This is a genomic window from Companilactobacillus sp. (assembly GCF_022484265.1).
Taxonomy (GTDB): domain Bacteria; phylum Bacillota; class Bacilli; order Lactobacillales; family Lactobacillaceae; genus Companilactobacillus.
On sequence record NZ_JAKVLR010000001.1, the window covers coordinates 288,358 to 346,028 of the forward strand.

61 protein-coding genes and 1 pseudogene (2 of these 62 only partly in view) are annotated in these 57,671 nt (G+C 37.1%); 45 read left to right on the forward strand and 17 right to left on the reverse strand.

Annotated elements, in window-relative coordinates; genetic code table 11:
* The 8 genes from LKF16_RS01505 to LKF16_RS01540 all read left to right on the forward strand — a co-directional run.
* Positions 1-134, forward strand: partial view of an aldo/keto reductase gene (locus LKF16_RS01505; RefSeq protein WP_291468011.1) — the 3' end only. Its footprint begins 673 nt before the window's first position; only the last 134 of its 807 coding nucleotides appear in the window; its start codon lies beyond the left edge, outside the window; it ends in the stop codon at positions 132-134.
* Between the two features lie 110 nt (positions 135-244).
* A complete protein-coding gene (locus LKF16_RS01510) occupies positions 245-1,009 on the forward strand; it encodes an ABC transporter ATP-binding protein (protein ID WP_291468013.1) in 765 nt (254 codons plus the stop codon).
* A complete protein-coding gene (locus LKF16_RS01515; RefSeq protein WP_291468015.1) occupies positions 1,002-2,588 on the forward strand; it encodes an ABC transporter permease in 1,587 nt (528 codons plus the stop codon). The genes LKF16_RS01510 and LKF16_RS01515 overlap by 8 nt, the downstream gene beginning before the upstream one ends.
* Positions 2,589-2,698: 110 nt before the next feature.
* Entirely contained in the window at positions 2,699-3,436 is a 738-nt protein-coding gene (locus tag LKF16_RS01520) for a sulfite exporter TauE/SafE family protein (RefSeq protein WP_291468017.1), read from the forward strand.
* Positions 3,437-3,569: 133 nt separating this feature from the next.
* A complete protein-coding gene (locus tag LKF16_RS01525; RefSeq protein ID WP_291468019.1) occupies positions 3,570-4,073 on the forward strand; it encodes an SRPBCC domain-containing protein in 504 nt (167 codons plus the stop codon).
* A gap of 12 nt (positions 4,074-4,085) precedes the next feature.
* Positions 4,086-4,916, forward strand: a complete 831-nt coding sequence (locus LKF16_RS01530) for an SDR family oxidoreductase (protein ID WP_291468021.1) — start codon at positions 4,086-4,088, stop codon at positions 4,914-4,916.
* Positions 4,917-4,930: 14 nt separating this feature from the next.
* Positions 4,931-5,440 carry a MerR family transcriptional regulator gene (locus LKF16_RS01535; RefSeq protein ID WP_291468022.1) on the forward strand — a complete coding sequence of 170 codons (510 nt, stop codon included), beginning with the start codon at positions 4,931-4,933 and terminating at the stop codon, positions 5,438-5,440.
* 89 nt (positions 5,441-5,529) lie between these two features.
* Positions 5,530-6,351 carry a Cof-type HAD-IIB family hydrolase gene (locus LKF16_RS01540; RefSeq protein WP_291468024.1) on the forward strand — a complete coding sequence of 274 codons (822 nt, stop codon included), beginning with the start codon at positions 5,530-5,532 and terminating at the stop codon, positions 6,349-6,351.
* 47 nt (positions 6,352-6,398) lie between these two features.
* Here the strand turns inward: LKF16_RS01540 and LKF16_RS01545 are convergent, their stop codons facing one another.
* From LKF16_RS01545 to LKF16_RS01555, 3 genes are all read right to left on the reverse strand, one after another.
* On the reverse strand, positions 6,399-7,394 hold the full coding sequence (locus LKF16_RS01545) for an aldo/keto reductase (protein WP_291468025.1): 996 nt from the start codon (positions 7,392-7,394) through the stop codon (positions 6,399-6,401).
* Between the two features lie 82 nt (positions 7,395-7,476).
* Entirely contained in the window at positions 7,477-7,965 is a 489-nt protein-coding gene (locus tag LKF16_RS01550) for a prolyl-tRNA synthetase associated domain-containing protein (protein WP_291468027.1), read from the reverse strand.
* Between the two features lie 22 nt (positions 7,966-7,987).
* Positions 7,988-8,338: a DUF2200 domain-containing protein gene (locus tag LKF16_RS01555; RefSeq protein ID WP_291468028.1), complete on the reverse strand. Its 351-nt coding sequence runs from the start codon at positions 8,336-8,338 to the stop codon at positions 7,988-7,990.
* A gap of 377 nt (positions 8,339-8,715) precedes the next feature.
* On the opposite strand from LKF16_RS01555, the gene LKF16_RS01560 reads away from it, so the two are divergent.
* Positions 8,716-10,917: a Tex family protein gene (locus tag LKF16_RS01560; protein ID WP_291468029.1), complete on the forward strand. Its 2,202-nt coding sequence runs from the start codon at positions 8,716-8,718 to the stop codon at positions 10,915-10,917.
* Between the two features lie 146 nt (positions 10,918-11,063).
* Here the strand turns inward: LKF16_RS01560 and LKF16_RS01565 are convergent, their stop codons facing one another.
* The 4 genes from LKF16_RS01565 to LKF16_RS01580 all read right to left on the reverse strand — a co-directional run bounded on the left by LKF16_RS01565 (position 11,064) and on the right by LKF16_RS01580 (position 14,038).
* Entirely contained in the window at positions 11,064-11,408 is a 345-nt protein-coding gene (locus LKF16_RS01565; protein WP_291468031.1) for a hypothetical protein, read from the reverse strand.
* A gap of 190 nt (positions 11,409-11,598) precedes the next feature.
* The gene (locus LKF16_RS01570) at positions 11,599-12,054 is read right to left on the reverse strand and encodes an ASCH domain-containing protein (protein ID WP_291468032.1); all 456 of its coding nucleotides are present in this window, start codon (positions 12,052-12,054) and stop codon (positions 11,599-11,601) included.
* 240 nt (positions 12,055-12,294) lie between these two features.
* Positions 12,295-13,524 (reverse strand): M20/M25/M40 family metallo-hydrolase, encoded by a 1,230-nt coding sequence (locus tag LKF16_RS01575; RefSeq protein ID WP_291468033.1) that lies wholly within the window; start codon positions 13,522-13,524, stop codon positions 12,295-12,297.
* Positions 13,525-13,834: 310 nt separating this feature from the next.
* The gene (locus tag LKF16_RS01580; protein ID WP_291468035.1) at positions 13,835-14,038 is read right to left on the reverse strand and encodes a hypothetical protein; all 204 of its coding nucleotides are present in this window, start codon (positions 14,036-14,038) and stop codon (positions 13,835-13,837) included.
* A 157-nt stretch (positions 14,039-14,195) separates the two neighbouring features.
* Between LKF16_RS01580 and LKF16_RS01585 the strand changes: the two genes are divergently transcribed.
* The gene (locus LKF16_RS01585) at positions 14,196-14,327 is read left to right on the forward strand and encodes a hypothetical protein (protein ID WP_291468037.1); all 132 of its coding nucleotides are present in this window, start codon (positions 14,196-14,198) and stop codon (positions 14,325-14,327) included.
* Positions 14,328-14,368: 41 nt separating this feature from the next.
* Here LKF16_RS01585 and LKF16_RS01590 read toward each other — a convergent pair whose 3' ends face one another.
* Complete coding sequence (locus LKF16_RS01590) at positions 14,369-14,875, reverse strand: aminoacyl-tRNA deacylase (protein WP_291468039.1); 507 nt, start codon at positions 14,873-14,875, stop codon at positions 14,369-14,371.
* A 183-nt stretch (positions 14,876-15,058) separates the two neighbouring features.
* Between LKF16_RS01590 and LKF16_RS01595 the strand changes: the two genes are divergently transcribed.
* The 8 genes and pseudogenes from LKF16_RS01595 (at position 15,059) to LKF16_RS01630 (ending at position 21,230) form a co-directional block, all read left to right on the forward strand.
* Entirely contained in the window at positions 15,059-15,238 is a 180-nt protein-coding gene (locus tag LKF16_RS01595; protein ID WP_291713115.1) for a hypothetical protein, read from the forward strand.
* A gap of 79 nt (positions 15,239-15,317) precedes the next feature.
* Positions 15,318-15,719, forward strand: a complete 402-nt coding sequence (locus LKF16_RS01600) for a hypothetical protein (protein WP_291468043.1) — start codon at positions 15,318-15,320, stop codon at positions 15,717-15,719.
* Positions 15,720-15,792: 73 nt separating this feature from the next.
* On the forward strand, positions 15,793-16,752 hold the full coding sequence (prmA, locus tag LKF16_RS01605; protein WP_291468044.1) for a 50S ribosomal protein L11 methyltransferase: 960 nt from the start codon (positions 15,793-15,795) through the stop codon (positions 16,750-16,752).
* Positions 16,733-17,485 carry an RsmE family RNA methyltransferase gene (locus LKF16_RS01610; protein ID WP_291468046.1) on the forward strand — a complete coding sequence of 251 codons (753 nt, stop codon included), beginning with the start codon at positions 16,733-16,735 and terminating at the stop codon, positions 17,483-17,485. The genes prmA and LKF16_RS01610 overlap by 20 nt, the downstream gene beginning before the upstream one ends.
* A gap of 3 nt (positions 17,486-17,488) precedes the next feature.
* Positions 17,489-17,821 (forward strand): hypothetical protein, encoded by a 333-nt coding sequence (locus LKF16_RS01615; protein WP_291468049.1) that lies wholly within the window; start codon positions 17,489-17,491, stop codon positions 17,819-17,821.
* A gap of 96 nt (positions 17,822-17,917) precedes the next feature.
* A complete protein-coding gene (locus LKF16_RS01620; protein ID WP_291468051.1) occupies positions 17,918-20,155 on the forward strand; it encodes a RelA/SpoT family protein in 2,238 nt (745 codons plus the stop codon).
* Positions 20,155-20,592: pseudogene (gene dtd, locus LKF16_RS01625) on the forward strand (D-aminoacyl-tRNA deacylase). The gene LKF16_RS01620 and the pseudogene dtd overlap by 1 nt, the downstream one beginning before the upstream one ends.
* A gap of 2 nt (positions 20,593-20,594) precedes the next feature.
* Positions 20,595-21,230 (forward strand): HAD-IA family hydrolase, encoded by a 636-nt coding sequence (locus LKF16_RS01630; RefSeq protein WP_291468053.1) that lies wholly within the window; start codon positions 20,595-20,597, stop codon positions 21,228-21,230.
* Positions 21,231-21,271: 41 nt separating this feature from the next.
* Here the strand turns inward: LKF16_RS01630 and LKF16_RS01635 are convergent, their stop codons facing one another.
* Positions 21,272-22,597, reverse strand: a complete 1,326-nt coding sequence (locus tag LKF16_RS01635) for an N-acetylmuramoyl-L-alanine amidase (protein ID WP_291468055.1) — start codon at positions 22,595-22,597, stop codon at positions 21,272-21,274.
* A 187-nt stretch (positions 22,598-22,784) separates the two neighbouring features.
* On the opposite strand from LKF16_RS01635, the gene LKF16_RS01640 reads away from it, so the two are divergent.
* The 7 genes from LKF16_RS01640 to LKF16_RS01670 all read left to right on the forward strand — a co-directional run bounded on the left by LKF16_RS01640 (position 22,785) and on the right by LKF16_RS01670 (position 30,259).
* Complete coding sequence (locus LKF16_RS01640) at positions 22,785-24,008, forward strand: chloride channel protein (RefSeq protein ID WP_291468057.1); 1,224 nt, start codon at positions 22,785-22,787, stop codon at positions 24,006-24,008.
* Positions 24,009-24,241: 233 nt separating this feature from the next.
* Complete coding sequence (gene hisS / locus LKF16_RS01645) at positions 24,242-25,513, forward strand: histidine--tRNA ligase (RefSeq protein WP_291468059.1); 1,272 nt, start codon at positions 24,242-24,244, stop codon at positions 25,511-25,513.
* Entirely contained in the window at positions 25,513-27,282 is a 1,770-nt protein-coding gene (aspS, locus tag LKF16_RS01650; RefSeq protein ID WP_291468060.1) for an aspartate--tRNA ligase, read from the forward strand. The genes hisS and aspS overlap by 1 nt, the downstream gene beginning before the upstream one ends.
* 151 nt (positions 27,283-27,433) lie before the next feature.
* Positions 27,434-27,874 (forward strand): peptide-methionine (R)-S-oxide reductase MsrB, encoded by a 441-nt coding sequence (gene msrB / locus LKF16_RS01655; protein ID WP_291468061.1) that lies wholly within the window; start codon positions 27,434-27,436, stop codon positions 27,872-27,874.
* On the forward strand, positions 27,874-28,392 hold the full coding sequence (msrA, locus tag LKF16_RS01660) for a peptide-methionine (S)-S-oxide reductase MsrA (RefSeq protein WP_291468063.1): 519 nt from the start codon (positions 27,874-27,876) through the stop codon (positions 28,390-28,392). Before msrB ends, msrA begins: the two co-directional genes overlap by 1 nt.
* A gap of 71 nt (positions 28,393-28,463) precedes the next feature.
* Positions 28,464-29,342 carry a YitT family protein gene (locus tag LKF16_RS01665; protein ID WP_291468064.1) on the forward strand — a complete coding sequence of 293 codons (879 nt, stop codon included), beginning with the start codon at positions 28,464-28,466 and terminating at the stop codon, positions 29,340-29,342.
* Positions 29,343-29,362: 20 nt separating this feature from the next.
* Positions 29,363-30,259 (forward strand): deoxyribonuclease IV, encoded by an 897-nt coding sequence (locus tag LKF16_RS01670; protein WP_291468065.1) that lies wholly within the window; start codon positions 29,363-29,365, stop codon positions 30,257-30,259.
* Positions 30,260-30,277: 18 nt separating this feature from the next.
* Here LKF16_RS01670 and LKF16_RS01675 read toward each other — a convergent pair whose 3' ends face one another.
* Positions 30,278-31,099, reverse strand: a complete 822-nt coding sequence (locus tag LKF16_RS01675; RefSeq protein ID WP_291468067.1) for a pyruvate, water dikinase regulatory protein — start codon at positions 31,097-31,099, stop codon at positions 30,278-30,280.
* Between the two features lie 120 nt (positions 31,100-31,219).
* Between LKF16_RS01675 and rpsU the strand changes: the two genes are divergently transcribed.
* From rpsU to LKF16_RS01755, 16 genes are all read left to right on the forward strand, one after another.
* Positions 31,220-31,402, forward strand: a complete 183-nt coding sequence (gene rpsU, locus LKF16_RS01680) for a 30S ribosomal protein S21 (RefSeq protein ID WP_010623558.1) — start codon at positions 31,220-31,222, stop codon at positions 31,400-31,402.
* A gap of 157 nt (positions 31,403-31,559) precedes the next feature.
* The gene (locus LKF16_RS01685; protein ID WP_291468071.1) at positions 31,560-32,537 is read left to right on the forward strand and encodes a PhoH family protein; all 978 of its coding nucleotides are present in this window, start codon (positions 31,560-31,562) and stop codon (positions 32,535-32,537) included.
* Between the two features lie 15 nt (positions 32,538-32,552).
* Positions 32,553-33,023 (forward strand): rRNA maturation RNase YbeY, encoded by a 471-nt coding sequence (gene ybeY / locus LKF16_RS01690; protein ID WP_291468074.1) that lies wholly within the window; start codon positions 32,553-32,555, stop codon positions 33,021-33,023.
* Positions 33,024-33,034: 11 nt separating this feature from the next.
* The gene (locus LKF16_RS01695) at positions 33,035-33,436 is read left to right on the forward strand and encodes a cytidine deaminase (protein ID WP_291468076.1); all 402 of its coding nucleotides are present in this window, start codon (positions 33,035-33,037) and stop codon (positions 33,434-33,436) included.
* Position 33,437: 1 nt separating this feature from the next.
* Positions 33,438-34,346, forward strand: coding sequence for a GTPase Era (era, locus tag LKF16_RS01700; protein ID WP_291468078.1), 909 nt, complete (start codon positions 33,438-33,440; stop codon positions 34,344-34,346).
* Positions 34,346-35,104 (forward strand): DNA repair protein RecO, encoded by a 759-nt coding sequence (recO, locus tag LKF16_RS01705; protein WP_291468080.1) that lies wholly within the window; start codon positions 34,346-34,348, stop codon positions 35,102-35,104. Before era ends, recO begins: the two co-directional genes overlap by 1 nt.
* Positions 35,105-35,330: 226 nt before the next feature.
* On the forward strand, positions 35,331-36,242 hold the full coding sequence (glyQ, locus tag LKF16_RS01710) for a glycine--tRNA ligase subunit alpha (RefSeq protein ID WP_291468081.1): 912 nt from the start codon (positions 35,331-35,333) through the stop codon (positions 36,240-36,242).
* On the forward strand, positions 36,235-38,304 hold the full coding sequence (gene glyS, locus LKF16_RS01715; RefSeq protein ID WP_291468083.1) for a glycine--tRNA ligase subunit beta: 2,070 nt from the start codon (positions 36,235-36,237) through the stop codon (positions 38,302-38,304). Before glyQ ends, glyS begins: the two co-directional genes overlap by 8 nt.
* A gap of 209 nt (positions 38,305-38,513) precedes the next feature.
* A complete protein-coding gene (dnaG, locus tag LKF16_RS01720) occupies positions 38,514-40,352 on the forward strand; it encodes a DNA primase (protein ID WP_291468084.1) in 1,839 nt (612 codons plus the stop codon).
* Positions 40,353-40,375: 23 nt separating this feature from the next.
* Positions 40,376-41,518, forward strand: a complete 1,143-nt coding sequence (rpoD, locus tag LKF16_RS01725) for an RNA polymerase sigma factor RpoD (RefSeq protein ID WP_291468085.1) — start codon at positions 40,376-40,378, stop codon at positions 41,516-41,518.
* 119 nt (positions 41,519-41,637) lie between these two features.
* Complete coding sequence (locus tag LKF16_RS01730; RefSeq protein ID WP_291468087.1) at positions 41,638-42,657, forward strand: M48 family metalloprotease; 1,020 nt, start codon at positions 41,638-41,640, stop codon at positions 42,655-42,657.
* 79 nt (positions 42,658-42,736) lie between these two features.
* Positions 42,737-43,945, forward strand: a complete 1,209-nt coding sequence (locus tag LKF16_RS01735) for an SAM-dependent methyltransferase (RefSeq protein WP_291468089.1) — start codon at positions 42,737-42,739, stop codon at positions 43,943-43,945.
* Between the two features lies 1 nt (position 43,946).
* Complete coding sequence (locus LKF16_RS01740) at positions 43,947-44,636, forward strand: tRNA (adenine(22)-N(1))-methyltransferase (RefSeq protein WP_291468091.1); 690 nt, start codon at positions 43,947-43,949, stop codon at positions 44,634-44,636.
* Positions 44,636-45,439, forward strand: coding sequence for a Nif3-like dinuclear metal center hexameric protein (locus tag LKF16_RS01745; protein ID WP_291468093.1), 804 nt, complete (start codon positions 44,636-44,638; stop codon positions 45,437-45,439). The genes LKF16_RS01740 and LKF16_RS01745 overlap by 1 nt, the downstream gene beginning before the upstream one ends.
* Before the next feature lie 14 nt (positions 45,440-45,453).
* The gene (gene pepT, locus LKF16_RS01750; protein ID WP_291468095.1) at positions 45,454-46,701 is read left to right on the forward strand and encodes a peptidase T; all 1,248 of its coding nucleotides are present in this window, start codon (positions 45,454-45,456) and stop codon (positions 46,699-46,701) included.
* A gap of 15 nt (positions 46,702-46,716) precedes the next feature.
* Entirely contained in the window at positions 46,717-46,902 is a 186-nt protein-coding gene (locus tag LKF16_RS01755; protein ID WP_291468097.1) for a 2-hydroxymuconate tautomerase, read from the forward strand.
* 27 nt (positions 46,903-46,929) lie between these two features.
* Here the strand turns inward: LKF16_RS01755 and LKF16_RS01760 are convergent, their stop codons facing one another.
* The 3 genes from LKF16_RS01760 to lepB form a co-directional block, all read right to left on the reverse strand.
* The gene (locus LKF16_RS01760; RefSeq protein ID WP_291468099.1) at positions 46,930-47,817 is read right to left on the reverse strand and encodes a helix-turn-helix domain-containing protein; all 888 of its coding nucleotides are present in this window, start codon (positions 47,815-47,817) and stop codon (positions 46,930-46,932) included.
* A 144-nt stretch (positions 47,818-47,961) separates the two neighbouring features.
* Complete coding sequence (locus LKF16_RS01765) at positions 47,962-48,147, reverse strand: LBP_cg2779 family protein (RefSeq protein ID WP_291468101.1); 186 nt, start codon at positions 48,145-48,147, stop codon at positions 47,962-47,964.
* Between the two features lie 56 nt (positions 48,148-48,203).
* Positions 48,204-48,863, reverse strand: coding sequence for a signal peptidase I (gene lepB, locus LKF16_RS01770; protein WP_291468102.1), 660 nt, complete (start codon positions 48,861-48,863; stop codon positions 48,204-48,206).
* A gap of 118 nt (positions 48,864-48,981) precedes the next feature.
* On the opposite strand from lepB, the gene LKF16_RS01775 reads away from it, so the two are divergent.
* The 3 genes from LKF16_RS01775 to LKF16_RS01785 are packed head-to-tail and all read left to right on the forward strand — an operon-like array spanning position 48,982 to position 52,088.
* A complete protein-coding gene (locus LKF16_RS01775; protein WP_291468103.1) occupies positions 48,982-49,743 on the forward strand; it encodes a hypothetical protein in 762 nt (253 codons plus the stop codon).
* A gap of 12 nt (positions 49,744-49,755) precedes the next feature.
* Entirely contained in the window at positions 49,756-50,733 is a 978-nt protein-coding gene (locus tag LKF16_RS01780; protein ID WP_291468105.1) for a hypothetical protein, read from the forward strand.
* A 2-nt stretch (positions 50,734-50,735) separates the two neighbouring features.
* Positions 50,736-52,088, forward strand: a complete 1,353-nt coding sequence (locus LKF16_RS01785; RefSeq protein WP_291468107.1) for an RsmB/NOP family class I SAM-dependent RNA methyltransferase — start codon at positions 50,736-50,738, stop codon at positions 52,086-52,088.
* Here LKF16_RS01785 and fni read toward each other — a convergent pair.
* From fni to mvk, 4 genes are read right to left on the reverse strand one after another with little or no spacing between them, the layout of a single operon-like run.
* Positions 52,077-53,126: a type 2 isopentenyl-diphosphate Delta-isomerase gene (gene fni / locus LKF16_RS01790; RefSeq protein ID WP_291468109.1), complete on the reverse strand. Its 1,050-nt coding sequence runs from the start codon at positions 53,124-53,126 to the stop codon at positions 52,077-52,079. The genes LKF16_RS01785 and fni overlap by 12 nt on opposite strands.
* Positions 53,119-54,201, reverse strand: coding sequence for a phosphomevalonate kinase (locus LKF16_RS01795; RefSeq protein WP_291469376.1), 1,083 nt, complete (start codon positions 54,199-54,201; stop codon positions 53,119-53,121). The genes fni and LKF16_RS01795 overlap by 8 nt, the downstream gene beginning before the upstream one ends.
* Before the next feature lie 17 nt (positions 54,202-54,218).
* Positions 54,219-55,184 (reverse strand): diphosphomevalonate decarboxylase, encoded by a 966-nt coding sequence (gene mvaD, locus LKF16_RS01800; protein WP_291468111.1) that lies wholly within the window; start codon positions 55,182-55,184, stop codon positions 54,219-54,221.
* The gene (gene mvk / locus LKF16_RS01805; RefSeq protein WP_291469377.1) at positions 55,177-56,097 is read right to left on the reverse strand and encodes a mevalonate kinase; all 921 of its coding nucleotides are present in this window, start codon (positions 56,095-56,097) and stop codon (positions 55,177-55,179) included. Before mvk ends, mvaD begins: the two co-directional genes overlap by 8 nt.
* 140 nt (positions 56,098-56,237) lie before the next feature.
* Between mvk and LKF16_RS01810 the strand changes: the two genes are divergently transcribed.
* Positions 56,238-57,671, forward strand: partial view of a PD-(D/E)XK nuclease family protein gene (locus LKF16_RS01810; protein WP_291468113.1) — the 5' portion only. The gene runs 2,091 nt beyond the window's last position; only the first 1,434 of its 3,525 coding nucleotides appear in the window; the start codon lies at positions 56,238-56,240; its stop codon lies beyond the right edge, outside the window.

Here is a 57,671-nt window from a genome sequence, read left to right on the forward strand (position 1 = left end):
TTGTAGTATTTCCAAAATCTTCTAACATCGACCACGTCAAATCAAACTTTGATATCTTTGATTTCCAGCTAACTGATGATGAAATCAAGGCAATCAATGCATTGGACAAAGACGAACACTTGAATTATGACTAGGCTCAATATTTTTTCCGAATTAGGTTGCTTCTGCAATCTAATTTTTTTTGTAAAAAATATCTTCATGAATTTGATATGATTATTAGTAAATAATTTAGGGGAGAGTATTGATGATCGAGATTAATGGTTTGAGTAAGAGTTACGGCCAAAAACAAGCGCTGCATGATTTATCGCTAAAGATAGATTCTGGCAAGATTTTTGGATTTTTAGGACATAATGGTGCAGGTAAATCTACCACCATTAAGTCTTTAGTCAGTATTATTGAGCCTACTTCTGGTTCGATTGCTTTTGATGATTTAAGCTTGTCAGAACATCGTCAGGAGATCAAAGAACGAATTGCATATGTACCAGACACTCCAGATGTCTTTTTACAATTAACTGCCTCTGAGTATTGGGATTTGTTAGCATCCGCTTACGATATCCCTGATTCAGAATACTCTGACCGCCGTCATAAATTGGTCAACTTATTTGGAATGAATAATCATGTCGATGAAACACTTGTTAGTTTTTCTCACGGGATGCGTCAAAAATCAGTTATCATTGGTGCATTATTATCTGACCCAGATGTTTGGATCCTGGATGAGCCATTGCAGGGACTGGATCCACAGGCAGCATACGACTTAAAAGAATTAATGAAGGCGCATGCCCAGAAGGGCCGAACAGTAATCTTTTCAACCCACAATCTCGATACAGCCCAACAGTTGTGCGATGAATTAGCTATTTTGAAAAAAGGACAATTGATTTACAACGGAACGGTTCAGGATCTATTGGATCAACATCCAGGACAATCTTTAGAAAACATTTATTTAGGTATGGCAGGTAGAACTGACGATGAACAATTAGTCAGCGATATTGAAGGTGGACACCATGATTAGTAAACAGTTAAAATCACTGATCAAAGTAAATATGCTGCTGTTGAATCCACAAGTAACAGATAGATTCCGTAAAAAGGGATTTACTGGCGAAAGCCTGACTAAACGACTGTTCAGACAATCTGCGATTAGTACTTTGTTATTTGTTTTACTTTATGGATTCTTGATGGCCGCAATGGATTTCAGTAAAATGCCAGGGATGTTTACGTTCTACGTAGCCTTATTTATTTTATTGAGTTTTTCACAAAGCATATCAGGTATTTACAATGTTTTTTTTGCCGGTAAAGATTTGCCAAACTATTTGCCACTACCATTTAAACAACGAGATATATTTCTAAGTAAAATTGCAGTTTTATCTTTAAACATCGTTCCGTTCACGTTGCCGATGCTACTGGTGTTTTTTGCAACCGCCTGGAGAAGTGGAATGATGATTGTCTTAGCCGTAGTTTGGTCTATTATTGGATATTTGGTCGTCATTTCGGCAATTTATCTGATCTGTACATTTCTGGTTTTCGGACTGGTCAAAACCAAACTATTTAAAAAGCATCAAAACTTAGTCATGAGTTCTTTGATGACAATATCAATGGTCATTGCCATTGGTGGAATCATGATCATGAATATGAATTCCGATACAGGATCGGGTACTGACCGAACACCAATCAATTTTTTAATGCCACTTTACGCGGTTTTCAATAAACCTTTTTCGATGGAAAGTTTGCTGACTTGGGTAGTTTTGATTGGTGCAATCATCATATTGGTCCTTATTTTACAAAAATTTGTTTTACCTCAATTAGGTGAACAGTTGACTTCGGTTAATTCATCATTGACCAGCTTTAGCCGTCAGCGAAAACATTCAAAACGCTTTAGTTTGGACCAAAGTTTGGATGCATATAATAGACAGCTTTTAACTGAACCTAATCTAATCTTGCAAGTGGTCATCAACTCAGTCATGGTGCCACTGATTTTTATCATTTCTTTTGCCTTTGCGGATCTGTCGATGAATTTTGATTTGAAGTGGATCGGCGTTTTCTTTGTTTCGGGAATGTTTCTCAGCATTTTAACGACTAATCAATCATCCTTGATCAGCAATTTAATTTCGCTTGATCGGTCTAATTTTGAATTTGTTTACTCGTTGCCGATATCAATGAAAAAATATTTGAATCGAAAATTTAAACTCGGATATCTTTTTCAAGTTATCGTTAATCTAATTATTTTGATCATCATGGCTTTGTTGATCAAACTGTCGTGGAAAATGGTCGTTGCAATGATTATTGGCATGTTACTGGGAACTTATTTAGTCTGTTTACACTTTTTCAGAAGAGATTTTCGACTTCGGTCGACTAATTGGACTAACATTACCGAGTTGTTCAATCGTGGTGGTGGAAATATCGCCATGATGCTCTCGATGACTTTAAATATTTTGGTCAGTATTTTGGTGATCGGTATTTACTCAGCTGGTATCTTTTATTTATCCAGTATTTTTAGTTGGATAGTTAATGGCGTAGTCGCTGCAGTAATCATTATTGGCGGTTTTGTTTATTATCAAAATTATCGTCAAACATTTTGGAATCAATTGCTGTAATTTGGAGCGTTTCTGAGTAATTTCAGAAGCGTTTTTTAATTTATTAGAAAATTCCATAATTATCACAAATATATTCATGATGACTGATATAGTGTTATTTGGAGGTAATTATGTATAGTTGGGTATTCATCATAATCCTGGTCGCGATGATGGCCGGATTTGTACAGGGTGTGACAGGATTTGGTTCGGGTATTGTGATGATGGTATTTTTGCCACACATATTACCGATCAGTCAAAGTGCCGGAGTTTCAACGCTGACCATGATCGTCGCAAATTTCATGGTCTTTTGGCACTACAGAAAACATTTACATTGGCAAAGGCTAGTTAGACCATTTTCGATTTATATTGTTGTTGCGATAATTTCGTTATATATTAGTCAATTCTTAGCACCGACATATTTAAAAATCTTACTGGGAGTCTTACTAGTCTGCTTGTCGCTGTATTATACGATCATGAATGTCCGTAAAATCAATGTCAGCTCGATCCCTTTGATAATAATGGTGATTTTTTCGATCATCTCAGGATTTTTCAACGGTATGTTCGGTATTGGTGGGCCGCTCATGGCACTTTATTTCCTAACGATCTCAAAAACTAAGGAAACTTATCTGGCCAGTATTCAAGCATTCTTTTTGATCGATACGGTGATAATGACATCCCTACGTTTTTCAATGGGAGTCTTAGATCTCAACAGTTTAAAATATGTTGCCGTGGGAATTATTGGTGCTGTGATTGGGACGATATTAGCTAATCGATTAGTCAGACATTTAAATATTAATGTAATGACGATTTTTATTTATATCTTTATTGGAATCAGCGGACTGTATTATTTGATTACAGCGTTGATATAACACTTAATTTTAAAGTTGAGTGTTATTTTTTTTCAAAAAAACTTGTCCTGAAGTCGACTCCAGGATATATATTGAATTTATCGTCAATTGACGATTAAGCATTATTCAAATAAATATCATTAAGGAGAACATTATGGAATCAATTAATTGGTCAACAGAATTTTTACCTGGAACAACTGATAACTTCGTTTCAAACGAGGTGATTGCTCAGGGAATAACTTTAGACAGTGTTTGGAACAATTTGGTAGATACATCTAAATGGGAAAAATATTATGACAACGCCACTAACATCGATTTAGAAGACAAAAAAGATACTTTGCTTCATTTTGGAGAATCATTTCACTTTGATACTTTTGGATTTCCAATCGATGCTCAAGTTATGGAATTAGTAGCACCAACTGATGGAAAAATTGCCAGATTAGCTTGGCATGGTTGGCAAAATGGAGATGCCGATACACAATTTGATGTTTACCACGCATTTTTGATTGAAAGATTATCAGATGATCGAATCAGATTGTTGACTCAAGAATCTCAAATTGGCAAACCTGCAGCAGAATTGGCAAAACAAGATCCCAATCCTATGTTAAATGGGCATCAAAAGTGGCTCGATGGTTTAGTAAGAATCGCCAAAAAATAAACGAGGGTTAATATGACAAAAACATGGTTAATTACCGGAACCTCGAGTGGTTTTGGAAAAGAATTAGCAACGATAGTGGCGAAAGATGAAGATGCAAACTTGATAGCAACGGCTCGAAATTTGAATGATTTAAAATATCTGGATCAATTTGATCAAACAAAAATTATCAAGAGTGTTGTAGATGTTACAAATTTAGACGAAATTAAGAAATTATCGGATGATATCAAGAATAGTTTTGGAACTGTTGATGTCTTAGTTAATAATGCTGGAATCGGATATTTTTCAACGATTGAAGAAAGTGATATGGAACAAGTAAGATACATGTTTGATGTCAATGTCTTTGGTCTTGCAAATGTAACCAATGAAATTTTACCGATGATGAGAGATCAAAAATCGGGTGTAATCATTAATTTATCATCGGCACTTGCATTAACGACATTACCAACCATGGGATTTTACAGTGCGACAAAATATGCAGTTGAAGGTTATTCAGATACTTTACGACAAGAAGTAGCTAAGCTAGGAATTCAAGTAATGAACGTGGAACCAAGTGGCGCAAGAACTGAATGGTCGGGTCGTTCTTCTATGAAAAGCATCCCTAAGATTGCTGATTACTTACAGTTTTCTGATTCAGTATCATCAGTTTCGGATTCTGTGCATGATGCGCCTGGTGATCCCAAATTGATTGCCAAAGTCATTTTTGATCAAGTTACTACAAAAAAGAATCTGCCGAAACATTTACCATTGGGTGAGTTCGCTTATAATGGAAGCCTAAGCAATCTTAAAAATATGGTTTCAGAGATTGAAAAAAATCAATCTATTTCGCTATCAACAGATGATTAATATGAGGTGACATTATGGTCTATAGCATTGGTCAAGTTTCAAAAGAATTGGGAGTTACGATTGATACGATCAGATATTATGATAAATCGGGTTTATTGCCATTCGTGAAACGAAATGAAATTGGTAGAAGAGAATTTACCGATAATGATATTCATTTGATGAGGACCATTATTTGTCTGAAAAACGCAGGCGTGTCTGTATCAGATATTTCCAAATTCATTGAATTTCGTTTACAAGGTGACAGTACCCTAGATAAACGTTATCAGTTGTTGGAAGAACATCGAAAAGATTTACAACAACATATCACCGATCTTCAGGATACGATGAGTTATTTAAAATATAAAGAGTGGTACTATAAAACGGCCGTAGACGCGGGAACGGAAACAATCCATTTTGTACCTGGGACTAACGAAGTTATTCCTGAATTGAATAAAGAGTACAGCCAACATTTACAAGACATCGGGGATATGATGGAATATCAAAACTTTGCAAATGTTAAAGATTATCGAAATCGAAATAATTAACAAAAAATTTACTCGAAGTCTCCTAAAGGGTTATGTTTCTCCGATATGTCTGGTAGAGTTAAAAGAAGACTATGTATGGGAGTTTATGTATGTATAAGATGATTGTTTGCGATTTAGACGAAACGTTAATGAGTGAAGACGGTACGTTGTCTGACAAAAATACTGTTGCTATTAAGGCAGCAACAAAAAAGGGCGTTTATTTCGTTCCAAACTCTGGTCGTAGCTATACGTCATTTCAAAACGACCTACAAACTATGGGATTGTATGATCAAGAAAACCAATATTCGATTTCATATAATGGTGGTCTGATCTCTGAAAATAAGGGCAATCGACCACTAGTAGTCAACGCGATGGATTATGATTTGGCCAAACAGGTCTTTGAAATTGGGATTGCAAATCCTAAGGCAGATACTCATGTTTACACCCAGGATAAGCTGTTCATATTCAACACCATTGCTGACGATGCCGCTTATTTAAAAAATCGTGGTGTTACTTTTGAAGAGATGTCTGAACCAAATTTTGAACAATTTAAAAACCTTAACATCATGAAAATAATTATGGATCTTCCAACAATGGAACTACGCAAACAAATGCAAGCTGACGTTGAAGCAGAAGTCGATCCATCAAAGCTGGCCGTAACCTATTCGTCTGATCGATATGTAGAATTTAATCCTGCAGGGATCGACAAGGGAAGTGCAACTTTGCAATTAGCTCAAAAGCTAGGTATCAAGCCGGAAGAAGTAATTGCTGCCGGAGACAACGGCAATGATTTGCCAATGTTGAAAGTAGTTGGATTACCAGTCAGTGTCGCCAACGGAATTGACAGCGTTAAATCCGTTGCAAAATATGTAACTGAAGCTGACAATAATCACGATGCTTTAGCAGAAGTAATCAATAAATTCGTATTGTAAAAAAATAACGATAACCTCGTGAAAAAGGTTATCGTTATTTTTGTGTGCTAATTAAGAATTGTGTTAATACGTTCAATTTCATCTTTTGTAAATTTCAGATTATCTAAAGCTTTTAAATTATCATCCAAGTGGTCATTGTTAGTCGTTCCAATAATAACGCTAGCAACTACTGGGTCTCTTAGTAACCATGCTAGTGCCATTTGGCTCAGCGTTTGGTCACGATTTTGGGCAACATCGTTTAAGCTATTTAATTTTTCGACCAATGCATCTTTGCCGTTTTCTAATAGCTTGGCATTTGTCCGATGGATACTGTAGCTGTCAGTGATACCATTTAGATAACGGTCGCTGAGTAATCCTTCGCATAAAGGACCATAAGCGATTGCACTAGCACCGCCATCTTTAAGGGCATCGATCAAACCGCTTTTTTCAGCATGATCGTTTAGCATGTTCATACTCATCTGATCAAGTACAAAAGGCGTGCCTAATTTTTTGAATAATGAGACTGCCTTGTTTAGTTCAGGAACTTCATAGTTTGAAACCCCAACGTACAAAGCTTTACCGGAACGAACGATGTCATCCAAAGCCCTAACAGTTTCTTCAATTGGCGTTTGATCATCATAGCGGTGGGCATAATAAATGTCGACGTAATCAAGATTTAAGCGACTTAATGAGCCGTCAATACCTTGCAATAATGATTTGCGTGAAGTCCCAATTCCGTAAGGTCCGTCGTGAATTTCATAACCAGCTTTTGTTGCGATAACCAATTCGTCTCGATAAGCTGCTAAATCGTCTTTTAAAATTTGTCCTAAAAGTGTTTCTGTGCTTCCAAAATCTGTTTGACCATTGCCATAGTGGTTGGCAACATCAAAATGAAAGACACCCTTATCAAATGCGTGAAGAATCACATCTCGTCTTTCACTTAATGGGTCAGCGCTACCATAATGTCTCCAAAGTCCTAAAGAAATCGGTGGCAACATTAAGCCACTGTTTCCTGCGTGGCGAACGGTGGTATTGTCGTAGCGATTATCTGCTGCATGGTACATTTTTCATCAACCTCCCAAGTTAATACTATTTAATTTTATTCCTTAAAGTAAGTTGTCACAACAATCAGTGTAAATCCTAAAATTACAAGTCTTCGACTGTAACTTCATTGCCATGTTTTTCAATCATATTTACTAGGTCAGTAACTTTTAACCAAACCGTTGCAGTATTGTCATTAGGATGAACGCCGATAATCTGTTTGTCATCAAAAAATGACTTATCTAAATAGAAATGCACTTGACGTTCTTCATCATTTAATAAACCCAATGGTGTGACGGAGCCAGGAATCAACTTCAAAATGTCTTTTAAATCATTTTCAGAGGCAAATGACAATCGGCGAGTATCGTTTTGTTTTCGGAATTCTTTTAAATCAACTCGTTTATCGCCTTTGACTGTAATTAGATAGTAGTTTCTTTTTTTATCGTCACGAACGAAAAGATTTTTGGCATCAGCATCCGGATAGGGGAGTTTTACCTCAGAAAGTTCTTCCATATTGTAAACTGCAGGGTGTTCGGTAATTTCGTGCCAGACATTCAATTCATTTAAATAATCAAATACTGCTTGTTTGTTCATTTTAATCCACCTAGTTTCTGTTTTATTGACGTTCAATTTTTTCAAGCGACTTGCCTTTTGCTAATTCGTCAACTAATTTATCTAAATATCGGATCTTCTGCATCAATGGATCTTCCACATCTTCAACTCGGACGCCACAAATAACGCCAGTTATCTTGTCAGCATTAGGATTAAGTTGTGGCATGTTCGCAAAAAATTCTTCCATGGTTGAACCGGTATCGATTTGTTGCGTTAATGATTTGTCGTCGTAACCAGTCAACCAGAAAATAATTTGTCTCAAATCGTGCTCAGATTGATTTTTACGTTCGATCTTTTTCACGTAGGCATCGTAAATTGCACTGAATTTCATCTGAAAAATCTTCGTATTCGCCATAAGTCACCTCAGAGTCGTTTATTCAACTATAACATTTTTCATATTTTGGTATGCGCTTTCGATTGGTCAAAATATGGTCGTTATGAGTTTTCTGGTCGTTTTAATCCCAAAATATCAAAGGGACTCAGATAACGAGATTTCATGATAATATCAATTATTTCATTAGGTTCTTCTGGATGTTCTTGTTTAAGCCAAAGTTCAATGATGGCTTGATAGATCTTAAAGTTATCTGCCGTAGTATCTTGATACGTTTCCTTATGTGCAATGAATGTAAAAACTAAAAGTCAAAAAATTTTTGGCATGTTATAATTGTTTACGCGTTTTTTGATTCAAATAGTAATTTAGATAATCATTTCGGCCTATTTTAGGAGGATTATATGCCAACAAAAGAAGAAAATAATTTGGTTGAGTTGGCTCAACCTGTCCATCAACAGCTGAGTCAATTCAAGGTCCAACAAATTCAAGCAGTTTTAGCTCTCTTGGATGAAGGTAATACGGTTCCATTTATTGCTCGTTATCGAAAAGAACGTACTGGTACCCTTGATGAAGTACAAATAAGAGATATCGAGGACGAAGCCAATCGATTGATGAAATTAAATCAACGTCGTGCAGACGTGCTGAAATTGATTCAAGAACAAGGTAAATTAACTCCGAATTTGAAAAAACAATTGGAAGAAGCAACCGCATTACAACAAGTTGAGGATATATATCTACCATACAAACAAAAGAGAAGAACCAAAGCGACAATCGCGCGTGAAGCAGGATTAGAACCTTTGTCTAATTGGTTAATGACCTTCCCGGCAGGACGTTTGGATGAAAAAGCTAAGACTTTTATTGATGCAAAAAAGGATCTGCCAGATTTAGAATCAGTTTGGGCTGGTGTCCACGAAATTCTGGCGGAATCATTTAGCGAACGTGTAGCTTTTCGAACATGGATCCGAAATTATACTTGGAAAAATGGTGAATTAGCTAGCAAGGTCAAACGTGGTGCAAAAGAAGACGATGAGCAACAGATTTATGAGACTTATTATGACTTTGCCCAATCATTAAAACAGATTCCTCCATATCGTGTTTTAGCCATCAATCGTGGCGAACGAGAAAAAATATTGACTGTTGGAATTGCCGTAGATACCGCTCCAATTACCAAATTTGGATATACTCGATTAATTGGTGGCAATGTTGGACCTGCCGTGATCAAGGTCAAAGCGGCATTTGATGATGCATATAAACGTTTCATCGGTCCAGCGATTGAACGAGAATTACGTCGCCAACTATCAGATACAGCTGACGAACATGCCATTCAAATATTTGGCAATAACTTATATCATTTGCTAATGCAGGCTCCTTTGAAGGGCAAGGTTGTCATGGGCTTTGATCCAGCCTTCAGAACTGGTTGTAAATTGGCAATTATGGATGCTAACGGTCGTTTTTTGGCCAAACAAGTAATCTATCCGCATAAGCCTGCTAATAGTGAGAAAAGAGCAGCAGCTGCTGTAGAATTTAAAGAATTACTTGAAAAATATCACGTGGAAATGATTGCGATTGGTAATGGAACAGCTAGTCGTGAATCAGAAGAATTTGTCAGTGAAATCTTGAAGACATTGGATCATCCAGTTTATTACGTAATCGTGAATGAAGCTGGTGCATCAGTCTATTCAGCCAGTGAAAATGCGCGTGCCGAGTTTGCCGACTTACACGTTGAAGAACGTTCAGCCATCAGTATTGGTCGCCGATTGCAGGATCCATTAGCTGAGTTGATCAAAGTTGATCCTAAGGCTATTGGAGTCGGACAGTATCAACATGACGTGCCCGAAAAGGAGTTAGACCAACAATTGGATCGTGTTGTTGAAACTGCAGTTAACCAAGTAGGCGTTAACGTAAATACAGCTAGTCCGGAATTATTGACTCATATTTCTGGTTTGACGGGCACTACTGCTCAAAATATTGTAAATTACAGGAATGAAAATGGCACATTCAAAGATCGTAAATCACTTAAATCCGTTCCAAGATTAGGACCAAAGGCGTACCAGCAATCCGTTGGCTTTTTACGGATCATTGCCGGTAATGATCCTTTAGATAATACTGATATTCATCCGGAAAGCTACACTGCGGCACGGAAATTACTCAACGGAATTGATGCTTCAACAGATGTAATTGGTAGTGTTGAGCTGCAAAATAAATTGAGTAAATTAAATAAGCATGAATGGTCAGAAAGGTTAGATATCGGTGAGGCAACTTTAACTGATATTATTACTGGACTTAGTAAACCTGGTCGAGACTTACGTGACAGCATGCCTGCACCATTATTACGTCAGGACGTCTTAACGATGGCCGATTTAAAACCAGGGATGGAACTTCAAGGTACCGTAAGAAACGTTGTTGATTTCGGTGCATTTGTCGATATTGGCGTAAAGCAAGACGGCCTAGTTCATATTTCTCAATTGGCAGACCGATACGTTAGTGATCCGAGCACAGTAGTAACCATTGGAGACATTGTGACAGTTTGGGTCGTCGAAGTAGACGAAAACCGTCAACGAATTCAGTTGACTATGCGTAAGGATCAGATTAATTCAAAATAAACACAAATAGACTACAAACCTTTGCTAAGGATTGTAGTCTATTTATTTTGTATGAAAAGAATTTAGTAAAACTTTGAATGATTAGACAGCACGTTTGCCGAACAAATAGACCAAGAACTCATCAAATTGAGTCCTTGGTCTATTTGTTAGAGTTTAAACACGCCATTATTAAGTGGTAACTCCACAACAGCATTGTCAGTTAAAGTAAATTCGTCCACAGTTTCAAAGGCTTTTTTAAAATCAGTTTCTTCATCGTCACTGAAAATTTCCATAATTTTCTGCATGATGTCATCCTTATCCATTACAGTATTGAATCTATAAAAATCCAAGACTTTATTAGTGGAGTTCATGGCAACAAAAGTGCCACTACTTTCAGTGCTGGTATATAAATAGCAGATGTTATCTAAATAGCCAGTCTTTTCTTTTTTGTAGAATTCTAAATTATTTAAACCGATATTCGAAAGTCTAACAAACTTGGTTTTTTTATCCATCGATCGTACCCTTATTTCGTTTTATTTATAAATGTTTTCCGCTATTCAATTTTGAGTTCATTCTCTAGTTTTGTCAAATGTAGTACAAAGTGTTTTAAAAATGTTAGATCAAATATCATGGAACGGCTAAAAATGGAGTTAATAGCTATGCCAAAATATCGTCATATACGTATCAACTCCATTTTTTGATTTATTTATAAACTACTTGAAATGTCTCACATAGTACAGGAATGTTGTCATTAAACGGTTGGTTATAGGCAGCATATTCTTTTTTAAAGAAATCTATGTGAACTTGACGCCAATATTCTAGTGTTCGAGGACCTTCACCTTCGTTGTAAGCGTGTTGATCAGATACCTCCATTAATGGATAAGATTTAACTTCCAGCTCTAGAATGATACAGACAGGTTGTTGTTGTCCATCGAGAATAATTATATAATCTCCGGCTTTTGGCATCTTTTCACCACTCAATGCATAAAGATCTAAGGCAGAAGAAGTACCTGTTTTAACACCGTCTTTGATCAAGTTGGCCAGTTCATTGTTAGTCTTTACATCGCCCTCAAAACCTAAAGTAAATGCGTCATGCTCATCACTAATAACTTCAGGATGTTCTGAACGAAAGTTTTTCCAATAAGTTGTCTGATCCATTTGTTATACATCTCATTTTTGAATGGTTCTTCAATATTTCCAATCAAATTCTCTAATTTATCTGAGTAGGGACTGCTTTAAATTATGAACATGTGTATTATTCCCACAATAAATTTCTATAAACAAAATTGGTCGGAGAAATTCCGATTAAATACCGAAATCTTTCCGACCGACTTGTTGTTTAAATTAAACTTGAACTACTGGTATGCAGTTCTAGATATACGTTTTCAATCTTTTTTACTATGCCAAATATTTCTTGGCAATGTCTTTATAAATCGTAATGTATTGTAAGTAGTCATCTTCAAAACAGAATTCATTGATCTGGTGAGCACTCTCGTTACCAGGACCAGCAACGATAACTTCTAGTTTTGGATTAGCTCTAACAAATTGTGATGCATCTGTACCACCTGGAGCACCGACAACGACACAGTCCTGTCCCCAGACCTCTTTATAGACTTCACGACCAGTTGTGACAAGTTTTGAATTTAAGTCTGTCTTAACTGGTAGGTTACTTGAATCTACGACTAGTTCCAGGTTCATTCTTGGATCGGCATCGTTCATCTTGTCGATCAAGTCTTGAACGTCCTTTAAGATCTTATCGTTATCGTATTCGGGGATAGTTCTGATTTTTGCACCGAGGTAAGCTAAATCAGGAATCGTATTTGGTTGGTCACCAGCCTTAAACACGGTCACAGCAGGTTTAGTTGTACCCAAAGCATCGTCTTCATAGCTTGCCAATGTCTTGAAATACTCAGCTTGTTGGTTATAGAATTTAATTAGGTTATCAATTGCATTGATACCAGCTTCTGGCATTGAGCTATGGGCAGCTTTACCATGTGAGATCACACGATAATCGACTGAACCTTTATGTGCTGCAAAAAATGAGTTGCGTCCAAATTTAGTTGGGTTTGGTTGAGGGATATTCAACAAACCGCTTCCGGCAAGTTTATTGATTACAAGTTGCGATGAACCATTACTTGGTTCACCAACTATCAAGGCACTCAAGTCATCAGCGTAGCCTTCTTTTGACAATTGTTGGGCACCGATTTCGCCTTTTTCTTCACCAACAGTAGCAATGAACTTGATTTGACCGGTGAATGAGTCGTCTTCATTTAGCTCGATCATGGCGATTGCGAGGGCAGACAAGCCACTCTTCATATCTGCAGCACCACGGCCAATAATCTTTCCATCGATATGTTTAGGATTAAAAGGTCCGTAAGTCCATTTGTCTGCTTCAACAGGGTCAACGACATCTTCGTGACCAGTAAAGCCTAAAACAGGTCCTTGTGAATCTTTGTTGATCGTAGCAATCAGGTTGTAACGATTCTCGTCGACCTTGTTATATTCACTTTCAATCCCATTTTTACTAAATAAGTCCTTTAAATAATCAGCGACTAATTTCTCATCGCCGTTGACTGTTTGGAGCTTGATAATATCATCTAAAATAGATAATCTTTCTTGTTTATCCATAAGGATTCCTCCAATCATTTATAATAATGCTCATCTTAAGTATAATATTATTTGAAGAGAAATGTACGGAAATACTGGTTAATCAACAATAATTGAAAACGTGGTGATTTTAATGAATTTATTAATGAAAATTGATCGATGGTTAGGAATAATTTTATTAGTTGCAGGTGTGTTGAGCTTTATATTCAAATGGTTCTCAAATCAAACCTGTTTGATTTATGTTGGAGTGGGTTTAATTTTACTATTGATTTCAGCCACAGAGGACAAAAGAGGGACAAGAAAAAAGAACACCCGCTAGGGTGTTCTTAGTTTAATTTACTTTTCTGCGACCTTCAGGCGTGTATTTAGCACGCTCTCTGGCCAAATGATTTCTTTTAAATAAGTAATAGACTCCACCAATGATCACAGCAAGTAATGCTAGTGGCATGATAACGTGGATGAATAGTGCGAATAGAGCAATGGAAATTGCTAGAATCAAGAACCATTTGAGTAGTCCTGTAATTGGGTTACGCAATTAAAATTTTCCCTCTTCCTTCTTTAATGTGAGTTTATATTCGTTCATTTCTGCATAAAAGTCAAGGAAAAGGTTGCACTTATATAAAAATACTTGTATAGTAATCTGCAGTCGCTACCTCTTAGTAACACGGAACATAAAGGAGGTGTGAATAATTATGAAATATAGAATTCTATTAGATATGGATGACCAATTATTCACAGCAGTAGATGTTAAAGATTCCAATAATTATGGTAACGGTACTACCATTGAACAAGCAATCTCAAACTTAAAACAAAAAGCTGCATAACTAAAATAGGAGTGAATTCAAAACGAATTCACTCCTATTTTTTATTCCGGTTCATCGACTCCAAAGTCGCCAAATGTAGCATTAACGGACTTTGCCAAGTCGTGTGGTTCGATAATGACCGAATAACCAACTTTACCAGCTGAAACGATGATTTTATCGGAATGATCAGCCTCGCTGTCGAAGTATATTGGATAGTTGTGTAATGAACGAATTCCGACAGGGCTATTGGCCCCGTGCTCAAATCCACTAGTTTTTACTAAGTCTTTCAGTGGAACCATACCGACTTTTTTATTGCCAGAAAGCTTTGCTAATTTTTTGTAGCTGATGTGCTTGTCCAGTGCGACCATACCCACGAGTGGTCCGGTCTTATTACCAGTTAGAACTAAAGTCTTATAAATTTTGATACCATCACGAGTGCTGTCGTCCGTGACGAGTTCTTGGGTATCGCCGTCTGCTTTCGTTGCAAATGTGATTGCTTCATATGGGACTTTTTGCTTGTCTAAGATTTTTTCAACTAATGTTTTGGAAACTTTTTTCTTTTTACTCAAATTGATCACCAGGGATTTCTATTGTTTTCTAACAATTATGATTACTTTAATCATAACAAATATCAATATATTTTGTTTAATTGAAAACTGATCGAAAATTATCCAAAAAAAATTCGATTTTAACGCCATTTTTTTAAACGTGTTATATAATTAAGCATTGTAAATATGAAAGGACAGATGAAAATGGGTCTCTTTAGTAAGAAAAAAAGTGAAAATGATCCCGCTGATAACGACTTTAGCAAGATTTCTCAAGAAATCAAAAAAAGCCCTAAAAGATTGACTCAGGCTCAAAATCTTTTTAAAAATGATTCTTCCAAACGCAATCCAGCGGCGGATGTGAGAAAAGAGTCTGAATCAAAATAGTTGACGTTTAGAAAAATATAATCTTTATTATAAGTAAATATTATGATAAACTATAAAAAACGATTTCAAAGGAGTAATTATGCCAATTACAACTGATAAAACCGCTATTTTACGACATAATATTTTTTTAGAAAAATTTCTGACCTACCGTGTTGTTTTTCAAGAATATTTTAAAACTATGGATCTCATTGAACGTGGGGAAGTTTTAAAATATGAAACCTATTCAAGATTAGCAAATAATTTCCTATTAAACGTCAAAATTTATAGTCATATTTGCAAATCATTTATCGAAAAACAAAATCTGCAAGGATCAGCAATGGAAGTTAAGCTAAATGGCTACCTTGCAGATTTGGTTCAAGGAGTGGATTGCCTTGACACTGATCAAAATTTGTTGGACCGCTCAAAAATGAAGTTAGCGTCAGCTCGAATTCAACAGTCAGAACGAGAATTTATTAATACAATTGGAAGCAGTTTAGCTTAAGACGTGATCTACGTCTTTTTTTTATTGCAAAAATTTAGTAATGTAAGAGGTAACTATGGAGGAATTCAATTAGATGAAGTGGAAAAAAATTAGTGTTGAGATACCCAATGATTTCGATGAAGAAATTATTTCAGACGTTTTAATGAAAGTTGGAGCGCAAGGCACCGAAATTATCGATAATGATGATTCATCGGTTCATTTAAATTACGGCGAGATCTACGATGCAAAAGCTCAGTTACCATTTGTAACCGTTAATGCTTATTTTGATGAAGATAATTTTTCTCAAAAAATTGTCACTGATTTAACTGAGGAGATTAACAATTTAAATAACTTTGGCTTTGACGTCTCAAACGTTGCAGTTAAAACATCAGACTTAGATGATGCCGACTGGGAAAATAATTGGAAACAATATTATCATCCGATCCACATCAGCCGTTATTTGACGGTAGTTCCTCAATGGGTCAATTATGAGGCTCAAGATAAAGAGACAACGATCATTATGGATCCAGGCAAATCATTTGGGACGGGAACACATCCAACAACCTTTACTTGTATGCAAGCACTAGAATTGATTCTAGGCGATGCAAAGTCAATGTATGACGTTGGAACTGGCTCGGGTATTTTATCGATCCAGGCACGAAAACTTGGAGTTAAAGATATTACCGCATTTGACTTGGATCCAGAAGCTGTTGAAGCTGCCAAGTTGAATCTGCAATTAAACGATGACTGTAAAGACATTGAAGTCTTCAAAAACTCCTTGCTTGATGGTGTTGATGGGAAAGTCGATGTTATCGTCGCCAATATTTTGGCGGACATCATCCTCCAATTCGTCCCTGATATTCAAAAACATCTTAATCCCAATGGGTTTGTGATCTTATCAGGGATCATCAATGAAAAAGAACAACAAATTACCGATGCCATGGAAAAACAGGGCTTTGGCGTAATTGAAGTCTTCCACCTAAAAGGCTGGTCAACTTTGATTTGTAAACAACAAAAAGATATCGAGGCACAAAATGGAGCAATACTTCGTTAATAGTACAATTACTTCAGATCAATTTAGGTTAGATGATCGAGAACAATACAAACACATCATTATCGTCTTGCGACATCAAGTTGGCGATGAACTGTTTTTTGTCGATGAAAACAGTGATTTGTTCCATGCCACATTGGCAGAAATTCAACCTGGGCAAGCGATTTTTGATGTTAAAAAAAGCGATAAACCTACGACTGAATTGCCAGTACAAGTTACGATTGCTTGTTCACTATCAAAAAAGGATAAAGTAGAGTGGATCACTCAAAAATCGACTGAATTAGGTGCCACGAAGATAATTTTCTTTAATTCACGTTATTCGATCATGCAGTGGAAGAATAACGTGGTTGATAAAAAACTACAGCGCCTGCAAGAGATTGCCAAAAACGCAGCACAACAATCAAAACGACGGGTTATTCCAACAGTATCTTTCTTGAAAAAATTTGACGATCTGACAAAATTGGATGATGAAGTCAAATTAGTCGCTTATGAAGAATCCGCCAAACAGGGCGAGACTAGTAAATTGCACCAAGTAATGACGCATGATCAAACAGACTCAATCCTGGGCGTGTTTGGTCCAGAAGGTGGTTTTTCCCCCGAGGAAGTCGATACTTTAGTTACCAACGGATATTCATCAATTGGTTTAGGTCCAAGAATTTTACGAGCAGAAACAGCCCCCATGTACCTCTTATCAGTGATATCCTATAATTATGAATTACGAATGAATGAGGAATAAACTTTGAAGAATCTTTGGACGACAGTCAAAAAGTCAAAAACAACATATATCACACTAATTTCTTTGGTATTGGCCTTTATCATGCCAATATTGTTAAATGTATTCCACTTGGGTAGAAGTAACCGAATTATCTTCTTGTTTTTTGTTATCAACATCTTATTTGCAGGGTTCATGGGATGGTTTGCGAAAAAATATTCGCTTTCGTTTTATAATCTAATAATCTTCCCGGTAATTTTTGTAATCAGTGTTTTTGCAAAATACGGTCGATATGGTTATTTCTTAGCTGGAATTTATTTGGTTTTAAGTATTTTGATTTATTTCTTGTTTGATGATTAATATTAATTGAATTTTAATAATTAATACACGATAATAATATGTAACTCAAAGCACTCAGGGAGTGCTTTTTATTTTAGAAAAGAGGGAGTGATTAGGATGAAAAAAAGAGAAGATTATACTCCTGACGAAGTCTTAGATATTTGCCGCACGTACATGAACGAGGAACACGTGGAATTCGTCAACAAGGCCTATAATTTTGCTGCCTACGTTCATAAGGAACAAAAACGCGCTACTGGCGAACCGTATATTATTCATCCTACTCAAGTAGCACAAATACTTGCATCGTTACATATGGATCCATATACAGTTGCTGCTGGATATTTGCACGATGTCGTTGAAGATACCAACATCACTTTAGGGGACGTACAAGAATTATTCGGTGAACAAGTAGCAACTATCGTTGACGGTGTCACTAAGATCAGCAAATATAAATATCATTCTCACCAAGAGTTGTTAGCTGAAAATCACCGTAAAATGTTGATTGCCACTGCCAAGGATCTTCGTGTCATCATGGTTAAGTTAGCTGATAGATTGCATAATATGCGCACTTTAAAGGCGTTGAGACCGGACAAGCAACGTCGAATTGCCAATGAAACTTTGGAAATTTACGCACCACTAGCTGATCGCTTAGGTATTAGTAAGATCAAGTGGGAGCTAGAAGACCTATCTTTGCAATATATCAATCCTCAACAGTATTACAGAATCGTTCATTTGATGAACAGCAAACGTGATCAACGCGAAGGTTATATCGCGGAAGCAATCAAATATATTAAGACTAATGTTGATTCATTAGGAATTAAATACGAAATTTATGGTCGTCCAAAGCATATTTATTCAATCTACAAAAAAATGCGTGACAAGCATAAACAATTTTCTGAATTGTATGATTTGTTAGCGATTCGAATCGTGGTCGACACAGTTAAGGATTGTTATGCAGTTTTAGGTTCAATCCACTCCAAATGGAAGCCTATTCCTGGGCGTTTTAAAGATTATATCGCTGTTCCAAAGACAAATGGCTATCAATCATTGCACACGACGATTATCGGTCCTGGTGGTCAACCACTCGAAGTTCAGATCAGAACCTTCAAGATGCATGATGTGGCTGAATATGGTGTTGCAGCTCACTGGGCTTATAAAGAAGGTAACTTCAAGGGAGTTCACCTAGATGAAGATGAGCAAAAAATCGATGTCTTCCGTGAGATCCTAGAATTACAAGAAAATTCTGACAATGCGGCTGATTTTATGAAGTCAGTTAAAGGTGAGATTTTTAATGACCGCGTCTATGTCTTTACCCCACAAGGCGAAGTTATTGAATTGCCAAAGGGATCGGTTCCACTTGATTTTGCCTATCAGGTCCACACTGAAGTTGGTAGTCACTCTGTTGGTGCCAAAGTTAATGGCAGAATGGTTCCATTGAACTATCAACTTAAAAATGGCGATATCGTGGAAATGCTGACGTCCGCCAATGCAAAACCGAGCCGTGATTGGGTCAAGCTTGTCTACACATCAAGAGCTAGAAATAAGATCAAACGTTATTTCCGGATCATTGATCGTGAAGCTAACATTACTTTGGGCCACGAATTGATTGAAGAGGAACTTAAGAATCAGTCACTATCGCCAAAGAAATATCTCGACAAAACTCACATTGAAAAAGTTGTCCAACGATTCACTTATTCTGACGAGGATGAATTATTCAACGCTGTTGGTTATGGCGAATTGTCGCCACTGAACGTGGTTCATAAGTTGATCAACGAAGATCCTGAGAATAAAAAAGAAACTGAACGTAAAGAACTCGAAGAAAAAGTTATCACTAATGAAGACAAGAATGAACGTAAGGTTCCGAATGAACATGTTCAAAATAAGATTCAAAAGGAACGTAGCAATGCCAATAACAGTATTTCTGTTGAGGGAATCGATAATTTGTTGATCAGACTGGCTAAATGCTGCAACCCAATTCCTGGAGACGATATCGTCGGATATATCACCAAGGGTAGGGGTCTTACTATTCACCGTGCAGATTGTCCAAACGTCCAAAGTGAAGAAGCTAAGAAACGCTTTATTGAGGTTAGTTGGGACAATGTTACTAGCGACAAGCGTTACATTGCCGAGCTAGATATCTATGGATTTAATCGCAACGGCTTGTTGAACGATATTCTCCAAGTTATTAATTCAACGACCAACGCCTTGAATAATGTCAATGGTTCTTTAGATAAAGACAAAATGGCAATTATTCATGTTAGCGTTGGCGTAAACAATAAAGCACATTTGGATCAAATTATTTCTAAATTAAATAGTGTTCCAGATGTCTATCAAGTAAAGAGGACGATTGAATAATGAAGGTAGTTATCCAACGTGTTTCTCAAGCAAAAGTATCAGTTGATAATGAAGTCCTTGGTTAAATCGACCAGGGACTTTGTTTGCTAGTTGCTTTTGCTGATGAAGACACTGATGAAACAATTAAATACATGGCTCATAAAATTGCAAATATGCGGATTTTTTCAGATCCAGACGATAAAATGAATTTGTCAATTCAAGACGTGAACGGCAAAATTCTTTCTATTTCGCAATTTACGCTCTATGCTGATACTAAACATGGTAATCGGCCTAGTTTTACTGGAGCAGGAAATTTTGCGGACTCCAATAAAAAATACCAACAATTTAATGAAGAATTAGCAACTTATGATTTAGCAGTAGAAACTGGCGAATTTGGGGCTGATATGCAAGTTGATCTCACAAACGATGGTCCAGTCACCATCCTAATGGAGCGATAAAAATGACAAGTATAGTATGGGATTTTGATGGGACATTAGCGAATAGTTATCCTGGCATGGTTGTTGCAGTTCAAGATTCCTTGAAAAATAATTTCCAAATCGAATTATCAAAAGATACGATATATACAGACATCAAAAAAACGTCTATCAGAGCTTACGTGACAGGTCTCTTCCAAGATAAGAATGAAACGCCGGAAGAGGTTGATCGTGATGTAAAGATTTTTTATCACGATTACAAGTTGCTCGAGAAGCAATATCAAGACAAAATCCGATTGATGCCACATGCACTGAATGCACTAAAATACCTTCAATCCAAAGGGGTGCAACAATTTATCGTCACTCATCGTGATGAATCAATAAATTCGTTAGTTAAAACGTTGGGTATAAACGATTTTTTTGAAGAAGTTGTTAGCGTTGAAAATGGTTTTGTAAGAAAGCCTGATTCTAACATGTTGAAATATTTGTTGGATAAATATACTTTGAGTCCAAATGATTTGTGGGTAATTGGAGATCGAAAGATCGATATTGATTTTGGTAAGTCAGTCGATGCCAAATCCATATTATTAACAGATTCCAAATCTGACTTTGGACAAACTAAGACTATCAGCGACCTGCTTGAAATTGAAAATATGATATAGAAATAGCCTATCAATGACGTCATTGATAGGCTATTTGCGTATTATTGAAAATAATTTTTTAATCCAGCTGTTACGGCTCTTGCGACTTGTTGTTTATAGGTTTCTGAATTTATGTGTTTATAATCAGATTTTGAATTGATGTAACCTAATTCCAACAGAATCGATGGTTGGCTGTTGTAGTGGAGTACGTAGAGATCCTTTTGTTGCGTTCCACGATTATCGATCTTGATTCCCTTGAGTTGATTGTTGACGTCAGTGGCTAACTTGCTATCCTTGTTAGATTGATAGTAGTAAGTCGTAATTCCTGATCCAGCATTCTCGGATGAACTTGAGTCGAAATGTAAACTGATAAACGCATCTGCTTCAATTTTACTTGAAAGACGTGCCCGGTCTCCTAATGATTTGGTGGAGTCATTGCTACGGGTCAAGATGACTCTGGCACCAGTTTTTTCGAGTTGAGACTTAATTGCTTGTGCATATTCCAAGGTAAAGTTTTTCTCATAAGTTTTCTTTTTGGATAGGGCACCAGTATCGCTGCCACCGTGTCCAGGGTCGATCACGATTGTCGCCTCAGAGATGTTTGTCGCAGCTGATTTGATTGGATCCTTAGTTCCTGAAACTGTCACTACCCAGCTGGCGACGTATCCCACAGAGCCGTCTTTATCACGGACTTTATACCATTTGCCGTTTTTACCTAAGTAGTCAAAGGTCTTACCAACGTTGACAGATTTGATCACACGACCAGATGAATTAGGCTCGATCCTAAATTTGGTACTTGGTTGTGTGACTGTCACGGTTTTGACATCGTTGCTATTGGACTTAGTGGAGTCGTTTGAAGTTTTATCTTCGCCAGATGTTTGTTGCGTTCCTTGGATAAAGTCGCTTTTGACCCATCCGGCAGTTCCTTTATAAAGGATCTGCGTCCAATCGTTTTCTTGATACATAATTGAAACTTTTTGCGATTGTGAGACAGTCCCAAGAACGGCACTAGTTGCAGAGGCGTTTTTGAATACAGTCGTGTTTTGAACTTTGATAATGCCCACTTTATTGGTTGTGGAACTTACAGTTGTATTATCGAGCAACCAGCTTGCGACCCAGCCGATCTTATCGCCAGCAAGACGCACTTCATACCATTTGTTTTTTTCGCTGATGATCGATAACTTGTCGCCCTTTTTGACTTGCCCCATATTTGCATATGATAAACCAGGACCAATCCTTACATTAACCGAATCCGATTTAACAGTGACCGAATTAGCATTGGCAAGAACCACGGTAGAGGCACTGGAAATGGCTAATAAGAAAATTAGGGCGACAAATACTTTATATTTGCGTAAAAATGCGAGGACCTTTACGAGAATTTTTTTCATGTAAAACATTCCTTTGTCATGTCGCTTGTACAATAATTATTCTTCATACTGTCTATATTACTAAAAAATCGACCAATTTTGCTCAACTAGCGCAATTTTTATAATAAACTTGAAAAGTTTAACATATTTATGCACCAAATAAATATATTGATATACTTAGGTGGAATTAGTTGTTGGGGAGTTCTACATGAAAAAATTTGACTCAGTTTTTGTTTTATACAGCATTGTTTTAGGCACTTTTGTCGGGGTTTGTACGGGATTGTATATGACGTTGGTAAATTTCTTGATTGAATTTATTTGGACTGATATCCCTCAGTGGATGAATACAGACAGACGCTTGTATCCATTGGTAGTGACTGTGATCGGTGGAATAATTATTGGATTGTTGCAGAAATTTTATCACGGCTATCCCAAAACGATGGAACAAGTCTTAGCGGAATTTAAAACCACTGGACGGATCGAATACCGTCACGAAGTAAGAAAGACGTTTTTCACCGCTATTCCAGCTTTGGCGTTCGGTGGAAGTATCGGACCTGAAGCTTCGTTAACTGGAATTGTTGGGGGACTCGTCAACTGGGTTGGCGATCATCTGAAACTGACGCTTGGCAACCGAGAAGAATTGACCAAAATGGGAATTGGTGCAATATTCTCAACAGTATTCCATGCACCGTTTGCTGGTATTGGTAATGCCTTTGATGCTACAAAAGGCGACTTTAAACACCGAAGCCGCAAAATCATTGTTTATTCACTAACGGTTATTTTTGGTGTTTTAGGATTTGTATTCATCAATAAATTGTTTCCTCATGAAAGTAGTTTTGGAATTCATTTAAGTAAAAATGTTCAATGGTCCTGGCAGGCGTTTGCTTTGATCCCATTGGCATTGGTCATTGGTTTGTTATTTGGAAAAATCTTCGTTTGGACGGGAAATTATCTGGGTAGGTTTACCAAAAAAGTCGATCGTAAAGTTTGGCTGCCGATTGCCGGTGGCGTGATTTTGGGATTAGTTGCAATGATTTCGCCATACTTTTTATTTTCGGGTGAGACAAGTGTCTTAGATTTTTCTAAAAATGCAGTTGGACAATCATTTTGGGTACTGTTTGGAATTGCGGTCGGTAAAACGCTAATTGCCAATTTGTGCTTTTGCTTTGGCTGGCGCGGTGGATTGATCTTTCCGGCAATATTTTCAAGTGTTGCAATGGGATTCGCTTTTATTGCAATATTCCCATACACGCCAGGATTGCTGATCTCAATCATCGTTGCGGTCAGCATTACAACTATTGTTGAACAACCAGGTGTGGTCGCAGGTTTATTGCTGTTATTATTGCCAATTCAATTTTTCCCATTCGTGATCATCACAGCATATTTGACTAAATACATCTTAGGATTGCTGAGAAAATATCGCTTGAGTTAACATGAAACTTGACAAGTAAGCCATTTTTGATTAATTTATAACTATATTATTTAATCAAACCAAATTTACTTCACAGAGAGTCTGAGAGCTGAGAACAGGCAGTAAACATTTTAGTGACGATCCACAAACGTATGGCAGGCGTTAACTGTAGATAAAAACTAGGTGGTACCGTGCCAAAAGCACCCTTGTCAAATGACAAGGATGCTTTTTTTATTTTATGAAGGAGTGTAGTAATGCGCTATCAAAAGCCTAAGGGCACAATGGATATTTTGCCAGGAGAATCAAGCAAGTGGCAATATGTCGAAAATGTAGCAAAAAATGTATTTAATCGTTACCGTTTTTCAGAGATCAGAACACCGATTTTTGAATCATACGAAGTTTTTGAAAGATCTTCAGGTGATACTTCTGATATTGTTTCAAAAGAAATGTATGATTTTCGAGACAAGGGTGATCGACATTTAGCATTACGTCCAGAGGGAACAGCTGGAGTTGTTCGTGCTTATGTTGAAAATAAACTTTATGGACCTGAACATATTAAACCTTACAAAGTTTGGTATAAGGGACCAATGTTCCGTTATGAACGTCCACAATCAGGACGCCAAAGACAATTTCATCAAATCGGGGTTGAAGCGTTTGGTTCTGATTCGCCAGAATTAGATGTTGAAATCATTACAATGGGATTGGAATTTCTCAACGAATTAGGAATCAAGAACCTAAAGGTCGCAATCAACACGTTAGGTGATCCTGAATCACGTGAAAACTATCATCAAGCATTAGTCGATTATTTCACGCCATTCAAAGACCAATTAAGCGATGATTCGAAGATCAGATTAGAGAAAAATCCTTTGCGTATCCTTGATAGCAAGGACAAGAATGATCAAGAAATCGTTAAAAATGCACCATCGATCTTAGACTATTTAAACGATGCTTCAAAAGAACGGTTTGAATACTTAAAATCATTGCTCGATGATTTGGATGTCAATTACGTTGTTGATCCAACAATGGTGCGTGGATTAGATTACTACAATCACACGATTTTTGAATTCATGGTGACTGATCCAGCCTTTAACAACAAGGAAATTACCGTTCTTGCTGGTGGTCGTTACAATGGCTTAGTTGAGGAACTCGGAGGACCAGAAACTCCCGGTATTGGTTTTGGATTGGGTGTTGAACGTCTATTGCTCTTGCTTGACGATAAACTAAATCTAGAAACAGATTTAGACGTTTATCTAGTAACTATTGGTGAAAAAGCTGAAAAGGCTTCAGTCAAGATCTTATCTAATTTAAGAGCTGCTGGTTTTTCTGCCGATAAGGATTATTTGCAACGTAAGACTAAAGCACAATTCAAAACCGCTAATAATCTCAATGCTAGATACACGGTTACGATTGGTGACAACGAATTGGAAAACGACACTGCCAATGTTAAAAACATGGCAACAGGTGACGAACATCCAGTGTCCTTAGAAAACTTATCAGATGAACTTAAAAGAATTGAGGAGAAATAATGGAAAAAAGAACAGATTATTGCGGCAACATTGATGAAAAATATGTTGGCCAAAAAGTTTCTTTAGATGGCTGGGTACAACGCCGTCGTGATCTCGGTGGATTGATCTTCGTTGATCTCCGCGATTACAAAGGAATCGTTCAGTTAGTATTCAATAATGACGACAGCGATGTTTTTGCAGAAGCTGAAACATTACGTTCAGAATATGTAATCAACGTTATTGGTACAGTACAATTACGTGGCGACAAGGCTATTAATCCTGACATGAAGACAGGAAAAGTTGAAATTGTGGTTGAAAAGATGGAAATTTTGAACAAATCCAAAACTCCACCATTTGAAATTGCTGATGATATCGATACAACTGAAGAAACTAAACTCAAGTATCGCTACTTAGACTTCAGACGTCCCGTTATGCAAAAAGCCATCAGAACTAGAGCTCAGATCAAGCATTCCGTAAACGAATATCTTTACGACAACGGCTTTATCGATATTGAAACACCTAACCTCGGTAAGTCATCTCCAGAAGGTGCTCGTGACTACTTGGTTCCATCACGTGTTTACCCTGGTAGCTTTTATGCATTGCCACAATCACCACAATTGTTTAAACAGTTATTGATGGTTGGTGGCTTTGATAGATATTTCCAACTTGCTCATTGTTTCCGTGATGAGGATTTGCGTGGAGATCGTCAGCCAGAATTTACTCAAATTGATATAGAAACAAGTTTCATGTCTGCTGAAGAGATTCAGACTGTCACAGAGGGCCTGATTGCTCGAGTTATGAAAGACGAAAAGGGTATCGATGTTAAATTACCGTTCCCAAGAATTGACTGGGATGACGCCATGGATCGTTATGGTTCAGACAAACCAGATATTCGTTTCGGCATGGAATTGCAAAATCTAAATGATATTTTTGCTGATTCAGAATTTAAAGTCTTCAAGGGTGCAATTGATAATGGTGGTCAAGTTAAAGCTATCGTTGTTAAAAATAACGCTGATAAATATTCAAGAAAACACATCGATGAATATACTGAATACATCAAACGTTTTGGTGCCAAGGGACTTGCCTGGGTCAAATATAATGATGATAAATTGACTGGTCCAATTGCTAAATTTATTACTTCTCATGAAGACGATTTGGTTAAACGTCTAGACTTATCAAATAATGATTTAGTCTTGTTCGTCGCTGACCGCAAGAAAGTCGTTGCTGACGCATTAGGTTGGTTGAGAACTGATATTGCTAAGAACTTGAAATTGTATGATCCAAATGAATTTGCCTACATCTGGGTAGTTAACTGGCCACTATTCGAGTACGATGAAGGTATCCAAAGATGGACCGCAGCTCACCATCCATTCACGATGCCTAATGAAGAAGATGTTCATTATCTTAATGATGGCGAAGACCCACACAAAGCTTACGCACAAAGTTATGACATTGTATTAAATGGTTATGAACTTGGTGGTGGATCGATTCGTATCCACAATCGTGAGATCCAAGAAAAAATGCTTAAAGCACTCGACTTTACTCCAGAACGTGCCAATCAAGAATTTGGTTACCTAATGGATGCTTTAACATACGGTTGCCCACCACATGGTGGTTTGGCTATCGGACTTGACCGTTTCGCTATGCTATTGTCAGGTAAGGATAATATCAGAGACGTGATTGCATTCCCTAAGAACTCAAATGCTACTGAACCAATGACACATGCACCAGCACGTGTTTCAAAAGAACAATTGGATGAATTGGGAATCCAAGTTGAGGATGAAAAATAATTTATAACTACAAAATGGCTTCTAAATTCATTTGAATTTAGAGGCTTTTTTAGATGATTTATCAGTTGATTAAATTATTAAATTGTGAGCAAAAAATTAGTATTGAGTATCAACACGTTTATACTATTAGATATCAAAAGGAGTGATTGTCTTGTCAAAAGAATACAAAAAGAACTTAGATAATTTAGATGAAATGGAATACATGGTTACCCAACATGCGGCCACTGAAAAGCCATTCTCTGGTAAATACGATGATTTTTATAAACGTGGTATCTATGTCGATATTGCGAGTGGGGAACCACTTTTTTCATCAGCTAATAAATTTGATGGTGGATGTGGATGGCCCTCATTCAGTCAACCAATCGCCCAATTAAAAGAAAAGCAAGATACTTCTTTAAGTCGCGAAAGAACTGAAGTTAGAAGTGAAGACGCTGACTCTCACTTGGGACATGTTTTTAATGATGGTCCTGAAGAACTTGGTGGATTACGTTATTGTATTAATTCTGCAGCTTTGAAATTTATTCCATATGAGGAAATGGATGAGAAGGGCTACAGCGATTATAAAAAATATGTCGAAGAGGGGGATAAATAATGAATAAACAAACTGCAATTTTTGCAGGGGGATGTTTTTGGTGTATGGTCCATCCCTTTGACCAACAGCCAGGTATCATTTCCGTGATTTCTGGCTATACTGGCGGACATGTTCCAAATCCAACTTATGAACAAGTATGTACTGGAACAACTGGTCATACTGAAGCTGTTGAGATTACATTCGACGCCGATATAATTTCGTATCAAGAATTAGTCGAAGTTTATTGGACCGTTGCTGATCCAACTGATGCCAGTGGTCAATTCCAAGATCGTGGCGACAGTTATCGTCCAGTGATCTATTATGCTGACGAAACTCAAAAAGAAATCGCTGAAAAGTCAAAACAAGACTTAGCAAATTCAGGTGAATACGATGAACCTATCGTCACTCAGATCCTGCCAGCAAAGGAATTTTACGTTGCTGAAGATTATCATCAAGATTTTTACAAGAAGAACCCAGAACGGTTTGAAATGGAAGAATCTGGTGGACGTGCTGAGTTTATGAAGAAACACCAAAAATAGCCTAAAATGAACGTGATTTGTGTTAAGATTACAGAGGTAAAATATCAAGTATCAAATTAGGAGATTTTTTCATGGATGAATTGGATAAGTTGATTGAAAGACATCAAAGCTTATCAAAATTATCAGTCGCGTTTTTGTACTCAATTACAGTTTCCATTGCGGTTAATATGTTTTGGACTAATGGTGGGATTTATGGTTCCGGTATCACAGGTGCTGCTCAACTTATTTCCACCATTTCTGAACGTTGGTTGCCATTTCATTTGACGACAGCCTTAATGGTTTTTGTATTGAATGCACCGTTATTTGTTCTTGCTTGGACGAAAATCGAGCATAAATTTACGATGTTCACTTTTGTCGCAGTAATTCTTTCATCATTTATGTTGCACTGGCTGCCACCGGTTAAAATAACTGCCGATCCGTTAGTCTGTGCAATTTTTGGTGCGGTCGTTAATGGTTTTGGTACCGGAATGGCCTTAAGAAACGGTATCTCAACTGGTGGTATTGATATCATTGGGATCGTTTTGAGAAAGAAAACTGGTAAGAGTGTTGGGACAATCAATATCATGTTCAACTTGGCAATTATTGCTATTGCAGGTTTGCTATTCGGTTGGGTACATGCTTTGTACTCTGCTGTAAGTATTTTTATTAACGGTCAAGTAATTGACATGATCTATAACAAGGACCAGAAGTTACAGGTAATGATCGTTACATCAAAACCTAAGAGCGTTATCACAGAAATTCAAAATGAAATGCGTCGAGGTATCACAATAGTTCATGATGCTGAAGGTGCCTATAAGCATCAACAAAAGACGATTTTATTTACCGTTATTTCACGGGCTGAACAACATGAACTAGAAAATGCAATGTTTGAATCTGATCCACATGCCTTTGTTAGTGTCACGGATACCGTGAAGGTCTTAGGTCGATTCTATCAAAAACATATTTATTAAAATTTGCAGGGGGATTAATAATGATTATTGGATCGCATGTTGCCATGAAAGCACCCAAGATGTTGGTTGGGTCTGCTGAAGAAGCACACAGTTATGGTGCTAACACTATGATGATTTTTACTGGTGCTCCACAGAATACACGTCGTAAAGACGTCTCAGAGATGAGAATCGACGAGGGTAAAAAGCTGCTTCAAGAATATGGAATCAATCATATTATCGGACATGCTCCATACATCATTAATCTTGGCAACACTGTTAAACCTCAAAACCTCAATTTTGGGATTGAATTCATGCAAGGCGAGATGGTTCGTTGCGATGCTCTTGGGATTGAAGCTTTAAGTTTTCATCCGGGAGCACATCTTGGCAAGGGTCCAGATGTAGCTTTGAACCAAATCGGCGAGGCTTTAAATGAAGTCATTTCTGAAGACCAAAATGTTTCGATTGCAATTGAAACTATGGCCGGCAAAGGAACAGAAGTCGGAACTAGTTTTGAACAAATTGCTCAGATTTTTGATCATTGCCAAAAAAATGACAAGTTATCCGTATGTATGGACACTTGTCATATGAGCGATGCCGGTTATGATGTCAAAAACGATTTTGATGGCGTACTAAACGAATTTGACCATGTTTTAGGTTTAGAACATCTGTCAGTAATCCATTTAAATGATTCCAAAAATGAACAGGGTTCTCATAAGGACCGTCATGAAGACATTGGCTTTGGAACAATTGGATTTGATGCTCTAAATTATGTTGCACATCATCCACAGTTGGAACAAGTTCCTAAGATAATGGAGACGCCTTACGTTAAAAAAGATGAAAACGATAAGAAAGGTGTTCCAGCTTTCAAAGAAGAAATCGATATGCTCAAGGCACAAAAGTTTGACCCTGATATGAAAAAGAAATTATTGAACCAATAAAAAAAGTTAGCCAAGAGGCTAACTTTTTTGGTATCCATTGAAATTAAGCTGTTCCATTATCAATGCTGCGGTTTCTTCAATTGAACGATCAGCAGTGTTGATAACTGGACATCCTAGCTTTTCATAAATCTTATTTGAGTAATCGAGTTCTTTTTTAATTTCGTCTTCAGCAGAGTAAGTTGTATTTGGGTCGAGACCATAGGCAATCATTCTTTGACGACGAATTTTTAGAAGAACATTCATATCATTAGTCAAACCAACAATTTTTTTAGGATCGACTTGCCACAATTCTTCTGGAATTTGAGAAGTTGGGACTAGTGGTAAATTGGCAACTTTGATGTTTTTATTAGCAAGATACAATGACAAAGGTGTTTTAGAAGTTCTAGAAATCCCTAGCAAAACTAGATCAGCATCTAAGAATCCCTTAGGATTTTTACCATCATCATTAGTAAGCGTGAATTCCATGGCTGAGATCATATCGAAGTAATCTGAGTCTAAGTTGTGAGTCAAACCTTTCTTTCTGATTGGTTCAACACCTTTAACTTGTGCAAATGTACCGATGATCGGGTTTAGAATATCATAGTAAATCACGTTGTTATTTTGACAATAATCTTCAACTGTATGAATTGTTTCTTTAGTAACTAAAGTATGAATTATTACAGCATTTTTTTCTTTGGCAAGCTTTAAAATGTTCTCTAATTGAGAATCATTTTTGACAAAAGGGTAATTAGCGTAGACAATATCCAACATTGGAAATTGTGTAAACGCAGCTCTAGCAACGCGTTGAGCTGTTTCACCGGCAGCATCAGATAAAACGAAGACGTCTTGTTTTTCAGTCATAAAAACTCCTCCTAAAAAAATTAAAAAATAGTTTGAACATTAAGCTCTTTTTGTTATAATAACATATGAACTGTGAAAGAAATAGACAGTTACGTTCAATATCGGAAGGAGGGATATCATATGGCAAAAACTATCGTTCATGAAAATGAGTCGCTTGATGATGCTCTTCGTCGCTTTAAACGTTCTGTCTCAAAAAGTGGTACACTTCAAGAATACAGAAAACGCGAATTCTACGAAAAACCAAGTGTTAAGAGAAAGTTAAAATCAGAGGCTGCTCGTAAGCGTAATAAGAAGCGTCGTTAATAGTTTGACCATATCCTAAACGGATATGGTTTTTTTTATCTAATCAATTTGAATTTAAGTGCAAATATTGAGTTAAAACAATTAAATATTAAACCTTTTTTATTAGTTTTTACTGTGCTTATGGTATCATTCAAGGTAATGACAGGGGTGTGATTTATTGGCTGAAAACGAGCAACAAATTAAAAAAAGTATCCAAATAAACAATCCGCAAGATGCTGTGAATATTTTTGGTGTCAATGATGGAAATTTACATTTGATCGAAGAAGGATTAAATGTCGAAGTTCATGCTTTTGGCGATCGAATCGATATTGAAGGTTCAACTGATGGTGTCGATAAAGCAATTGCCTTGATCAACAAATTGATTAAGCTTTCAAACGGTGGGATAACATTTGGATCTGCCGATATAGTTAGTGGTTTAAAGATGGCTGAACGTGGCACATTAGACTACTTTGATGATTTATATAAAGAGGAACTTTTAAAAGATTATAGTGGTAAGCCTGTCCGAGTTAGAAACTTCGGTCAAAGACAGTATGTTAATGCAATTCGTCACAATGATATTACCTTTGGTATCGGTCCTGCTGGTACGGGTAAGACTTATGTGGCCGTGGTAATGGCGGTTGCTGCTCTTAAAAAAGGCCAAGTTCAACGTATTGTGTTAACACGTCCAGCGGTTGAAGCCGGTGAGAGTCTGGGATTTTTACCAGGTGATTTAAAGGAAAAGGTCGATCCATACCTAAGACCCATTTATGATGCTCTGTACGCTATTATGGGTGCTGACCATACAAATAGGTTATTGGAACGTGGAGTAATTGAGGTCGCACCTCTGGCTTATATGAGAGGTCGTACCTTGGATGAATCATTTGTAATCTTAGATGAGGCTCAAAATACTACTCGTGAACAAATGAAGATGTTTTTGACCAGATTAGGATTTGATTCCAAGATGATCGTTAATGGTGATGCGACTCAAATCGATTTACCTGGTCATGGACGTAGTGGTTTAGTTCAAGCTGAGAAAATCTTACAGAACTTGCCACATATTGAATTCGTTAACTTTACATCGGCCGACGTCGTGCGTCATCCTGTGGTTGCTGAAATTATTGATGCCTACGATGACACTGACGATCAACAAAAATAAATACGGGGAAATTATATGGATTTAGAAATTTTTAATGATGATAATTTAATTGACGACAAACGTCAGGAATGGGTCGAAGACTTAGCTGACTTTGCTGCCAATGAACTTGAATTAGACGAAAATACACAGTTATCGATCCATTTCGTAACTAAAGACGGAATTCATGAGATCAATAAGAAGTATCGGGACGTTGATCGGGCAACTGATGTAATCAGTTTTGCAATCAATGACGGAGAAGACTCACTGGATTACTTGGAACAGCAAATTCCTGATTTGCCAGTTGATCTGGGCGACTTATTTATCAGTGTCGAAATAGTCAAAGAACACGCTGATGAATATGAACATTCTTTCGACCGCGAACTTGGATATACTATTGTTCATGGAATTTTGCATTTGAATGGTTATGATCATATCAAACCTGAAGATGAAAAGGTTATGATCGGTCTTCAAGAAAAGATACTAAGCGCCTACGGCTTAAAAAAATAAGAGGTATTTAAATGACAATCGATGAATCAACTTTATTTACAAAAGCAATCACAGCAATGAAAAATGCTTATGCACCTTATTCTCATTACTCAGTTGGAGCAGCAATCGTCACTGAGGACAATGAAGTTTATACCGGCGTCAATATTGAGAATGCATCTTATGGATTGACGAACTGTGCTGAACGTACTGCTATTTTTAAGGCAGTTTCCGAAGGCCATCGTAAGATTAAAGCAATCATCATTGTGAACGGTACTAAGGAATTGTCAAAACCCTGCGGAGCTTGTCGACAAGTCATAAGTGAATTCATGGGACCAGAGGGTCAGGTTTTTCTCGCAAATAAAGACAATGATCATCAGGAATACAAATTTAAACAAATACTACCATTAGCGTTTAGTGATAAGGACATGGATTAATATGGATAATAAATTTCGCTCAGGATTCGTAGCAATTGTTGGTCGACCAAATGTTGGTAAATCAACTTTTATGAATCGCATTATTAAAGAACAAGTAGCAATTACTTCTCCAAAGGCTCAAACGACCAGAAACAAGATTCAAGGAATTTATACTGACGATGAGCGTCAGATTGTTTTCTTGGATACGCCTGGTATCCATAAGCCACATAATGACTTGGACCAATACATGGATAAAGCTGCATTGTCTGCTCTTAAAGAAGTCGATGCTGTCTTATTCATGACTGAAGCCGGTCAAAAGGCTGGCCCTGGAGATAAATTTATCATTGATGAGTTGGCAAATGTCAAAGCTCCGGTATTTCTGATCTTGAATAAAATTGATTTGATCAATCCAGATGAAATGCCACCACAAATCGATGAATATAAAGATTTAATGGATTTCGCTGAAGTTATTCCCATTTCGGCAACTAACGGTAACAACGTTGAAGACTTGATCAATTCTTTGACTGAACACTTGCCATTTGGTCCAAAGTATTATGACGAGGATCAAATTACTGATCACCCTGAATACTTTATTGTTGGGGAACTCATTCGTGAAAAGATATTATCTGACACACGTGATGAAATCCCTCATTCAGTGGCTGTGATCGTCGAATCAATGAATCAAAGAACTGAAAGTGGAAAACTTCAAGTTGAAGCAACCATTTATGTTGAGCGCGATAGTCAAAAGGCCATTGTCATCGGTAAGGGTGGCAGTATGCTTAAAAACATCGGTATCGGTTCAAGAATCAAGATCGAACATTTGCTTGGTGAAAAAATCAATCTTAAGCTTTGGGTAAAAGTTAAAAAGAATTGGCGCGACGATCCACTATTCTTGTCTAAGGCTGGTTACTCCGTTAAGGATCTTAAATAATGAATCATAAGACGACCAATTTTTTTGGAATCGTCGTGAAACGTCAACGCTATCGAGAGCGTGATGCATTAGTCACGATTCTTACAAAAGAGTATGGTTATCGAACTTTTTTAGTCAGAGGAACACAAACTGGAAAATCAAAAATTTCCGGGGCAGTGATTCCTTTTTCTTATGGTGACTATACTGGATTAGTCAAAGATCAAGGATTGTCGTATATTAACTCAGCTAGTAACGTCAAACAATTCGACCAAATAATTCAAGATATTGAATTGAATGCCTATGCCACTTTTCTGTTTGATCTAGTTCAAAATGCATTTATGGATGATAAATTACCTGACGACTGGTACAAAACCATTTTTAAGACGCTGATGTATATCGACAACGGTGCAGACGCTCAGATTTTGGTCAATATTGTCCAAATGCATCTCTTGAAAGTATTTGGTGTTGCTCCAAATATGCAAAGATGCGTTGTTGGCGGAGAAACTGAAGGAAGATTCGATTTTTCAGTTGTTTTAGGTGGTTTGATTTGTTCAAAACACTTTTCAGAAGACCCAAATCGTTTGCATTTGACAGATAAAACACTTTATTTCATTCGTTTATTTAGTCAAATTGAAATTGATCAGATTAGAAGCATCGAGATTAAGCCAACCAATAAAGATTTGATTCAGCATGCAATCGATGCCATATATTTGGGCTCTGTTGGTTATTATCCAAAAAGCAAAACGTTTATTGATAAAATGAAGAGTTGGCATTTGTAGGATTGACAACCGTTATAAAAGTGCTTATGATTATTGTTATACAGACAGCGATGTGGGACAGTGAAAGCCACAATCATAATGGTGCAATTTTAAATTAAATAATAAAGAGCAGGATCTTTGATCCTGAATTAGGGTGGAACCGCGAGAAATCGTCCCTTGCAATATGCTGAAAGTATATATGCAAGAGACGATTTTTTTTCGTCTCATACGTCTGAAGGGAGACATTATGACAAAGAAGTTAGATGTTCAAAATATGATTTTGACACTTCAAAGCTTTTGGAGTGAAAAAGGCTGCATGTTGATGCAAGCTTACGATACGGAAAAGGGTGCTGGTACGATGAGTCCTTATACGTTCTTACGTGCAATTGGACCTGAACCTTGGAATGCTGCTTACGTTGAACCATCACGACGTCCTGCTGATGGCCGTTACGGTGAAAACCCTAACCGTTTGTATCAACATCACCAATTTCAAGTAGTTATGAAACCATCTCCAGAAAATATCCAAGAATATTACTTAGACTCATTACGAGCTTTAGGCATCGAACCGCTTGAGCACGATATTCGATTTGTTGAAGACAACTGGGAGAATCCTTCAATGGGTTGTGCTGGTGTTGGTTGGGAAGTTTGGCTTGATGGAATGGAAGTTACGCAATTTACTTATTTCCAACAAGTTGGTGGACTTCAATGCAAACCTGTTACTAGTGAAATCACATATGGTGTTGAACGTTTGGCAGAATACATCCAAGACGTTAACTCAGTTTATGATTTGGAATGGGGCGACGGCGTTCTTTATGGAGATATCTTCAAAGAACCTGAATATGAACACTCAAAATATTCATTTGAAGAAAGCAATCAAGAAATGCTTTTCAATTTCTTCAATGATTATGAAAAAGAAGCTCATCGTTTGATTGATCTTGGTCTCGTTCACCCAGCTTACGATTACATCTTGAAATGCTCACACACATTCAACTTGCTCGATGCTAGAGGTGCCGTTTCAGTTACTGAACGTGCTGCTTATTTATCACGAATTAGAAAGATGGCTCATTTGATTGCTGCTGCATTTGTCGAAGAGCGTGAAAAACGTGGATTCCCATTGCTAAATCACAAAGCCACAACAAAGGAGAAAGCAAATGACTAAAAATTATCTGTTAGAAATTGGACTTGAAGAAATGCCTGCACATGTCGTGACTCCAAGCATTAATCAATTAGCCCAAAAAACTGCTAAATTTTTAAAAGAAAACCGCATTTCTTTCTCTAGTATCGAAAAATATTCAACACCAAGAAGATTGACTCTATTAGTTAAAGATATGTCCGAAAAACAGCCAGATATTGATGTTAAAGCCAAGGGTCCTTCAAAGAAGATCGCCCAAGATGCTGACGGCAACTGGACCAAAGCTGCACAAGGATTTGCACGTGGACAAGGCATGTCAACTGACGATATCTTTTTTGAAGAATTAAAAGGTACAGAATACGTTTATATTCAAAAACACGAATCCGGAAAAGATGTTGCTGATGTTTTGACTGGCATTACTGATGTGATCAAATCAATGACATTCCCAACTAGAATGCGTTGGGCAAATTACGATTTTGAATATATCCGTCCAATTCATTGGCTAGTTTCATTGCTAGATGATGTCGAAATTCCAATTCAAATCTTAGACATCAAGTCCGGTCGCGTTAGTCGTGGACATCGTTTCCTAGGTGGAAATGTTGAAATTGACAATGCTCGTAATTATGTTGAAAAATTACGTAGTCAATTTGTTATCGTTGATGCTAAGGAACGTAAGAATATCATCCGTGATCAAATCCAAACAATTGCTGATGATAATGATTGGGTTGTTGACGTTGATGAGGATCTTCTTGAAGAAGTTAATAACTTAGTTGAGTTTCCAACTACTTTCCACGGCTCATTTGCTGAAAAGTATCTAGAAATTCCTGAAGAAGTTTTAATTACTTCAATGAAAGACAACCAAAGATATTTCTATGTCAGAGATAAGGCTGGCAAACTAGTTCCTGCATTCATTGGTGTCAGAAACGGTAATTCAGAATATATCGAAAACGTCATTAAGGGTAATGAAAAAGTCTTAGTTGCCAGACTAGAGGATGCCGACTTCTTCTTCAAAGAAGATCAAAAGAAGACTATTGCTGATTACGTTGAAAAACTTAAGACAGTTAACTTCCACGTTAAGATTGGTACAATGTATGAAAAAATGGCACGTGTTCATCAAATTGCTGACCATTTAGCAGACTTGTTCAAACTAAGTGACACAGAAAAGACAGATTTGCTTAGAGCTAGCGATATTTACAAATTTGACCTTGTTACTAACATGGTTGATGAATTCCCTGAATTACAAGGTGTTATGGGTGAAAAATACGCTAACATCATGGGTGAAACCGATGGTGTGGCGACAGCAATTCGTGAACATTACATGCCATCATCATCAGATGGAGAACTTCCAGATACTAAAGTTGGTGCCACATTATCAATTGCAAGTAAGTTAGATTCACTCGAAACATTTTTCGCAGTTGGTTTGATTCCTAGTGGATCAAATGACCCATATGCACTAAGACGTCAAGCCTACGGAATTATCCGTATCTTAGATAAATATGACTGGTCATTGAACCTTGACGACTTGCAGGGTTATTTGGTTCAACACGTAACAGTTCCGGCAAATCTTGATCTAAATGCTAATGAAGAAGAATTGAAGAGCTTTATGGTCGATCGTATTCGCCAATTCTTAAATACTACTTCAGTTAGAAACGACATTATTGATGCTGCAACTTCAGGTAGTATTTTGAATCCAATCGTCATGATCAGTACAGCTAATGTACTTCAAAAACACGTTGCAGATACCGACTTTAAGACTAATATGGAAGCCTTGAGTCGTATCGTTAACTTGGCTAAAAAAGCTGATTTCCGTTACAGCAAGGACTTGAAAGTTGATTCATCATTATTTGAACATCCATCCGAGACGCAATTAGCAGATGGTATTCAAAAAATCTATGATGATCATATAAGAGACGTTAGCCAATTATATGATCGTTTAACAGCCTTAAAAGATGTTATCAATAGTTATTTTGAAGAGAATATGATTATGGACAAGAACGAAGATATCAAGAAAAATCGTTTGACTCAGCTAGTTATTGCTAACAATTTAATTGTTAGACTAGGTGACTTCTCGAAAATAGTTATCAAATAATCATTTACATACGATGATTTAACCACGGCTCAATCGGCCGTGGTTTTTTTTGGATTTTGTAGTGAAAATGCGTGACATTTATATTAATCCGTGTATAATAAAAATTTGACAAGTGCGAAGTGGTCCCGCTATGCACTTTTTTAACGGGAGCACTTTTTTATTTTCATTCCACTTGCTTGATCAAACGTACGATCAATAATTTTGAGGGGGTGACTGCAATCGCAACAAGAATTCCTGAAGAATTCATTAATGAAGTTTCCTCAAAGACCAATATCGTTGATGTCATCAGTCGATACGTCCAACTGAAAAAACAAGGAAAGCAACTGATGGGCTTATGTCCATTCCACGAAGAGAGAACGCCATCGTTCTCAGTTTCAGAAGAAAAACAGTTTTTTCATTGTTTCAGTTGTGGACGAGGCGGCAACGTCTTCAAATTCATCATGGAAGAAGAACAAAAGTCATTTCCAGAAGCTGTAATTGAAGTTGCGGAAATGAGTAATATCAACGTTCCTAGTGAATTTCAAGGTGGAGGTCAATCGACCAATAATTCACAGCATCACACTTATCTGACGATGTATGAGGATGTTGCTAAACTTTATTCCCACGTTTTGACAAAAACTGAAGGTGGGACTCAAGCTCTGAAGTATCTTCATAATCGTAATATCGATGATGAAATGATCAATACTTTCGATATTGGATATGCACCAAACAATTCCAATCTCTTGCTACAATTTTTCAAAGATCGTGATATTGATGAATCAACTTTGCGCAAATCGGGATTATTTGCTGAAAACGAGAATGGTGAGATATTCGACCGTTTTCGTGATCGAGTAATGATTCCAATCAAGGATGAAACTGGACATATTATTGCGTTTTCTGGTCGAATCTTGAATAAAGCACAAGGTATTGCCAAGTACATGAATAGTCCAGAGACACCAATTTTTGATAAAGGTAAAACTTTATTTAATTTGGATCTTGCCAAAAAGAGTATTCGTGATAAGAAAAGCGTTATTTTGTTTGAAGGTTTTATGGATGTCATGAGTGCCTATCGAGCTGGAGTAACAAACGGCGTTGCTTCAATGGGTACTAGTTTGACTGATCAACAGTTATATTCACTGAGTCGTTTAACTGATCAGATAAATGTTTGCTACGATGGTGATGATCCTGGTGTTGAAGCGACCTATCGTGCCTTGACGCAATTAAACGATGATCGATTCGAATACGGCGTCATTAGTATCCCCGACAAAAAAGATCCTGACGAATTCATTCGCAGTGAGGGTGCTGAGAAATTTAGACAATTGACTGATAATTCTGTTCAAATGCCGATTTCTTTTATCCTCAATTACTTCAAACGAAATTACAATTTATCAAACGATCGTGACAAGATGAAATTCTTGGATCAAGCGTTGCAAGAGATCGTTAAATTAAGATCTCCAGTTGAGGTCGATATGTATGTTGGCAGATTAGCAGATGAGTTAAATCTCACCAAAGACATCGTCAACGCACAAATGACGATCGTCAAGCGCAAGCAGAATTTAGCCAAACCTGCAAATAACTACCAAAATGTTCAAAAAGCTAAATTAGCCGAATCAACTGCAAATGTCCCACAAAAGTTTGATCGAATTGAGAAATCCGAACGAAACTTGTTGTATTGGGCATTTGATTATCCCGAAATTAGGGTTCGTCTTTCAAGCAATGACTTTGAGTTTGTCCATTCTAGCTATCAAAAAATCTTTGATGCATTGATTGCTTACGAACATTCTCACGGATTGGAAGATAAGGAAATCGATCCGGCACAATTTTCAAACGTACTCGATTCAGATAGCAGCAATATTGTCTCTGACATTACTTTTAAAGAAATGCCAAGCATGTACAGCGACGACGAAATTAATGACTATTTTTATAATATTCAAAACTCAGGTCTTGAATTTCAATTGTCAGATATCAATCGTCAACTCAAAAAAGCCGCTATGGTCGGGGATAACAAACTGCAGCTTGAATTAGCGCAGAAATTGATCAACGTTAGAAAATTGTTATCAAACGATTAAATGTATACTGGAGGAATTAATATATGGCAACAAAGAAAACAACAGTATCAAAGACAAAGAAAGTCGTTAAATCAAGTAAAGAATTAGAATCAGCTATTAAGAAAGTTATTAAGGATAAGAAGAAAGCAGGTCAAATCACTGAAGAAGAATTGACTTCAACTTTGATCAAACCTTTCTCACTTAAAGACGAAACTTTAGACGATACTTTGGAACAACTTCAAGACAAAGGTGTTTCAGTCGTTGATGAAGATGGAAACCCAAGTAAACTGGCTTTGATGAAAGAAAAGAAAGACGAAAAGGCTCCATCAAAGAAAGATACTGCAGCACCTGCAGATATCAAGGTTAACGATCCGGTTCGGATGTACCTCAAGGAAATCGGTCGTGTTCCTTTGTTAAACGCTCAACAAGAAGTTGACCTGGCTTTGAAGATCGAACAAGGTGACGAAGAAGCCAAACAACGTTTAGCTGAAGCCAACTTGCGTTTGGTTGTTTCAATTGCCAAAAGATACGTTGGACGTGGGATGCAATTCTTGGATCTGATCCAAGAAGGTAACATGGGTCTAATGAAGGCCGTTGAAAAATTCGATTATCGTCTAGGATTTAAGTTTTCAACTTATGCAACCTGGTGGATCAGACAGGCTATCACGCGTGCAATTGCTGACCAAGCTAGAACTATTCGTATTCCAGTTCACATGGTCGAAACAATTAACAAGTTGATCAGAATTCAACGTCAATTGCTACAAGATCTTGGTCGTGAACCACTTCCTGAAGAAATTGGTGCTGAAATGGATATGCCTACAACTAAAGTTCGTGATATCTTGAAGATTGCTCAAGAACCAGTTTCATTGGAAACTCCTATTGGTGAAGAGGACGATTCACATCTTGGTGACTTCATTGAAGATTCTGATGCAACTAGTCCTGAAGATCATGCATCTTACGAATTGTTGAAGGAACAACTTGAAAATGTTCTTGATACGCTCACTGACCGTGAAGAGAACGTTTTACGTCTTCGTTTCGGTTTGGATGATGGTCGTACAAGAACTCTTGAAGAAGTCGGCAAGGTATTTGGCGTTACTCGTGAAAGAATTCGTCAAATTGAAGCTAAAGCATTACGTAAGCTTCGTCACCCTTCAAGATCTAAACAATTGAAGGATTTCCTTGAATAAAAATATTAATATAAGCCATTCGAAAAGATAATTTTCGAATGGCTTTTTTTAGTATTTATATTTGAACAAATTGACTATAATTAAATTATATTCAAAATTGGCTTACGGGGAAGGTCAAAATGTACACTGAAATTGATAAAAATAAACGGGCAACCGTTATCTTAATAATTGTCTTTATCATACTGTTTAGTTTAGTCGGAGCTGTAGTTGGTGCAGTGATCACATTTTTTTCTGGATCTATTCCAGGAGCTATTATGTTTGGCATCGGGTTTTTCCTATTTGCTTGTCTATATTGCTGGTATATGGACCGATATGGAACGAAATTTATCATGGATCAAAATAACGCCGTGCAGGTCGACCATGAAGATTCGCCAGAATTATACAATATCGTTGATGAACTCATACTGGCAGCAGGTCTTCCAATGCCAGAGATCTATATTATTGATGATTTTGATCCCAACGCATTTGCGACCGGACATGATCCTGAACACTCCGCGGTTGCTGTGACAACAGGTTTGTTGAAATTAATGAATCATGAAGAATTAGAGGGTGTAATAGGGCATGAACTTTCACACATCAAAAATTATGACATTCGTTTATCAACGATGTTTTTTAGTTTGAGACACTTAATGCATCTAACCACCAAAGCATTGCTGTTTGCTGGTTTCGGATTAGTGTACAACTTTTTTGTAAATACCAAGGGCTTTTGGTCCATGATCCTTAATCTGGTGATCAGCTTTTTTGGAGTGGTAATTTTAAGTGCTGGAATCGTGATTGGTGCATGTTTGTATCCAGAAGCAATTTTGATTGAATATGCCTTTTCTAGAAATCGTGAGAGTTTAGCTGACGCTTCCAGCGTTGAATTGACGCGTAATCCAGAAGGGTTGCTGCATGCATTAGAAAAGTTGCAAAGATATGAAACTGAATATTATGCAGTTGGAGATGACTCATTTCATGATCCGACGACCAATTCAACCAATTTATCCGATCAATATTCGGCTTTATATTTTAATGTTAGCAAAGGTAATAAAACTAATAAAAAGTACTTCCAGCGTGTTTCAGCATTTTTCGAAAATTTGACATCAACTCATCCACCGTTAGAAAAAAGAATCGCAGATCTGAAAAAAATGAGCGATTAATTACTGAAATATTAACAAATATTTTTGTTTTTCAATGATTTGATTTACAATAAATATATTCAATTTTTGGAGGATTTTTATGTTAGATAAAACGATTTACGATCAAATTTTTAAGCGTTCATTTACTATTCCAATAACAGTTATTTTCTGGGATGGTAAAGAAAAACACTATGGACCAGAAGGAAACTCTGACATAACGATCAAGTTTAACAAACAAGTTCCAATATCTGAGGTTGTTAAACATGCTACTTTGACTCTTGGGGAAGCTTACATGGATAAGGATATTGAGATCCAAGGATCAATCCAAAAACTCATCACATCTGCTTATACTCAGTCTGATAGTTTTATGTCCAGTACAAAATTAAAGAAGATTGTTCCAAAGTTCAGTCATTCAGAGGAAAACAACAAAAAAGAGATCCAAGAACACTACGATATCGGTAATGATTTTTACAAGCTATGGTTAGACGATACCATGACTTATTCATGTGCATACTTCAGAACTCCTGAAGATGATTTGAAGACTGCACAATTAAACAAAGTTCACCATATTTTAAATAAACTAAATACTAAACCTGGTGAAACTATCATTGATATTGGCTGTGGTTGGGGAACAATGATGTTCACTGCAGCTAAAGAATATGGTTTGAAGGCTAAAGGTGTAACACTTAGCCAAGAACAATATGACTTTGTTAACAACAAGATCCAAGAAGAAAACTTAACAGATCAAATGGAAGTTATTCTTGAAGATTACCGTGAGATCAACGAAACTTTCGATCATGTCGTTTCGGTTGGTATGTTTGAACATGTTGGTGAAAAACATCTTGAGGGATACTTCAAGACTGTCAAGAAACTTTTGAAGCCACAAGGTACTGCTTTGATTCACGGTATCACTGGACAACACGAAGGCCTCGGAGTGGATCCATGGCTAGTTAAGTACATTTTCCCAGGTGGCTATATTCCTGACATTAAAGAAAATATTGGTCACATCATGGATGCAAAATTACAAATTGATGATATTGAACCATTACGTCGTCATTATCAAAAAACTGTCGAAATTTGGCATCATAATTTCTTGAAGGTTGAAGATCAAGTTAATGATATGTACGGCGAAAGATTTGTACGTATGTGGGATCTATACTTGCAAGCCTGTGCTGCTTCATTTGAAAGTGGCAATATTGATGTAATTCAATATCTCCTAACTAACGGTGCCAGCGGCAGCAGTTTGCCAATGACACGTGAATATATGACAGATAAGGATAGAGAGTCTGTAGACAAGGTGACAGAATAGAGTGACACTTTTATCAAAAAGATTAAACGCAGTTTCTAAAATGGTAGACAAAAACGTAAGATTGGCCGATATTGGATCTGATCACGCCTATTTACCTGTCGAATTAATCACCGACAAAACAATTAATTTCGCTATTGCCGGAGAAGTTGCGCCAGGACCTCGCGATAGATCTTTAGCCGATGTCAAAAAATTTGGACTTTCTGAACAAATCGACGTTCGTCTCGGCGACGGATTGGCTGTGATCAAGGCTCAAGATAACATCGATACCGTCGTAATTGCCGGTATGGGTGGAATCTTGATCAGTGATATTTTGACGCGAGCAACCACAGATCAATTAAGTAATGTCCAGACATTGATCTTGCAGCCAAATATTGGAGAGCCTTTGGTAAGACAGTGGTTGATTTCTCACAGTTTCAAAATTGTCGATGAAGACATTATTGAGGACGAAAACCACGTCTATGAGATAATCAAAGCAAACAAATCTGAGCAAATTCAAAAATTGACAGAAGCTCAGTTATTAATGGGACCAATTTTGATGACAAAAAGGTCAGAAACATTCATCCAAAAATGGACTCGAAAACTAAACGGTTATCAAAAGGCTGTTGCTAATATGCACAATGCTAAAGAGATCGATGAAACAAAAATTGCTCAAATGAATGATTATATCAAGTATATTGAGGAGATTTTGTAATGGTTAAAGTTCAAGATATTTTAAATAAGATTGAAGATTTTGCACCATTAAGCATCAAGATGGAAGGAGATCCATCAGGATTTCAAATGGGAGATCGTCAAAAAGAAGTTAAAACTGTTATGACAACTTTAGACGTACGTCCAAAAGTCGTTCAAGAGGCAATTGACAACAAGGTCGACTTGATCTTGGCTCATCATCCAATCATGTTTCATCCAGCACGTAATCTTGATTTAGCTTCTCCACAAAATCAAATGTACCGTGATCTTCTTGCAAACAATATAGCAGTTAATGCTTCGCATACTAATTTAGATAAGGCCCACGGCGGCATGAATGATTGGTTAATGGAACGTTTAAGAGAAAACGTCGAAATCAAAACATCAGGATATTTAGATCCTGATGATGACTATTCAATTGGTCGTGTCGGAGTTCTTGCTGAAGAAATGGACTTGTTGGATTTTGCCAAAAAGGTTCGTGATACTTTCAAACTTCAGAACTTACGTTATGTTAAGTCAGAACGCGGGCAAAAAGTTAAACGAGTAGCACTAATTGGTGGCGATGCAGGCAAGTTTTATCCTGAAGTTATCAAAGCTAATGCGGACACCTTCATCACTGGCGACGTTTACTATCACACTGCACACGATATGATGTCTAACGGTCTGAATGTAATTGATCCTGGACATCATATTGAAGCAATCTTTATTGAAAAAATGGCACATAAACTTTCGGATTGGTCAAACGACTACCACTGGGACCTCAACATTATTCAGTCTCAAGTTAATACTGAGCCATACAACTTTATTTAGGGAGAATACAGATTATGACATTGAAATATGACAAATTGATTCCTCGTTTTTTGAGTTATGTAAAACAAAATACTCGTTCAGATGAAAACTCAACTACCATACCTTCATCCGAACGTGAAACAGTATTTCTAAACGCATTGAAAGATGAGCTAGTTAAAATTGGATTATCTAATGTTCGTATTCATCCAGTAAACTCGTATTTGATAGCCGAATTGCCATCTAACTTGGATCATGATGTTCCAGTCTTAGGATTAATTTCCCATGTTGATACAGCAGATTTTAACTCAGTTGATATTAAACCTAAGATCGTCGAAAATTATGACGGTAAGAGCGTTATCAAATTAGACAAAGAAGGAAAAATTACTTTGGACCCCAAAGTATTTCCATCATTGACCAAATATGCCGGTCAGACGCTGATTACAACTAGTGGCGATACTCTGTTAGGTAGCGATGATAAAAGTGGTGTCAGCGAAATTGTGACGACTATGGAATATTTGTTAGATCATCCTGAGATCAAGCATGGCAAAATCGTTATTGGCTTAGGTCCAGATGAAGAAATTGGAACCGGTGCAGATAAATTTGATGTTAAAGATTTCGGAGCTGATTTTGCCTATACTGTCGATGGTGGTCCGGTTGGACAACTTGAATACGAAACTTTCAGCGCTGCTGGTTTGAAAGTACACATTACTGGTAAAGATGTTCACCCTGGTTCTGCAAAGGGAATTATGATCAATGCTTTGACTGTAGCAAACGATTTTCAAAATGATTTGCCAAGTGACGAAGTTCCTGAACAAACCGAGGGGCGTGAAGGTTTCTTCCATCTATTATCTTTAGATGGAACTGTAGATGCTGCAGAAATGTCATACATCATTCGTGATTTCGAACGTGATGGTCTGGAAGCTCGTAAAGATAAAATCAATCAAATCGTTCAAGAACTCAATCAGAAATATGGCGAAGGCACAGTTTCGATTGATATGAACGATCAGTACTACAATATGTATGAAGTTATGAAAGACCACATGGATGTCGTTAAAATTGCTGAACAAGCCATGAAGAATCTGAACATCGAACCTGACGAAGCAGCAGTTCGTGGTGGGACAGACGGATCAAAGATCTCATTTATGGGTCTTCCAACCCCTAATTTATTTGCTGGTGGAGAAAATATGCATGGTCGATACGAATATGTGTCAGAAGAGGCCATGGAACAAGCAGTAAATGTTATACTAGAAATTATTAAACTTAATAATGATCGTCAAAAATAATAAGGAGTGATTAATATGCCATTAGTACATATCGATTTAATTGCAGGACGTAGTCCTGAACAACTTAAGAATATGGTTAAGGATGTTACAGATGCCATTGCTAAAAATACTGGAGCACCTGCTGAGCATATTCACGTTGTACTTAACGAAATGGAAAAAGAACATTACGCAGTTGGTGGAGTTCTTGCCAGCGACAAATAAAAAAATCAGCCAAATGGCTGATTTTTTTTATGGTTTGATTTTCAATTCTCGAATATTATTTTGTTGCATCAACTGGTTGATTTCATCAAGCAAAGCTTGATTGTGATTATAATCTGCGAATGCGATTGCCATCGTCAAGTCATGGCTCAGAGTTGAGCGGTCCGTCAGGTTGTCATTTAGAGTATTTAGAGCGGACAAGTAATAGAGTCGGTCCGTAAACTGCGCAGATAAAGCACCATTTCGTGGGACTAATCCAAGGTCGATCCATTTTCTGGCTGTTTGCCAGTCATTTGACTGAGTGTAAAAGGTTGCCAGTAGGGTCAATGATTCTAATGAATACCAGTAGGTTGAATCACTTTGGAAGTGTTGAGACTCAAAATTTTGACTAGCTAAACCAAAATAATAATCAACTTTATCAGATGCAGCTTTAGCTTGATAAATCTTTCCTAGGCCGATCAATGCCACAAATTTCCAAAATGATTTTTTTCGGTTATCTAAAAGTTGCAAGACATAATTATATTGAAAAATACTTTCGTCAAAGTCAGATTGATTGGCAGCAATTCTTCCTAGTTGATAATGAATGTGGGCTTGAGTCGCATTTGAAAGATTCTTTGGATTGATTGAATCGATCAATGACGGGATATTTTCAAATTGTTGATTCTGGATCAATTGGTCGATCTCTAGAATTTTATCGTTGACTAGGTTGTTTGATGGTAAATTGGTGAACTCTGAAAAAACATCGTTTAAAGTCAAATTTAGTTTCACAACCAGCTGACTCAAGATATCAACGGAAGGGGAGATATTCTGATTTTCTATTTTACTAATGACTGCTTGAGTACAGATTCCTGCTGAAAGTTCTGCTTGACTCAATTTTAGTTTTATTCGTTGCTCTTTAAATTTTGATCCAATTAACATTTCATACGCCTCTAATAATCATATATGTAATAATTAATGTTATTTACACTATGATTATAACATATAGTAATATTACATTGATTTACAATAACAAAAAAAGCCGATCATCAATCGACTTTTCCAAATCATATCTGAATCTCAAAATTAACTATGAAGCTTGATGTATTCGAGAATTGTCTTTTCTTCTTCAGGAGTTGCCTCATATTCACCAGATTTGAGATTGTGAACTCTTTCAACTGAAAGGTGACTCTCGAATGCAAATTGTGTATCATTCATATCTTTTTTCTTTTCGTACTGAATAATAGTTTCTGAAATACTTGGTTTGTCCATTTTCACGACCTCCATAAGTTCATCATAGCATTAAGATTTTAATTCCGTACAATTTTTTAAAAGACTGTCCATTTGTTAAGAGGCCAATAACGCCATTTAACTTCACCAACAACTGATCCTTTTTTAATGAACCCAATCAAACGACTATCTTTTGAAACTGTTCGATGGTCACCCATTACAAAGTAAGTTCCAGCGGGTACTTTATTTGTCTTCTTAACTTTATTTAGATAACTCTTACTGTATATCTGTTGATATTCAGGTGATTGAGCCAACTGACTTAGTGTAAAGTTGTAAGTCCAACTATATCCCTTACCGGCATAGATATTGGTATCATTTTCCTTTAGCTTTGAACCGGCGTCGAGGAAGGGTTCTTTATATCTTTTTCCGTTTACGTACATTTTATTGTTCTTTGATACGATGGTATCTCCAGGCATTCCGATAACACGTTTAATGTAAAATGCACCCGGTTCATCAGGAGCTTTTAAGATAATTACATCTCCACGGGATATCTTAGAATGCTTCACTGCAAGTAATTTTTGACCATCTTCAAAGGTTGGCTGCATTGACGGTCCGGAGACTCGCTCATTCGCTAACGTAAATTTAAACGCCAGCATTATGACAGCATACAATGCAATGGTCAATGCAATAGTCTGCAGCCAAAACTTCCAACCTGATTCTTGTTTCTCGGGTTGTTTCTTTTTATCATTTCTTGCCATAATTCACCTCAAACTTGTACTACATAGAATATTACACTTTTTGGCAATTATTGGAAATAAAATGTAGTATTAAGGAATGATTAAATTGATACGCAATATTAAATGGGGATAGTAAATAGTGAGTTATCTAAATAATTTACGGGAGCTTGCATCCAAACTCCCAAATTCAAGTATTTTCAATGCACGTTTAAATTTCATGCAGCATATTGATGAAGCCTTATCTAAAGGGGAGCTTCCTAAGCACCAATTTATACAGTTTGAATTGACCTCTGAGCAAATCGAGCGCCACCTGCAAAATAATGTTGATTTTGAGAGTGATGAATTTGAATCAGTGGTCGCGCAATTACAAGAATTTGATACCCAGTTGGGAGACTTTAGAACTTACCTCCAAAATAGCTACGGTTATTGGGCAACGATAACGCAACCGTTAATGTCAACATGGTCAAAACTTTTTCCAAACGAAAAATATTTAGAGCTAATGGCAGGGAACGGCTATATCTCAAAAGGATTTCGCGACAATGGGATAAAATCGATCTGTACCGATAATTTAAGTTGGTCAAAGCAAAGTCCTACCGGAAATGAGAAAATTACTAACGTTGAACAAATTGACGCATTAGACGCGATCGATAAGTATCAGACTCAAGTAGATGCAATTGTCCTAGCATGGAGTCCCGACCGTGAAGAAATTGATTTTGAAATTTTGGAAAAAATCCGTAAAACTGAGCTAAAATTTTTCTTGGTCGGTGAAAAATATGGTGCTACAAATTCTAAAAAATTCTGGGATCATGCGAAGATAATTTCAGATCAACGAATCGATGAATTGAATCAGGTTTATCCCCAATATGATTTAGTTCATGATAAAATTTTCTTAATACAATAACAGGTGAATTTGATGAAAAAATTTATTTCCAGCGTCATTATATTTTTAGTAGTTCTTTTGGCGGCCGTCGCAATTTCGAAAAATGATGCGATCAAGTATAACAACACAATGAATCGTTTAGGCATGAGTGATGATGCTACAGTTTTAAGAACGAATTCCAAGAAAAATCTTACTAATACTGTTAAAAAACTTAGTACAATGGATCTATCTAGCTACCAGTTAATATTTTTTGACAAGAATAACAGTAGTTTTGGTTATATTTACAGCAATCATACTTTGCACAAACTACCAACGATCTCTGGAAGATATTTCTCAAAAACTGATTTTCAATCTGAGACCCCATTTGCAGTTCAAGGTCAACAATCAGACATTCCAAGCTATAAGCCGCAAAGTCAGGAATATATCAAATCAGATAAACGATATATCTCGGTGATTGGAAATATCGGATTCAACAATGCTGATATTTTGAACGAACAGACCTTGGTTTCGATTTCTCCAACGCAACCAAAATCAAATAAAACCCTGAGTGATGTGGTGCCGGTGATCGACGGAAAAATCACATCATCCAAACATGATTTGAGTCAGCTAAAAAAAGTTATGCGAGTAAGTTCGACTCACAAATATAGTCCTCAAACTGATGACTTCAGCGAAGTACAAACTAACAGCAATGGCAATTTATATATCATTTCATTATTGCTGACGTTCTTAGTTTCGATAGCAGTGGAAATATACATCTTATTGTCACTCAGATTTGATATCAAAAAGACGAAACTGACTGGTGATCTGAAGAATAATTACCGTAATGGCTTATTGATCAGATATTTATTATTCACGATGATTCCATATGCGGCAGCATTTGCGTGGAGCAATTGGAAAATTGTGATCATCAGTCATTCAACTTTCAATATTTACTTGATCCTATCCGTGATTGCAGCAATCGCGGTTGGAGTTTACCAAATCTATTTTGTAAAAAAACGGAGTGACAACTAACCATGACAGTCGTATTGAGCGAAGAATTTAAAAATAAATATCAACAGTTAATGGGCGATAGATCAAAACAGCTTTTTGATGCAATGGAATCTGACAGTCTTGATGCATTCAGATTAAATCCGCTCAAAGCCAACTACAAAAATGTCAATTTGAGTTTAGACAATCCAATCGAATACTCAAAGATTGGTTATTACGGAAATGTTGATGGCAATGATATCGACCATCTGGCGGGATACGTTTATAGCCAAGAACCTAGTGCCATGTATGTAGCCGAGCTGTTAGCTCCCACGGAAAACGATACGGTTTTAGATCTCTGCGCAGCACCAGGAAGTAAAACTACCTATTTAGCGAATATAATGCACTCTGACGGTCTTTTGGTCAGCAACGAGATAAACTACAAGCGTGCTAAGGTATTGTCGTCTAACATCGAAAGAATGGGAATCACCAATACCGTTGTGACTAATAATTCACCAAAGGATTTTGAAAAAGATTTCGAGAACTATTTCGACAAGATATTGGTTGATGCTCCTTGTTCCGGCGAGGGCATGTTTAGAAAAGATCCTGAATCGGTTAAATATTGGTCGCAAGAATACGTTGAATCTTGTGCTAATCGACAAAAACATATTTTAGATTCAGCCTATAAACTGTTAAAACCGGGTGGCACATTAGTTTATTCAACATGTACATTTTCTCCGGAAGAAAATGAACAAAACATCGACTACTTTTTAAACGAGTATTCAGACATGTCATTAGCTGATGTCAAAAAATATTCAGGTATGGAAGATGGCAAGCCGGAATGGGGCAATGGCAATCAAGAACTCACAAAGGCTCTACGGATGTTTCCAGACCAGTTCAGCGGTGAGGGTCATTTCATGTGTAAATTGGTCAAGGATGGAGAAAGTAGCGAAAGCAAAATCAAAACATTACCCAACACTATCAAAAAAGACGATCAAAAACTGATTGAAAAATTTTCAAAAGAGAATTTGAATTTTGTTCCTGACAAAAATCTCTTCAAAGTTAATGAATTCTTGTTCTCAGCTGCTAGTCTTGACCGACGCTTTAAGAAACTTCATGTGATGAGAAATGGTTTAAAACTAGGAGAATTCAAAAAAAATAGGCTTGAGCCCGATATCGCAATGATATTAGCTACTAAGCCTGAACGATTAAAAGCAATTTATGATTTAGATGAATCACAATTTAAAAAATATCTTCATGGCGAAACAATTATTCTTGACCACGAGCCAGATTTTTCTAACAAATGGATCGGATTAACTTATCAAGACAAATTGTTTAGTTGGGGAAGATATAGCAATAAGCAAATAAAAAACGTCTATCCCAAAGGATTAAGACGTTAAATCAATTTTACGTTGTTTAGCGTAATTTATTAAGTCCGTATCGTAAACGATAGGGGCTTTTTTGATATCTTGAATCGTCTTTGCACCGATTGCAGCCATGATGATCTTGACCTGCAAAGCCGTAGTTTCAAAGAATATCTTCGTTTCTTCTAACGAGTATTTCTGCAGATGGTGCAAAGCTAGTCCGGATATTCCAACTGCAGACGCGCCCATTCTCAGAGCTTTGACAATGTCTAAAGCTGTTCGGATACCACCAGATGCAAAAATATTTAATTCTGACTTAAACGCTTGTGCTTCAATCAGCGATTCAACTGTTGAAAGCGACAATTGATCTAAATAAGTAAGATCAAGGTCGTGATTTCTGGCACTTTCGATCTCAGCAAAGTCTGTACCGCCAAAGCCAGAAATATCAATATTTTTGACACCAAGATCTTTGAGTTGTTGAAGATTTTTTTGACTCATACCAAAGCCAACTTCCTTTACGATCACGGGAACATTTAGATTACCGACAATATCTTTGATGTTATCAGCCCAATAAAATTCTCGATCACCTTCAGGCATGGCCAATTCTTGGATGACGTTCAAATGAATCTGCAATGCGTCAGCATTGATCAAATCAACAGCTTGTTGTGCTTGTTTTGCGTTTGCCTTTCCAGACAGGTTAGCAATCACAAGACCTTTGGGATTTTTTTCTCGTAAAACGGTAAAACTTTTAGTTGTCTGTGGGAGTCGGAAATAAACTCCCATCGACCCACTAGAAACAGGTATGTCCAATTCTGCGGCTAAAGTGGCCAGCTCTGAATTAAATTTTTGAGATTGGTTCGACCCTCCAGTAATTGCATTGAAATAAAAGGGTAGAGCGATCGGATTACCCAAAAAATCTGTCCGTAAGTCTACTTCTGGAGTTTCCAATTCAGGCAGAGCATCGTGAAGAAGGCGAACCTGCTCAAAACCAGCAAAAGATTCGTCGGAATAATATTTTTCAGCTAAAAATAAATGCTCAACTTTGCGTTGCATTTGTTCATCCTGTTTAGGCATGATCGATTATGTCTCCGATTTTTAGTTGTAAGGGCGTAATGCCAACTTTTTTCCACTCAGATTTAAGATTTTCAATGTTTAAATTCTTATTGCTGATAACAATGCCACAATCTCCGCCACCAGCACCAGAGGTTTTTGCGGCACCACCCAAACTTTCAGCAATATCGCATAATTTGGTCAACATCTTTGTTTCTATATGAACGTCACTGAATCGAGCTAAGTCTGTCAACACTTGACGATAGCTGCTGATCATTTGTTTGATCATTTTGGCATCGTTGTCTCTAAATCCTTGGATCAATTGTTCAACGCTTTGGCGACTAGATTTCAAGAAATGTTGATATTTATCCACCTTTTGAGCCTTAGTCAAAGCAATTCGATCGACCAGGATGGACGTTGAAGCAGGTGATCCTGTCCAACCAACTACCATTTCTAGTTCCTTTGGAAGATGCAAAGGTTCGATCCGTAGATTTGGCCAATCAAGTTTGAGTAATTTTGAAAGGCTATGATTTCTGACCATGTTAAAGACCCAGTTTCGGTCAGGAGAACGATAGGCAATAATACCACCAAATGCGCTGGCCGCAATATCGCCTAAACTGCCGTTTCCTTGGACAGATAAATGAGCAATCGATGCCAGTTTATAGACGTCCATTTTGCTCAAATTAAGACCATAAAAGGAGCCTAGGGCTTTCACAACTGCAACCGTAACGGCAGCTGAGCTTCCTAGACCAAATTTTTTGCCGTCATGAGAATCTAGTTCACTAGTAACTAATAGATCATAATAGGCAAGTTTCTTATGTTTTTCGAGTGCATATTTTTCGACAAATTTGATTGCGGTCAAGATATACGCTAATTGACTTTCGGTATCGTCAAATACTAGATCAGTTCCCTGACGATCCCAATGGATGAGTTCTTTGTTGAGGTTTTTTGATTGAATCGTGCCACCATTTTCAGATTCTGTAACTGTGACAGTAACGTATTGATTAACAGATGCAATCACTGCAGGAAAGCCAGTTTCAACTACGGCATATTCTCCTGCTAAATATAATTTTCCTGGTGATTTTCCTATGGACAAAATATCATACCTTTCCAATATCAGAAATATTGTATACCTTTTCCAATATGAGCTTCAAATGTGGAAACATTTTGGACATTCTTGTCGAGATAATCCTTAACTGCTTTAACAGATTGCTTACTACAGATTATTTTAACATTTGGACCGGCGTCAATGGTGACATAGGCTAAGAAACCTTGTTGACGCAATGTTTTGACAATTTGGATAATTCTGATCGTTTCTGGAGCGAAATAAGTATAGGGAGGTTGTGCAGATAACGTTAAAGCATGCATTGACAATGCGTTGTGTTCTGCGATTTCCCCGATTTGTTGTAGATCTTTATTTGCAATTGCTTGCTTAATTTTGATTATCTCTGAAGCCACTAGTGTACTCCAATTTGAGTAAAATGGGGAAGTTTTTACTGATAATTCCATCCCTTTTGTCGATGAAATCGATTTTTCTGCTTCAGAAATGACCACTGACAGCAGCACGATATCAATATCAGGGTTTTCGTCAATTGGTTCTGCAAAGGAGGTTTCATTGCTATTTCCAGCAATCCATTCGACGAATCCTCCATAGATTGAACGCGTGGCGGAACCTGATCCATTACGTGCCAAAATTGAAATTTCTTTATTTGACAGATTTAGATTCATAGTTTCATTGACTGACGCAGCAAGCGCAGCAAACCCAGAAGCAGAAGATGCAAAACCAGCTGAAAGGGGAACATGATTGGTGGAGTTGATTTGGAGATGGTCGTTAAAACCATACATTTTTCTGACGACATCTAAATAATTTCTGATTCTCAGTGAACTAGAATCGTCTAACAATTCATCATTTAAATACACCACGTCGTGGTCATTATCGATAATTGTAGACTTGGTATCGGTATAAAACTTATCCAGCGTTAAAGAAAGGCTGCTAGTCCATGGTAATTTTAAGGCTTTGTCTTTTTTGCCCCAATATTTGATCAAGGCGATATTTGTATATGCTCTAGCCGTCCTAGCCAATGTTTGATTCCTCGTTTTCATAAATAGATAGTGGTTGGATCCAAGTTTGCTCAGCACCGTTTTTTAAGAGTGCCTTTTGGACCATTTGTGCGCTCGTTAAATTGCGGGCAAGGCAAATGATGCATCCGCCACGACCGCCACCGGTGATTTTACTTCCCAATGCACCAGCATTGTTGGCCGCTTCGATCATTGCGTCAACTTTTGGCACCGACAAATCCAGTTTGACTAACAAGTCATTAGCATTGGTAAAGAGTTGGCCTAAGCGTTTGAGATTGTTTTCTTTAATAGCTTTGATTGCTTCTTCAGTATCTTCACCTAGACCAGCTAGTTCTGGGCCGACAACTGATGGATCGTCATCAAAACTTTGTCGAACATCACTGACAGTTTGTTTCGTTTTGCCTTTGATACCAGAGTCAGCAATTACGATGAATCCATCTGATTTAAACGAAAAATGTTCAACCGATTTATCACGGCTGAATTCGATCGGAAAATCAGAGATAACAGTTCGAGCATCTAATCCACTGGCTTTACCATGAGTGATGGTTTCAGACTGATTAATATGATCGAGCAATTGTTTTTCGGTTAATGGTTGTTTGAAGAAATCGTAAAATGCACGAGTGATTGCTGCGCCGATGGCAGCTGAAGACCCTAAACCACGCTCAATTGGTAGGCCACTTTCAATTGAGATTGCATAATGCAATTTCTGCTGATTCATTTCTTGATCAAGAACATCAACCAAGTACTTCACGCCTGATAAAGATTCCGGTAGGTCAGTAATTTTCCCGACAAAGTAACTTGACGATAATGTGTTGTCTTGACTCTCTTTGATCCTTACGATCACTGGGATGCTAACGAGTGGCAATGCAATTGCCGGATATCCATAGACTACTGCATGTTCACCCATCATTATCATTTTCCCATGACTTTTTCCAATACCATTTATCACGGCATTCACCTCAGTTTCTCTAAGAATATATTTTATACATACTTGGAACTTATTTCCACTGTGTACCGGTTTAACTATGATAGAATTTTTTTATTAGGAGACTTAACATGACACTTAACTTTATCTTGGGTAAAAACCAATTTGACCATCACGAAAAAATGATGGAATTATTCAAAAACGATTTTGAAAAAGATCCACAAGGAGAATTCTTTTTCATAGTCCCAAACCATATCAAATTCGAGTCAGAAATCATGATGTTAAATGACTTTGGAAAGATCCAAGGCAATGAAGAATTAGTTGCCAGCAATCGTGTGCAGTGTTTTTCCATTTCACGACTAGCTTGGTACTTTTTGCGTGGGACAGATATTTTTAATACTGAGACTTTGACTGATACTAAATCGGCGATGATCATCAGAAATATTATTGACCAACATCGTTCAGATTTAAAAATATTGGGTGGAATGGCCGACAAATCAGGATTTATCGACCAGCTAACTAGTCAATTCACCGAATTTCAAAATGGTCAAGTAACGCCAGATGATGTTCAAACAGTTATGCAGAACAAATCGGATGATATATTTACGGGAAAAATCGATGAATTGAATTTGATCTACCGTGAATATACTGAAAACATTGACCAATTTGCCACCAACAACTTTAAGCTAGATGCCTTAGCAGAATTTTTTGATGAATATGCAAAATCTAAGCATTTGTACTTTTATGTTGAAGGATTCTCAACATTTACCGCGTCAGAATTAAACGTTGTCAAATCAATCATCTTAAATTGTGGAAACATCAACGTCTCGTTAAATCTTGACCAACCAGCACTAAAGCCGGTCGAAAAAACAGACTTTTATGCACGACCTGCAGGGACGTACAATCAGTTGTTCAATTTAGCAAATGACAACAGTATTGCCTTTCACAACTATTTTGCTGATCAAGAACGTGTCAATAAAGATATTGCTAAGCTAGAAAATTATTGGGTGGAGTCAAGCGGCATTGGACAAATCCAGGCTAGTCAATTAGATTCTCGAAACTCAGTCCAAATTTGGAAGAGTACAAATAAACAAGCCGAATTATCGGCAGTCAGCACATATATTAGACAATTAGTGGCAAATCAAGACTATCGATACAAGGATTTTCTGATCTTAGCACGTGACTTGAATCAATATAGTTCATTTGCTGCCGCATTCATGGACGAAAACGAGATTCCTTATTTTATTGATCTACAAAGAAAAATGTCAGATCATCCCTTCAAAAAATTGATTGACTTGCTATTTTCTTTGATCAATAAGGGACTACAAAGCGACGATGCCATTGCTTTATTGAGAACTGAACTGATCATCCCTGAACATTATCAAACTGAAGATATTGCTGATTTTCGTGAGGCAGTAGACCTTTTGGAAAATTATGTTTTAGCTAATGGTACAACTAGAAAAAATTGGCTCGGAGAAGAATTTACTAGCGATGCATCATTAGATGAAAAAATCGATGCCCAGTTGATTAAGGATTATCAATTGATAAATGAAATAAAAGAGTTC

Bases quoted from the DNA above. Each gene is read 5' to 3' on its own strand.
- LKF16_RS01510 (WP_291468013.1), top strand. From the start codon at position 245: ATGATCGAGATTAATGGTTTGAGTAAGAGTTACGGCCAAAAACAAGCG.
- LKF16_RS01515 (WP_291468015.1), top strand. From the start codon at position 1,002: ATGATTAGTAAACAGTTAAAATCACTGATCAAAGTAAATATGCTGCTG.
- LKF16_RS01520 (WP_291468017.1), top strand. From the start codon at position 2,699: ATGTATAGTTGGGTATTCATCATAATCCTGGTCGCGATGATGGCCGGA.
- LKF16_RS01525 (WP_291468019.1), top strand. From the start codon at position 3,570: ATGGAATCAATTAATTGGTCAACAGAATTTTTACCTGGAACAACTGAT.
- LKF16_RS01530 (WP_291468021.1), top strand. From the start codon at position 4,086: ATGACAAAAACATGGTTAATTACCGGAACCTCGAGTGGTTTTGGAAAA.
- LKF16_RS01535 (WP_291468022.1), top strand. From the start codon at position 4,931: ATGGTCTATAGCATTGGTCAAGTTTCAAAAGAATTGGGAGTTACGATT.
- LKF16_RS01540 (WP_291468024.1), top strand. From the start codon at position 5,530: ATGTATAAGATGATTGTTTGCGATTTAGACGAAACGTTAATGAGTGAA.
- LKF16_RS01545 (WP_291468025.1), bottom strand. From the start codon at position 7,394: ATGTACCATGCAGCAGATAATCGCTACGACAATACCACCGTTCGCCAC.
- LKF16_RS01550 (WP_291468027.1), bottom strand. From the start codon at position 7,965: ATGAACAAACAAGCAGTATTTGATTATTTAAATGAATTGAATGTCTGG.
- LKF16_RS01555 (WP_291468028.1), bottom strand. From the start codon at position 8,338: ATGGCGAATACGAAGATTTTTCAGATGAAATTCAGTGCAATTTACGAT.
- LKF16_RS01560 (WP_291468029.1), top strand. From the start codon at position 8,716: ATGCCAACAAAAGAAGAAAATAATTTGGTTGAGTTGGCTCAACCTGTC.
- LKF16_RS01565 (WP_291468031.1), bottom strand. From the start codon at position 11,408: ATGGATAAAAAAACCAAGTTTGTTAGACTTTCGAATATCGGTTTAAAT.
- LKF16_RS01570 (WP_291468032.1), bottom strand. From the start codon at position 12,054: ATGGATCAGACAACTTATTGGAAAAACTTTCGTTCAGAACATCCTGAA.
- LKF16_RS01575 (WP_291468033.1), bottom strand. From the start codon at position 13,524: ATGGATAAACAAGAAAGATTATCTATTTTAGATGATATTATCAAGCTC.
- LKF16_RS01585 (WP_291468037.1), top strand. From the start codon at position 14,196: ATGAAATATAGAATTCTATTAGATATGGATGACCAATTATTCACAGCA.
- LKF16_RS01595 (WP_291713115.1), top strand. From the start codon at position 15,059: ATGGGTCTCTTTAGTAAGAAAAAAAGTGAAAATGATCCCGCTGATAAC.
- LKF16_RS01600 (WP_291468043.1), top strand. From the start codon at position 15,318: ATGCCAATTACAACTGATAAAACCGCTATTTTACGACATAATATTTTT.
- prmA (WP_291468044.1), top strand. From the start codon at position 15,793: ATGAAGTGGAAAAAAATTAGTGTTGAGATACCCAATGATTTCGATGAA.
- LKF16_RS01610 (WP_291468046.1), top strand. From the start codon at position 16,733: ATGGAGCAATACTTCGTTAATAGTACAATTACTTCAGATCAATTTAGG.
- LKF16_RS01620 (WP_291468051.1), top strand. From the start codon at position 17,918: ATGAAAAAAAGAGAAGATTATACTCCTGACGAAGTCTTAGATATTTGC.
- LKF16_RS01630 (WP_291468053.1), top strand. From the start codon at position 20,595: ATGACAAGTATAGTATGGGATTTTGATGGGACATTAGCGAATAGTTAT.
- LKF16_RS01635 (WP_291468055.1), bottom strand. From the start codon at position 22,597: ATGAAAAAAATTCTCGTAAAGGTCCTCGCATTTTTACGCAAATATAAA.
- LKF16_RS01640 (WP_291468057.1), top strand. From the start codon at position 22,785: ATGAAAAAATTTGACTCAGTTTTTGTTTTATACAGCATTGTTTTAGGC.
- hisS (WP_291468059.1), top strand. From the start codon at position 24,242: ATGCGCTATCAAAAGCCTAAGGGCACAATGGATATTTTGCCAGGAGAA.
- aspS (WP_291468060.1), top strand. From the start codon at position 25,513: ATGGAAAAAAGAACAGATTATTGCGGCAACATTGATGAAAAATATGTT.
- msrA (WP_291468063.1), top strand. From the start codon at position 27,874: ATGAATAAACAAACTGCAATTTTTGCAGGGGGATGTTTTTGGTGTATG.
- LKF16_RS01665 (WP_291468064.1), top strand. From the start codon at position 28,464: ATGGATGAATTGGATAAGTTGATTGAAAGACATCAAAGCTTATCAAAA.
- LKF16_RS01670 (WP_291468065.1), top strand. From the start codon at position 29,363: ATGATTATTGGATCGCATGTTGCCATGAAAGCACCCAAGATGTTGGTT.
- LKF16_RS01675 (WP_291468067.1), bottom strand. From the start codon at position 31,099: ATGACTGAAAAACAAGACGTCTTCGTTTTATCTGATGCTGCCGGTGAA.
- rpsU (WP_010623558.1), top strand. From the start codon at position 31,220: ATGGCAAAAACTATCGTTCATGAAAATGAGTCGCTTGATGATGCTCTT.
- ybeY (WP_291468074.1), top strand. From the start codon at position 32,553: ATGGATTTAGAAATTTTTAATGATGATAATTTAATTGACGACAAACGT.
- LKF16_RS01695 (WP_291468076.1), top strand. From the start codon at position 33,035: ATGACAATCGATGAATCAACTTTATTTACAAAAGCAATCACAGCAATG.
- era (WP_291468078.1), top strand. From the start codon at position 33,438: ATGGATAATAAATTTCGCTCAGGATTCGTAGCAATTGTTGGTCGACCA.
- recO (WP_291468080.1), top strand. From the start codon at position 34,346: ATGAATCATAAGACGACCAATTTTTTTGGAATCGTCGTGAAACGTCAA.
- glyQ (WP_291468081.1), top strand. From the start codon at position 35,331: ATGACAAAGAAGTTAGATGTTCAAAATATGATTTTGACACTTCAAAGC.
- glyS (WP_291468083.1), top strand. From the start codon at position 36,235: ATGACTAAAAATTATCTGTTAGAAATTGGACTTGAAGAAATGCCTGCA.
- rpoD (WP_291468085.1), top strand. From the start codon at position 40,376: ATGGCAACAAAGAAAACAACAGTATCAAAGACAAAGAAAGTCGTTAAA.
- LKF16_RS01730 (WP_291468087.1), top strand. From the start codon at position 41,638: ATGTACACTGAAATTGATAAAAATAAACGGGCAACCGTTATCTTAATA.
- LKF16_RS01735 (WP_291468089.1), top strand. From the start codon at position 42,737: ATGTTAGATAAAACGATTTACGATCAAATTTTTAAGCGTTCATTTACT.
- LKF16_RS01745 (WP_291468093.1), top strand. From the start codon at position 44,636: ATGGTTAAAGTTCAAGATATTTTAAATAAGATTGAAGATTTTGCACCA.
- pepT (WP_291468095.1), top strand. From the start codon at position 45,454: ATGACATTGAAATATGACAAATTGATTCCTCGTTTTTTGAGTTATGTA.
- LKF16_RS01755 (WP_291468097.1), top strand. From the start codon at position 46,717: ATGCCATTAGTACATATCGATTTAATTGCAGGACGTAGTCCTGAACAA.
- LKF16_RS01760 (WP_291468099.1), bottom strand. From the start codon at position 47,817: ATGTTAATTGGATCAAAATTTAAAGAGCAACGAATAAAACTAAAATTG.
- LKF16_RS01765 (WP_291468101.1), bottom strand. From the start codon at position 48,147: ATGGACAAACCAAGTATTTCAGAAACTATTATTCAGTACGAAAAGAAA.
- lepB (WP_291468102.1), bottom strand. From the start codon at position 48,863: ATGGCAAGAAATGATAAAAAGAAACAACCCGAGAAACAAGAATCAGGT.
- LKF16_RS01780 (WP_291468105.1), top strand. From the start codon at position 49,756: ATGAAAAAATTTATTTCCAGCGTCATTATATTTTTAGTAGTTCTTTTG.
- LKF16_RS01785 (WP_291468107.1), top strand. From the start codon at position 50,736: ATGACAGTCGTATTGAGCGAAGAATTTAAAAATAAATATCAACAGTTA.
- fni (WP_291468109.1), bottom strand. From the start codon at position 53,126: ATGCCTAAACAGGATGAACAAATGCAACGCAAAGTTGAGCATTTATTT.
- mvk (WP_291469377.1), bottom strand. From the start codon at position 56,097: ATGATAATGATGGGTGAACATGCAGTAGTCTATGGATATCCGGCAATT.